This is a genomic window from Corynebacterium sp. CNJ-954, from assembly GCF_001942345.1.
In the GTDB taxonomy this organism is placed as follows: Bacteria; Actinomycetota; Actinomycetes; order Mycobacteriales; family Mycobacteriaceae; genus Corynebacterium.
Genome location: NZ_MKKI01000005.1, coordinates 1 through 57,671, shown reverse-complemented (window position 1 = coordinate 57,671; position 57,671 = coordinate 1). Strand labels below are relative to the sequence as shown.

Annotated in this window: 52 protein-coding genes, 1 tRNA gene and 2 pseudogenes; 33 read left to right on the top strand and 22 right to left on the bottom strand. The window is 66.6% G+C overall.

The genetic code is table 11. The annotated features are described in order from the left end of the window. Positions 1-9: 9 nt before the first annotated feature. On the bottom strand, positions 10-84 hold the full coding sequence (locus BJF89_RS19940; RefSeq protein WP_369803638.1) for a 50S ribosomal protein bL37: 75 nt from the start codon (positions 82-84) through the stop codon (positions 10-12). A 99-nt stretch (positions 85-183) separates the two neighbouring features. Then, on the bottom strand, positions 184-447 hold the full coding sequence (locus tag BJF89_RS03325; protein ID WP_038546744.1) for a WhiB family transcriptional regulator: 264 nt from the start codon (positions 445-447) through the stop codon (positions 184-186). A gap of 403 nt (positions 448-850) precedes the next feature. On the opposite strand from BJF89_RS03325, the gene BJF89_RS03320 reads away from it, so the two are divergent. Continuing rightward, entirely contained in the window at positions 851-1,300 is a 450-nt protein-coding gene (locus BJF89_RS03320; RefSeq protein WP_075812210.1) for a hypothetical protein, read from the top strand. On the opposite strand, the gene BJF89_RS03315 is transcribed toward BJF89_RS03320, so the two are convergent. Next, positions 1,288-2,592 carry a hypothetical protein gene (locus tag BJF89_RS03315; RefSeq protein ID WP_075812209.1) on the bottom strand — a complete coding sequence of 435 codons (1,305 nt, stop codon included), beginning with the start codon at positions 2,590-2,592 and terminating at the stop codon, positions 1,288-1,290. The two genes, BJF89_RS03320 and BJF89_RS03315, sit on opposite strands and share 13 nt — an antisense overlap. Further along, a pseudogene (locus BJF89_RS03310) lies at positions 2,589-3,880 on the bottom strand (DEAD/DEAH box helicase). Before BJF89_RS03310 ends, BJF89_RS03315 begins: the two are co-directional and overlap by 4 nt. 92 nt (positions 3,881-3,972) lie before the next feature. Here BJF89_RS03310 and BJF89_RS03305 point away from each other — a divergent pair. From BJF89_RS03305 to BJF89_RS03275, 7 genes are all read left to right on the top strand, one after another. Beyond that, a complete protein-coding gene (locus BJF89_RS03305) occupies positions 3,973-4,206 on the top strand; it encodes a DUF3107 domain-containing protein (RefSeq protein WP_075812208.1) in 234 nt (77 codons plus the stop codon). Between the two features lie 122 nt (positions 4,207-4,328). Beyond that, a complete protein-coding gene (locus BJF89_RS03300) occupies positions 4,329-5,378 on the top strand; it encodes a DUF3152 domain-containing protein (protein WP_083650465.1) in 1,050 nt (349 codons plus the stop codon). 72 nt (positions 5,379-5,450) lie between these two features. Further along, entirely contained in the window at positions 5,451-6,473 is a 1,023-nt protein-coding gene (locus tag BJF89_RS03295; protein ID WP_075812206.1) for a TIGR02569 family protein, read from the top strand. Positions 6,474-6,476: 3 nt separating this feature from the next. After that, positions 6,477-9,836, top strand: coding sequence for an ATP-dependent DNA helicase (locus BJF89_RS03290; protein ID WP_083650464.1), 3,360 nt, complete (start codon positions 6,477-6,479; stop codon positions 9,834-9,836). Continuing rightward, positions 9,837-13,409, top strand: a complete 3,573-nt coding sequence (locus tag BJF89_RS03285) for a UvrD-helicase domain-containing protein (protein WP_075812204.1) — start codon at positions 9,837-9,839, stop codon at positions 13,407-13,409. Then, positions 13,406-14,479: a TrkA family potassium uptake protein gene (locus tag BJF89_RS03280; RefSeq protein WP_075812260.1), complete on the top strand. Its 1,074-nt coding sequence runs from the start codon at positions 13,406-13,408 to the stop codon at positions 14,477-14,479. The genes BJF89_RS03285 and BJF89_RS03280 overlap by 4 nt, the downstream gene beginning before the upstream one ends. 39 nt (positions 14,480-14,518) lie before the next feature. Beyond that, positions 14,519-16,639 (top strand): ATP-dependent DNA helicase UvrD2, encoded by a 2,121-nt coding sequence (locus BJF89_RS03275; RefSeq protein WP_075812202.1) that lies wholly within the window; start codon positions 14,519-14,521, stop codon positions 16,637-16,639. An 18-nt stretch (positions 16,640-16,657) separates the two neighbouring features. On the opposite strand, the gene BJF89_RS03270 is transcribed toward BJF89_RS03275, so the two are convergent. Further along, positions 16,658-17,524, bottom strand: a complete 867-nt coding sequence (locus tag BJF89_RS03270; protein WP_075812200.1) for a TOMM precursor leader peptide-binding protein — start codon at positions 17,522-17,524, stop codon at positions 16,658-16,660. Positions 17,525-17,623: 99 nt separating this feature from the next. On the opposite strand from BJF89_RS03270, the gene BJF89_RS03265 reads away from it, so the two are divergent. Then, positions 17,624-18,208 (top strand): M48 family metallopeptidase, encoded by a 585-nt coding sequence (locus BJF89_RS03265; protein WP_075812198.1) that lies wholly within the window; start codon positions 17,624-17,626, stop codon positions 18,206-18,208. Here the strand turns inward: BJF89_RS03265 and BJF89_RS03260 are convergent, their stop codons facing one another. Continuing rightward, positions 18,209-19,696, bottom strand: a complete 1,488-nt coding sequence (locus BJF89_RS03260) for a zinc-dependent metalloprotease (RefSeq protein ID WP_075812196.1) — start codon at positions 19,694-19,696, stop codon at positions 18,209-18,211. A 227-nt stretch (positions 19,697-19,923) separates the two neighbouring features. On the opposite strand from BJF89_RS03260, the gene BJF89_RS03255 reads away from it, so the two are divergent. Continuing rightward, positions 19,924-21,009: a PDZ domain-containing protein gene (locus BJF89_RS03255; RefSeq protein ID WP_075812258.1), complete on the top strand. Its 1,086-nt coding sequence runs from the start codon at positions 19,924-19,926 to the stop codon at positions 21,007-21,009. A gap of 1 nt (position 21,010) precedes the next feature. On the opposite strand, the gene BJF89_RS03250 is transcribed toward BJF89_RS03255, so the two are convergent. Beyond that, entirely contained in the window at positions 21,011-21,547 is a 537-nt protein-coding gene (locus tag BJF89_RS03250) for a PPA1309 family protein (RefSeq protein ID WP_075812194.1), read from the bottom strand. Positions 21,548-21,708: 161 nt separating this feature from the next. Between BJF89_RS03250 and BJF89_RS03245 the strand changes: the two genes are divergently transcribed. Both BJF89_RS03245 and BJF89_RS03240 read left to right on the top strand, forming a co-directional pair. Continuing rightward, complete coding sequence (locus BJF89_RS03245; RefSeq protein WP_075812192.1) at positions 21,709-24,789, top strand: UPF0182 family protein; 3,081 nt, start codon at positions 21,709-21,711, stop codon at positions 24,787-24,789. Between the two features lie 157 nt (positions 24,790-24,946). Next, a tRNA-Met gene (locus tag BJF89_RS03240) sits at positions 24,947-25,020 on the top strand. 95 nt (positions 25,021-25,115) lie between these two features. On the opposite strand, the pseudogene BJF89_RS19935 reads toward BJF89_RS03240, so the two are convergent. Next, positions 25,116-25,305: pseudogene (locus tag BJF89_RS19935) on the bottom strand (IS256 family transposase); the annotation flags it as partial. Positions 25,306-25,356: 51 nt separating this feature from the next. Between BJF89_RS19935 and BJF89_RS19280 the strand changes: the two are divergent. Both BJF89_RS19280 and BJF89_RS03225 read left to right on the top strand, forming a co-directional pair. Next, complete coding sequence (locus BJF89_RS19280; protein ID WP_075812190.1) at positions 25,357-25,668, top strand: transposase; 312 nt, start codon at positions 25,357-25,359, stop codon at positions 25,666-25,668. Continuing rightward, a complete protein-coding gene (locus tag BJF89_RS03225) occupies positions 25,665-26,621 on the top strand; it encodes an IS3 family transposase (protein WP_255372467.1) in 957 nt (318 codons plus the stop codon). Before BJF89_RS19280 ends, BJF89_RS03225 begins: the two co-directional genes overlap by 4 nt. On the opposite strand, the gene BJF89_RS03220 is transcribed toward BJF89_RS03225, so the two are convergent. Further along, positions 26,605-26,841, bottom strand: a complete 237-nt coding sequence (locus BJF89_RS03220) for a hypothetical protein (protein WP_075812188.1) — start codon at positions 26,839-26,841, stop codon at positions 26,605-26,607. The two genes, BJF89_RS03225 and BJF89_RS03220, sit on opposite strands and share 17 nt — an antisense overlap. Before the next feature lie 958 nt (positions 26,842-27,799). Here BJF89_RS03220 and BJF89_RS03215 point away from each other — a divergent pair. Together BJF89_RS03215 and BJF89_RS03210 are read left to right on the top strand one after the other, a co-directional pair. Continuing rightward, positions 27,800-28,468 (top strand): hypothetical protein, encoded by a 669-nt coding sequence (locus tag BJF89_RS03215; protein WP_075812186.1) that lies wholly within the window; start codon positions 27,800-27,802, stop codon positions 28,466-28,468. Between the two features lie 104 nt (positions 28,469-28,572). Then, positions 28,573-29,880, top strand: a complete 1,308-nt coding sequence (locus tag BJF89_RS03210; protein ID WP_075812184.1) for a phosphatase PAP2 family protein — start codon at positions 28,573-28,575, stop codon at positions 29,878-29,880. A 188-nt stretch (positions 29,881-30,068) separates the two neighbouring features. Here the strand turns inward: BJF89_RS03210 and BJF89_RS03205 are convergent, their stop codons facing one another. The 3 genes from BJF89_RS03205 to BJF89_RS03195 are packed head-to-tail and all read right to left on the bottom strand — an operon-like array spanning position 30,069 to position 34,014. Then, the gene (locus BJF89_RS03205) at positions 30,069-32,237 is read right to left on the bottom strand and encodes a fructose-specific PTS transporter subunit EIIC (RefSeq protein WP_075812182.1); all 2,169 of its coding nucleotides are present in this window, start codon (positions 32,235-32,237) and stop codon (positions 30,069-30,071) included. A 2-nt stretch (positions 32,238-32,239) separates the two neighbouring features. Further along, the gene (locus BJF89_RS03200; RefSeq protein ID WP_075812180.1) at positions 32,240-33,238 is read right to left on the bottom strand and encodes a 1-phosphofructokinase family hexose kinase; all 999 of its coding nucleotides are present in this window, start codon (positions 33,236-33,238) and stop codon (positions 32,240-32,242) included. Further along, positions 33,235-34,014 (bottom strand): DeoR/GlpR family DNA-binding transcription regulator, encoded by a 780-nt coding sequence (locus BJF89_RS03195; RefSeq protein WP_075812178.1) that lies wholly within the window; start codon positions 34,012-34,014, stop codon positions 33,235-33,237. Before BJF89_RS03195 ends, BJF89_RS03200 begins: the two co-directional genes overlap by 4 nt. 259 nt (positions 34,015-34,273) lie before the next feature. Between BJF89_RS03195 and BJF89_RS03190 the strand changes: the two genes are divergently transcribed. Next, entirely contained in the window at positions 34,274-35,083 is an 810-nt protein-coding gene (locus BJF89_RS03190; protein WP_075812176.1) for a S1 family peptidase, read from the top strand. A gap of 2 nt (positions 35,084-35,085) precedes the next feature. Here the strand turns inward: BJF89_RS03190 and BJF89_RS03185 are convergent, their stop codons facing one another. Then, entirely contained in the window at positions 35,086-35,379 is a 294-nt protein-coding gene (locus BJF89_RS03185; protein WP_075812256.1) for a chorismate mutase, read from the bottom strand. A gap of 68 nt (positions 35,380-35,447) precedes the next feature. Here BJF89_RS03185 and BJF89_RS03180 point away from each other — a divergent pair, with 68 nt between their 5' ends. Continuing rightward, a complete protein-coding gene (locus tag BJF89_RS03180; protein WP_075812174.1) occupies positions 35,448-38,231 on the top strand; it encodes a UvrD-helicase domain-containing protein in 2,784 nt (927 codons plus the stop codon). A gap of 108 nt (positions 38,232-38,339) precedes the next feature. Here the strand turns inward: BJF89_RS03180 and BJF89_RS03175 are convergent, their stop codons facing one another. Further along, complete coding sequence (locus BJF89_RS03175; RefSeq protein ID WP_075812172.1) at positions 38,340-39,092, bottom strand: M23 family metallopeptidase; 753 nt, start codon at positions 39,090-39,092, stop codon at positions 38,340-38,342. Positions 39,093-39,530: 438 nt separating this feature from the next. Here BJF89_RS03175 and BJF89_RS03170 point away from each other — a divergent pair, with 438 nt between their 5' ends. The 3 genes from BJF89_RS03170 (at position 39,531) to purH (ending at position 43,532) form a co-directional block, all read left to right on the top strand. Continuing rightward, the gene (locus BJF89_RS03170) at positions 39,531-41,237 is read left to right on the top strand and encodes a DUF6350 family protein (protein ID WP_075812170.1); all 1,707 of its coding nucleotides are present in this window, start codon (positions 39,531-39,533) and stop codon (positions 41,235-41,237) included. 65 nt (positions 41,238-41,302) lie between these two features. Continuing rightward, positions 41,303-41,956 carry a phosphoribosylglycinamide formyltransferase gene (purN, locus tag BJF89_RS03165; RefSeq protein WP_075812168.1) on the top strand — a complete coding sequence of 218 codons (654 nt, stop codon included), beginning with the start codon at positions 41,303-41,305 and terminating at the stop codon, positions 41,954-41,956. After that, positions 41,949-43,532 carry a bifunctional phosphoribosylaminoimidazolecarboxamide formyltransferase/IMP cyclohydrolase gene (gene purH / locus BJF89_RS03160; protein ID WP_075812166.1) on the top strand — a complete coding sequence of 528 codons (1,584 nt, stop codon included), beginning with the start codon at positions 41,949-41,951 and terminating at the stop codon, positions 43,530-43,532. Before purN ends, purH begins: the two co-directional genes overlap by 8 nt. Here purH and BJF89_RS03155 read toward each other — a convergent pair. Then, positions 43,504-45,237: an ABC-F family ATP-binding cassette domain-containing protein gene (locus tag BJF89_RS03155; RefSeq protein WP_075812254.1), complete on the bottom strand. Its 1,734-nt coding sequence runs from the start codon at positions 45,235-45,237 to the stop codon at positions 43,504-43,506. The genes purH and BJF89_RS03155 overlap by 29 nt on opposite strands. Positions 45,238-45,441: 204 nt before the next feature. Here BJF89_RS03155 and BJF89_RS19085 point away from each other — a divergent pair, with 204 nt between their 5' ends. From BJF89_RS19085 to BJF89_RS19070, 5 genes are all read left to right on the top strand, one after another. Further along, positions 45,442-45,822: a sigma-70 family RNA polymerase sigma factor gene (locus BJF89_RS19085; protein ID WP_222843796.1), complete on the top strand. Its 381-nt coding sequence runs from the start codon at positions 45,442-45,444 to the stop codon at positions 45,820-45,822. After that, a complete protein-coding gene (locus BJF89_RS19080) occupies positions 45,801-46,415 on the top strand; it encodes an RNA polymerase subunit sigma-70 (RefSeq protein ID WP_222843795.1) in 615 nt (204 codons plus the stop codon). Before BJF89_RS19085 ends, BJF89_RS19080 begins: the two co-directional genes overlap by 22 nt. Before the next feature lie 68 nt (positions 46,416-46,483). Beyond that, a complete protein-coding gene (locus BJF89_RS03145; RefSeq protein ID WP_075812164.1) occupies positions 46,484-47,053 on the top strand; it encodes a dihydrofolate reductase family protein in 570 nt (189 codons plus the stop codon). 41 nt (positions 47,054-47,094) lie between these two features. Continuing rightward, positions 47,095-47,364 carry a DUF3995 domain-containing protein gene (locus BJF89_RS19075; RefSeq protein WP_222843794.1) on the top strand — a complete coding sequence of 90 codons (270 nt, stop codon included), beginning with the start codon at positions 47,095-47,097 and terminating at the stop codon, positions 47,362-47,364. Next, on the top strand, positions 47,340-47,588 hold the full coding sequence (locus BJF89_RS19070) for a hypothetical protein (protein ID WP_222843793.1): 249 nt from the start codon (positions 47,340-47,342) through the stop codon (positions 47,586-47,588). The genes BJF89_RS19075 and BJF89_RS19070 overlap by 25 nt, the downstream gene beginning before the upstream one ends. Here BJF89_RS19070 and BJF89_RS03135 read toward each other — a convergent pair. Further along, positions 47,575-49,026 (bottom strand): NAD(P)/FAD-dependent oxidoreductase, encoded by a 1,452-nt coding sequence (locus tag BJF89_RS03135; RefSeq protein ID WP_075812162.1) that lies wholly within the window; start codon positions 49,024-49,026, stop codon positions 47,575-47,577. The two genes, BJF89_RS19070 and BJF89_RS03135, sit on opposite strands and share 14 nt — an antisense overlap. 135 nt (positions 49,027-49,161) lie before the next feature. On the opposite strand from BJF89_RS03135, the gene BJF89_RS03130 reads away from it, so the two are divergent. Next, positions 49,162-50,364: an acetyl-CoA C-acetyltransferase gene (locus BJF89_RS03130; RefSeq protein WP_075812160.1), complete on the top strand. Its 1,203-nt coding sequence runs from the start codon at positions 49,162-49,164 to the stop codon at positions 50,362-50,364. Positions 50,365-50,387: 23 nt separating this feature from the next. On the opposite strand, the gene BJF89_RS03125 is transcribed toward BJF89_RS03130, so the two are convergent. The 6 genes from BJF89_RS03125 to rpmB all read right to left on the bottom strand — a co-directional run bounded on the left by BJF89_RS03125 (position 50,388) and on the right by rpmB (position 53,247). Then, complete coding sequence (locus BJF89_RS03125; protein ID WP_075812158.1) at positions 50,388-51,356, bottom strand: AEC family transporter; 969 nt, start codon at positions 51,354-51,356, stop codon at positions 50,388-50,390. Between the two features lie 81 nt (positions 51,357-51,437). Next, positions 51,438-52,109, bottom strand: coding sequence for an RDD family protein (locus BJF89_RS03120; protein WP_075812156.1), 672 nt, complete (start codon positions 52,107-52,109; stop codon positions 51,438-51,440). Between the two features lie 165 nt (positions 52,110-52,274). Continuing rightward, positions 52,275-52,523, bottom strand: coding sequence for a 30S ribosomal protein S18 (gene rpsR / locus BJF89_RS03115; RefSeq protein ID WP_038546820.1), 249 nt, complete (start codon positions 52,521-52,523; stop codon positions 52,275-52,277). 14 nt (positions 52,524-52,537) lie between these two features. Further along, complete coding sequence (gene rpsN, locus BJF89_RS03110) at positions 52,538-52,843, bottom strand: 30S ribosomal protein S14 (RefSeq protein ID WP_038546823.1); 306 nt, start codon at positions 52,841-52,843, stop codon at positions 52,538-52,540. Between the two features lie 3 nt (positions 52,844-52,846). Then, positions 52,847-53,011, bottom strand: a complete 165-nt coding sequence (gene rpmG, locus BJF89_RS03105) for a 50S ribosomal protein L33 (protein WP_010187624.1) — start codon at positions 53,009-53,011, stop codon at positions 52,847-52,849. Next, positions 53,011-53,247 (bottom strand): 50S ribosomal protein L28, encoded by a 237-nt coding sequence (gene rpmB, locus BJF89_RS03100; RefSeq protein ID WP_038546829.1) that lies wholly within the window; start codon positions 53,245-53,247, stop codon positions 53,011-53,013. Before rpmB ends, rpmG begins: the two co-directional genes overlap by 1 nt. A 424-nt stretch (positions 53,248-53,671) precedes the next feature. Here rpmB and BJF89_RS03095 point away from each other — a divergent pair, with 424 nt between their 5' ends. The 6 genes from BJF89_RS03095 to BJF89_RS03070 all read left to right on the top strand — a co-directional run bounded on the left by BJF89_RS03095 (position 53,672) and on the right by BJF89_RS03070 (position 57,529). Continuing rightward, the gene (locus tag BJF89_RS03095) at positions 53,672-53,947 is read left to right on the top strand and encodes a type B 50S ribosomal protein L31 (RefSeq protein ID WP_038546832.1); all 276 of its coding nucleotides are present in this window, start codon (positions 53,672-53,674) and stop codon (positions 53,945-53,947) included. Positions 53,948-53,952: 5 nt separating this feature from the next. Further along, a complete protein-coding gene (gene rpmF / locus BJF89_RS03090; protein WP_075812154.1) occupies positions 53,953-54,120 on the top strand; it encodes a 50S ribosomal protein L32 in 168 nt (55 codons plus the stop codon). Between the two features lie 172 nt (positions 54,121-54,292). Then, positions 54,293-54,988 (top strand): response regulator transcription factor, encoded by a 696-nt coding sequence (locus BJF89_RS03085; RefSeq protein WP_075812252.1) that lies wholly within the window; start codon positions 54,293-54,295, stop codon positions 54,986-54,988. A 184-nt stretch (positions 54,989-55,172) separates the two neighbouring features. Further along, positions 55,173-56,558: a S1C family serine protease gene (locus tag BJF89_RS03080; protein WP_075812152.1), complete on the top strand. Its 1,386-nt coding sequence runs from the start codon at positions 55,173-55,175 to the stop codon at positions 56,556-56,558. Between the two features lie 117 nt (positions 56,559-56,675). Beyond that, positions 56,676-57,353, top strand: coding sequence for a molybdenum cofactor biosynthesis protein B (locus tag BJF89_RS03075; protein ID WP_083650462.1), 678 nt, complete (start codon positions 56,676-56,678; stop codon positions 57,351-57,353). Next, positions 57,350-57,529, top strand: coding sequence for a hypothetical protein (locus tag BJF89_RS03070; protein ID WP_075812150.1), 180 nt, complete (start codon positions 57,350-57,352; stop codon positions 57,527-57,529). Before BJF89_RS03075 ends, BJF89_RS03070 begins: the two co-directional genes overlap by 4 nt. Positions 57,530-57,671 lie beyond the last annotated feature (142 nt).

The window sequence follows — 57,671 nt, the reverse complement described above, 5'->3', positions numbered from 1 at the left end:
ACGAACGTTCTAGGCGTTCGGACGGCTACGGTGGTTCGCCTTCTTCTTACGACGATCCTTGCGCTTGCGGCCACGCTTGCTCATGACGGCTCCTCATCGACGGTGTGGATAGTACAGATAACCGCTTCAGGATACCGGGGAGCACATCTGGTGGGAAATCCACCCCGGGCGCAGGCCGGGTCGCTACGCGGTGGCGACGCGGGTGCGGGCGCGGCCGCGGTTGTTGCGACGCTTCAGGGCGCGACGCTCGTCCTCGCTCATGCCTCCCCAGACGCCGGCGTCCTGGCCGGACTCGATGGCCCAGGCGAGGCATGCGTTGGTGACCGGGCACTTGTTGCAGACCAGCTTCGCCTTGGCGATCTGGGCGAGTGCGGGGCCGGAGTTGCCCACCGGGAAGAAAAGCTCGGGGTCTTCGGAACGGCAGATGGCTTCGTGGCGCCAGTCCATGGTGATCTTCTCCTTCAACAGCGTTGTTGCAGTGTGCTAGACCGTTCTCCCGGGCGGTGGCGGGCGGTCATGCCGTCGCCGTGGGGGACGGTTCGAGTCGTCGGTGGGATTCGGTGACACGCACCGGGTCACGGTAAGGTGAGTCACAGTGATGGTGTCGGGCAGAGAAGTAGGGCCGGGTTCGGTTCGTAACCTGTCCGTAACCTCGTGTCCCTCTCTCCGTTACATGTGCAATAGTGGCACGTCACGATGGAGTCCGCTAGGGGGTCGGGCATTTTTGTGGTTAAGCTCACAGGGGATCGATTTGGCTAATTAGGTAAGGGTGGGTTAACGGACAACTTGGTCCATTAAGGGTCTGTGCCGGTTGTCGTAGAGGCGTTGACGCCCAGTACAATCTGCCCGTATGAGCCCCAGGAGCGCAGACGACGGTAAAATACTTGTACTTCCCCCGAGCGTGCGTTGGGCTGGTTGGATCGGGATGGCAGAGGGGGTGGCCGGTCTCGCCTTCGCGGTGTATCTCGTGATCGGCGCGGTCCGGGGGGAAGAGGACACCACGGCACAGTTCGCGGGGGCGGGAGCGGAGTCCATCGGTTACGGGTGGGGGACCGCTGCATGGTTCGGGTTCTTCGGGGGCGTGATCGCCATAGCGGGGTGGTGCCTGTCGACCGGCCGCCGCTGGGGCCGTGGCCCCGTCGCCATGCTCCAGCTCTTCCTCGTGTTGATCTCGGTCTACATGTTCTCTTCCGGGCGTCCGGAACTCGGCGTGCCGACGGCGGCCCTCGGCATCGTCGGTCTTGCACTGATGTTCAATCCCAGTGCCGTGGAATGGGCGGCCCGCCGTTACGGCCGCTGACGCAACGCAACCATCTCGTCACCGCGTTGTTCCACGATCACGTCGCCCTGCACCCGGAGGCTGACCGGGCCGTTGTAGTCCCCGCGGTCGACGGGGACCGTGCGTTCCACGGAGCCGGTGTCCCAGTCGACGACGGCGACACCGTCAGGTACCGGCACCAGAAGTGACCCGGCCATCGCAGCACCGGTGCCGAGGGCGGGAACTGAGAAACGGGGTTCCAGGTTGGTCGGCCCGAAACCGATGAGCCGCTCGCCGTTGAACCAGGTCATGTGGTGCGGAAGGTCACCGGTTGCGGCGGTGAACGGGTCGTCAGCTTTGCCCTCGGCGAGGTGAGCCAGTGTGGGCGACGGGTCAGCGGGGTGCTGCTCGAATGATCCGTCGGAGTGCAGGACCTGGAATCGGCTGCCTGCGTAGTCGTCGGAGTCTGCGGCGCGTCGACCGTTGCCGTGGACGTAGATCACGGCAGCTTCCTGGGCGATCCCGACCAGTTCGGCGTCCGGCGGGACGGTGAACTCGTGGGTCGTCTCGGGTTCACCCGATTCTTCGGGGTCGGCGACCTGCAGGCTGACGGTGCCCTTGCCGTCTTCGCGGTCACAGTCGGCCAGGACGGCGAGCAGGTCCTTGCGGGTCTGTGCGGACGTGAACCGGCATCCGTCCAGTGGCTGCACGCCCGCCTTCACGGGAGCTTCGACATGTCCGGTCTCCACCGTTCGGACGAGGTCGGAACGCCACAGTTCCACCCGGTCGTCACTGATCGCACCGATGTGGTCGAGAGAACGGAAGAACCGAGTGTCCGAACTGCCGAGTGCAGAGCGGGTGTCCTGGTAGCGGCCGGTGGAGGCTGCGAGCGACGTGACGTCCGAGCATCCCTTCGGCCCCCGGTAGACGGCCACGACGCGCCCCCAGTTGCCGGAGACGCCGCACAACTCGCGGTCGCGGCTGTAACTCCATGCTTCAGTGCCGTCGTCCACGGAGACACCGCTCACCCGGTCGCCGTCGCGGATGACGGCGGTCCCGTCCACCAGGACAGGTTCACCGGAGTCGGACGGGAGTGAATGCGCGCGCCAGAGCTCACCGAGACTCTCCGGTGGTGCATCAGGAGCCGACGGCGGTGCGGCGGCCTCACCTGGTCCTGCCTCGGTGTGGGACGTCCCCCGGGAATCGGAGAAGAACCAGGTCCCCAGGACCAGGACCAGCACGGCAGCGGTGATCAGCGCGGTGACGACCAGATCGGTGCGCGACCGTTGTTCGCTGGGAACCCTGCCGCCCCGTTGGAGACGGAATCGGCTCACGGCCGTGGTTTCCTCTTCGCCGGTGCCGTCGCCGATGCTGATCCCTGCACCTTACGGGGTGGCCCCACACGGTCCCGGACGTCCTCGGGAAGGTCGAATTCGGCGAGGAACTCCGGGGAGCCTGAGAACCACTGGGGCGGGTCATTCCTGCCGAGGTCGAGGGTTTCGTCGATGGCCCTCCACCGGGTCACTTCGTCCCAGCCCACCAGGGTGACTGCCACACCGGAGCGTCCTGCGCGTCCCGTGCGGCCGATGCGGTGCACGTAGGTCTTGTCGTCCTCGGGCACCTGGTAGTTGATGACGTGGGTGACGTCGTCGACGTCGATGCCGCGGGCGGCGACGTCGGTGGCCACCATCACGCTCACCCGTCCTTCCCGGAACGCGTTCAACGAATTCTCACGGTCCTTCTGCCGCATGTCGCCGTGGACGGCGCCGACGTCGAAACCGAGTTCGGCCAGGTCCCCGGCGATGATCGCAGCCTGGCGTTTCGTCTTCGCGAACACGATGGTGCGCCCGCGACCGGGTGTCTGCAGGATTCGGGCGAGCACGCTCATCCGGTCGAGCTTGTGGGATTGGAACACTGTCTGCCGGGTGGTGACATGAGTGGCGCGGGCATCGTCGAGGTCCGCGCGGATCAGTACCGGACGGTTCATGAACTCCCGGGTGAGGGCCACGATCGGTCCCGGCATCGTGGCGGAGAAGAGCATCGTCTGCCGACCCTCGGCAGTCTGCGCGAGGATCTTCTTCACGTCGTCGAGGAAACCCTGGTCAAGCATCTCGTCAGCTTCGTCCAGGACGAGAACCTCGACGTGGGAGAGATCGAGGTGCCCCTGCCGTGACAGGTCGAGCAACCGGCCGGGCGTGCCGACGACGAGATCGGTCCCGCCGTCCAGTGCTGCGATCTGCTTTTCGAAGGGGACACCGCCGTAGATGGTCGTCACCGTGAAGGGGCGTCCGGCGGCGGCGATGTTCCGGACGCCGCGGCGAGGTCTCCCGCCACCTGGATGCCCAGCTCCCTGGTGGGGACCACCACCAGGCCGCGGACGGTGCCGTCGAGCTCGGTGACCCCGGCGTCGTCGAAGAGCCTGTCGAGCAGGGGAATGCCGAACCCGAGGGTCTTGCCCATCCCGGTGCGCGCCTGCCCGATGAGGTCCTTACCGACCAGGGCGAGCGGCAGAGTGCGCTCCTGGATTGCGAATGCCTCCGCGATCCCGTCTTCCTCAAGCGCATCGACGATCTCGGCGGCCACACCGAGATCCCGGAATGTTGGTCTCACCACGGGCGTCATCCCCTCCATCGTCTTCTCTTCGTTCGTCGCTATGATGGTCCACGTTACAGTCATCGCAATGCGAGAGAGAAAGAAAGGCCTGAAGGCACCCTATGGACATCAAGGTCGGATTCGTCGACAACCCCCGCGATCTCGTCATCACCAGTGCAGATGAGCAGGACGCAGTCGTGGCCGAGGTGGAGAAGTTCCTCGCCTCCGAGGAGGCAGGCTCGGCAAGCACCCTGACCCTCAAGGACAACAAGGGATCGGTCTTCGTCATCGTGCGTGACCAGGTGGCCTACGTGGAGGTCGGTTCCTCGGCACAGCGTCCCGTCGGGTTCATCTGAGCCGGCTCGTCTGACTCATCTGACATAGCCGAGTAGACCGCATGCCTTCCGACGGATCCCCCCACGACTCCACCCCTCGACCGCGGGGAGGGGACGGGCAGATTCGTCGGGAGCGCTTCAGTATGCCCAGGTCGACCGGAGCAGGAGATCCTGACGGCCGTGACGGCCCTGACGGCCCTGACCACACCGAGCAGAACCGCAGGGCGGAGGAGTTCCGGCAGCGCCAGTTGCGCCGTCGCCGGTGGCTCAGTGCAGGTGGAGCCCTGGTGTTCCTCCTCACGGTCGCCGTCGTCGCGGAACTCGTTGTTGCCGGGGGTAACGGCAACGACGACGGTGCAGGAGATTCGGGGGCCCCGGAGGTGTCGGACGCGGCCGCGTCGGAGGACGCCATCGGGGAAACACAGGACGGTCCTGTGCCCGGGGGCGCACCGGAGGCGGGTGGTGTGGGCGAACTGCCGTCCGGCGGAACCGTGACGGCGCGGGGCGACGGTGACTACCGCGGCGTCGGATCCGCGGGGATGACCGCCGGCGACCCGGACCGGGACGACGCGGACACCTACAGCTTCGTCGTGGAGGTCGAGAACGGTCTCGAGACCTCCTCATTCGGTGGTGGGGACGCCTTTGCCGCAGCAGTGGACGCGACCCTGTCGGATCCCCGGTCATGGATCTCGGACGGCACGTTCGCCTTCCGGCATGTCAGCGTCACGGACCGTCGCGCGCCGGATCTGAGGATCCGTCTGACCAGCCCCGAGACGACGCGGGAGGTGTGCGGTGCCCAGATTGAACTGGAAACCAGCTGTTTCGTCAGGGGGCCGGACGTCGAGGGCGAGCGTCGGGGAGCCGCGGACGCCGGACGGGTCGTCGTCAACGCCGCCCGGTGGGTCCGCGGGGCGACGACATTCGAGGGGGATCTGGGTTCCTACCGGCAGTACCTCCTGAACCATGAGGTCGGCCATGGACTGGGGTTCGCCCGGCACCAGGTGTGCCCGGAGGACGGTGTTCTCGCACCCGTGATGATGCAGCAGACCCTGAGTCTCAACAACGGCGAGCTCGAGGACCTCGAGGCCGGTGCGGAGTACGGTGATGCAGGACGTGACGTGACGTGCCGCCCGAACTCCTGGCCGTACCCGCACGGGCGCAGCGAGGGGGACCCGGTGGACGTCCGGGACTGAGGGTCCCCGGGTGACCTGCGTGTTCGAATGGACACAGGGAACTGTCCGGATCGGGGGTTAGAGTGTGTAGCCATGATCGAGAACTCCACGTCGAATGCACCTGTTCCTGCCGCCGCACCGCCGGCGGCGATCAGGGCAGGTTTCCAGGTGTCCCAGGCCACGCCGGTGGAACTCGGTGGTGCATGGGGCGACGGGTGGCGTTGTGACCGTGCTGTGCTGGTGCCGTCCGAGGACCGTGCCCGGGCGACCTGGACCGCCCAGATGATGGACCGGGTCCGTCCCGCCGGTGTTTCCGTCGCCCGGCCGTTGCGGTCGACCGACGGCCGGTACGCCGTCGGGGGGTGGACCGCCCGCGGATTCCTCTCCGGTCACCGTGCACCCCGGTTCGACGAGACAGCGGCCAGTGCCCTGCGGTTCAACGAGGCGCTTCACCAGGCGATGGAGGGTGAGGGGCGTCCGGCATTCCTGGATATGGCGTCGCGGTTGTCCGGCTCCGGCACCCCGGGGCGGGACCTGAGCGAGACGGAACTCTTCGCTGTGGCGGAGTCGGCCGCATGGGCTGATGACCCGACCGACCTGCTCATGCCGGTCATGGACCTGACGGTCGTCCCGAGGGACGACGTCGCCGCGGCCATGGAGAAAGCTACCGGTCTGATGCTTCTCCGTGAGGAAGTCACCGCCCCGGACCAGCTGGTCCACGGTGATGCGCTGGGGTGCACCGTCTACGACGGCTACGCGGATCCGGCGATCGTGGACTTCGTGCCCGCATGGCGTCCCACGGGGTGGTCGGTCGCGCTTCTCGTCGTCGATGCGATCGCCTGGGCGAACGCCGAGGACGGGCTGCTCGACCGGTGGTCCCATCTGCAGGACTTCGACCAGCTCCTGCTGCGTGCGGTGATGTTCCGCCTGTTCGCCCATGCCGCCGTACCGGGGACCCTGGCGCAGTCCTGGCCCGGGCTGTCACGGGTCAGTGACGTGGTCGCGGCCAGGGTCGGCGGGGTGCGTCGGGCGACGCCGCCGGACGACGTCATGGTGGACTCCACGGACGGAACCGGCGGTGATGCCCCGCTGGAGCAGGACCCCCGGGGGAACTGAGTCGTGGACGACGGTACAGCCACGGGACGTACCCGCCAGGTCGCCAGGGAGGACGCGGAGCTCCGGCGCCGCATCGGTTCAGCGGGAACCGTGGACGTGCGCCTGGACACCGGGACTGACACCGGGACTGCCACGGCTCAGGCGGACAGCGGTGGAGAGCCACGTGCGACCCGCCGGTGGGACGGCCTGGCGTCAGCACTCGTGTCCGGCGACGAGAGGCTGGACACCCGCCTGCCGTACTCGGTGCTGGGTGGGCCCGGCACGGGCAAGACCTCACTGCTCGTCGACACTGTCGTGGATTTCCTCGACAGCGGGGGAACCGCCGACGAGGTGATGGTCGTGGCGCCGTCGAAGGAGGCCGCCGGGGCGCTGCGCGACCAGATCACCGAGGCGGTGCGGTCCCGGGAGGACTACGCCACGACAGGGACAATGGTGCGCTCCGTGCACTCATGGGCGTTCGCCTTCCTGCGTGCCGTGGCGCAGGAGGATCAGGCGGGCCGGACACCGCAGCCCCGCCTGATGACGGGTGCGGAACATGACCTGCAGATCCGGACCCTGCTCCGCGGTCACGCCGAGGACGGCACCGGGCAATGGCCCGAGGACATCCGTCCGGCACTGCCACTGGTGGGATTCGCACGCCAGCTCCGTGATCTCCTGCTGCGCGCGGCCGAACGCGGGATCGACGCGACGGCCCTGTCCGGTCTCGGTGCCCGGTACGACGAGCCGATGTGGTCGGCCGCCGGGGACTTCCTCCGTGAGTACGGGCAGATCCAGGCACTGTCGGCCACCAACAACCTCAACGCGTCCGAACTGCTGCACACCACACTTGCCGTCCTCGACGACCATCCGGAGGCGCTGGAGCGGCACCGGGACAAGGTACGTCTCGTGCTGGTCGACGACGCGCACAACCTCGACCCGGCATCGGGCCAGTTCATCTCCCGGTTCATGGTCCCCGGCGTCCGCAGCCTCGTCGCCGGAGATCCGGACCAGTGCGTCTTCCATTTCCGTGGTGCGGACGAATCCTTCCTCACCGGTATCGCCGCTGACGAGGACCGCCGCGTCGTCCTCTCCCGCTCACACCGTCTGCCCGGGGAACTCGTGGTGGCCGTGAACCTCCTGGAGAACCGTCTGCCCGCCCAACCCACACGGGTGACGCTGCGCGAAGGAAAGACCGACGAGGTGCCTGCCGGGCTCGCGGTGCGGCGTTCGCCGTCCCGGACGGCGGACACCCTCGTCGTCACCGATGAGATCAGGCGGGCCCATGTCGTCGACGGGGTGCCGTGGGACGACATCGCCGTCGTCGTGCGTTCGACCGCGGACATCCCGGTCCTTCGGCGCGCGTTGCTCTCCCACGGGGTGCCTGTCAAAGTCGACCCCACCAGCGTTGTCCTGGCGGACCAGCCGTTGGTCAGGGTGATTCTGCTCGCGCTCGACGCGCTCGTGCGTCCCCTGAGTGGCGTTGAGATGCAGCAGCTCATCGAGAGCCCCATCGGTGGGGCCGACCCGGTGATGCTGCGTCGGGTCGAGCGGGCGGTCGCCCCGCTGCTGACCGGCACCGGGATGCGTGCAATGGACGCCGTCACCGCGATCGTCACCGGACAGGCGGAGCCCGAGGAAAGAGAACTCTGGACGAGCCGCTTCGGTCCTCGCGAACACCAGGTCATCGAGCGCGTTGCCCAGGTCATCGAGGCGGGGCGGACGGCGTTGGGGCAGCGGACGGCGACATCGCCGGTCGAGGCGGTGCTGTGGGCGGTCTGGCAGGCCGCAGACCTCTCCAGCTCCCTCCAGGTCCAGGCGTTGCGCGGCGGTACGCTCGGATCACAGGCCGACCGGGACCTCGACGCAGTCATGAGCTTGTTCGACCTGGCCGGTGATGTCGTGGAACGCACTCCCACGGTCACCCTCGAGACCTTCCTGGAGGATGTCCGGTCCCAGGAACTGCCCACCGGAGGACGAGACCGTCGCGGTGTCCGTCCCGACGCTGTCGAGATCCTTCCCGCACACGCGGCAGCGGGACGGCAGTGGGCGGTGGTGGTCGTTGCCGGGGTCCAGGAGGACAGCTGGCCGGCCGGACCGACCGTGGGGGGACTGTTCGGACAGCAGGAACTCGTCGACCTCATCGACCGCGGCATCTCGCCGGACATTCCGGTGTCCCGTGCGGCCGCTGCATTGTCCGAGGAACGTCGCCTGTTCCTCCTGGCGGTCTCGCGAGCGCGGTTGCGTACCCTCGTGACCGCCGTTGACGCCGCCGGAGACGACACCAGCGTCCCCTCACGTTTCCTCGAGGAGATCGAGGAGGCCGTCGCAGCAGGAACCGAGTCGGAGGGGAGTCCGGAGCATACGACGGAAACCGCAGGGGGGACGGCTGGTCCTGAGGCATCGGCCTCGGCGCTGCCGAGGGTGCTCGCGTTGGAACCGTTGATCGCCGAACTCCGTGACGTCGTCTGTGACGGGAATCGGGCCGGTCACGAACGTGACGCGGCCGCGTACAACCTTGCCCGCCTGGCGGAGGCCGGGGTCTACGGTGCCGACCCCGACCAGTGGTGGGGGACCGCACCACCGTCGACCACCGCCCCTGCCGTCGCGCCACCCCGTGGGGAGGCCGCCCCTGCCGTCCGGATCAGCCCCACCACCCTCGAGACCCTCGACGACGGCTGCGACACGGTCGCTTTCCTCCGTGGACTCACCGGAGGGGCGGCAACCGAACAGATGAAGGTCGGTGTGCTCATCCATGCCGTCGCCGAGGGATTCGCCACCGGGCTCGGCTACGACGACGCCCGCGCCATCGTCGCCGACGCCGTCCCCCATCTCGTGGACGGCCCGGAATGGACAGCCGTCCCTCTCACGGAGAGCTGTCTCACCGCAGTGGACCGTCTCTACGCGTGGATCCTGGAACGGGAGGGGCTCGGCAGGACGGTGGAGGTGGAGCGCACGCTGGAGCGGACGATCGGGACGACCGAGGGTGGACTGCCGATCGTCCTCGCCGGGCGGACGGACCGTGTCGAGACCGACGCGGCAGGCCGGTCCACTGTCGTCGACTTCAAGACCGGGCGCACCGCCAAGACGAAGAAGGAGGCTGCGGAGAGCCGGCAGTTGGCCGCCTACCAGCTGCTCATCGACGGTGAACCAGGCATGACGCCCGACGGGGCGATGCTGGTGTACCCGCGTCGCGACACCGCCACCGTCACGGTGCTGCAACAGGCGGCCATGAGCACCGCGGAGCTGGAGGAGTTCCGGGCGCTGGCCGTCGACGCCGCCACCAGAGTGGCGGGCCCGGTGTTCCGCGCGACCGCGGAGAACTGCGAGTCCTCCGACTACGCATGTCTGTGCCCGGCCTGCCGGGCAGGGGAGCAGGTGATCTAGATGGGCACGATCAGCCCGAATGAACTGTCGACGATGCTGGGCCAGCAGTTCGGCCCGACACCGCAGCAGGCCGCCGTCATCGGAGCGCAGCCGGGCCCGACTCTCGTCGTCGCCGGGGCCGGGGCAGGAAAGACCGAGACGATGGCGGCACGCGTCGTCTGGCTCGTCGCCAACGGCATCGTCGCCCCGGAACAGGTGCTTGGACTGACGTTCACGAGGAAGGCGGCGCGGGAACTGGGCCAACGGATCCGCCGGCGGCTGCAGACACTCGCCGACTCAGGGTTTCTGGACACCCTCCCCGTGGACGACCCCCGCCACGAGGCACTGCACAACATCGTCCCCACCGTGTCCACCTACGACGCCTACGCCGGATCGGTCGTGCGCGAATACGGTCTCCTGCTGCCGATGGAGCCCGCCGGGCGCATCATCTCGGACACGGAACGGTGGATGATCGCCCGCGACGTCGTCAGTGACTGGCCGACCGGCTTCACCACCGCGCGGTCGTTGCCGTCGATCATCGATGACATGCTCGATCTCGCCGATGAGATGGACAACCACCTGGTCGGTATCGACCGGGTCGCCGAGGAGTGCCGTGTCACCGCCGCCGAGATCGACGGACTACCGGACCGGGACGGCAAGGCACTCAAGGGCGTCGACGCCACCCTGGACTCGATCAACGGTGCCCTGACGTACCGCCGGGAACTGCTGGAGCTGGTCGCCGCCTACCGGGACACGCTCAGCGAACGCAACCTCATGACCTTCGGACAGCAGATGTCCAAGGCAGCCCAACTTGTCCGGTCCCACGACCGCGTCGGGGAGGCACAGCGGCGTCGTTTCCGGGTCGTGATGCTCGACGAGTACCAGGACACCGGCCATGCACAACGGGTGCTGCTGCAGAACCTCTTCGGCAACGGCGCCGACCCTGCACTGACCGTCACCGCCGTGGGTGACCCGATGCAGTCCATCTACGGTTTCCGTGGGGCGACCGCGGCCAACCTCGCCCATTTCCGCACCGATTTCCCGACCGTCGCCGGCCCTGCGCCGATACTCGAACTCACCACCTCGTGGCGTAACCCCGCGCGGGTCCTGGATCTGGCGAACACGGTGTCGAGGTGGTCGATGAACACGGACACCCCCATGGTGTCGCCACTGTCGGCACGCCCCGGCGCCGGGACCGGTGAGGTGAAACTCGGCTGGTTCGACACCCGCGAAGAGGAACTCGACTGGCTCGCCGACGACCTGGCGGCGCGCTACCGGGAGCACCGGGAACAGAAGGAGAACGGCGGCGCGCCCTTCTCCGCCGCTGTCCTGTTGCGGAAGAACGCCGACGCTCAACCGATCCACGACCTGCTGCGCGCCAGGGGTGTTCCCGTCGACATGACCGCCGGCCCGGGACTGCTCGACGTTCCTGAGGTCACGGACGTGTTTGCCACGCTCCGGGTCCTCGTCGACCCCGGCGACGACATCGCCCTGCTCCGACTGGTCACCGGGGTGCGTTGGAACATCGGCGCGGCCGACCTGCTCGCGCTTGCCCGTCGCGTCGACCAGCTGTCACGCCGGGACGCACGCCCGGCGGACGGCGACATGGCCGGTGCTTCCGGCGGCTTATCCGACGCGGGAGGTCTCACAGCCCTGGTCACCGGGCAGCCCGGTGACTCCCCGGCGTTGGCGACCGTGCGCCGCAGGCTCGCCGAGATCGACCGTGACAGCAACAGAGTGTCTGTCGGCCTGGCCGAGGCACTGGCAGACCTGCGAGGTATGGAGGACTTCGGGATGTCCGCCGAAGGAGCCCGCCGACTCGGTGAACTCGGACGGGAACTGCGGTTCCTACGTCGGCATTCCCTGGCCAAACCGCTCACAGACCTGGTCGCCGACATCGAGAACATGACCGGGATCCGCACTGAGGTCCTCACGCGCTACCACCGCAGTTCCGACCGGTCGATCGGCACCAGCCACCTCGACAGATTCGCCGAGGTGGTCCGGTCATTCTCCGAACTCAGCGCATCGAGCCCCGCCGCCCTGGTCGACTACCTGCGCTCGGCCTCTGCCCGCGAGAAGGGCCTCGACCCCGGGGAAGTGGAGGTACGGACCGACTGCGTCCAGTTGCTCACGGTGCACAAGGCCAAGGGGCTGGAATGGGAGATCGTGGTGGTTCCCCACGCCACCCGCAAGACCTACGCCGACGCCGTCAAACGTCCCGGCGTGACGTCGTGGACGACCAATGCACGGATCCTGCCGTCGGGGTTGCGTGGGGACGCCGCCACCGGTCCGGACGACGCCACCGGTGCACCGGTGCTGGATCTCAGTGATGTCGAGGACCGCAAGGGCGTGGTGGAGGCGCAGGACAGGTTCAAGGTCGAGCTCGGTGTGCACGGTGCACAGGAGGATGACCGCCTGTTCTACGTCGCCGTCACCCGCAGTGAACAGACCCTGCTGGTCAGTGGCGCGGCATTCAACAACGCCGACAGGAAACCCGTCGACCCCTCCGTCGCGCTCACTCTTCTGCGTGACCGTGCCAGGGCCGGTCATCCGGAATCGGTCGTCACCTGGTCCGACCTCGGCATGGAGTACTCCAAGACAGAGCTGCGGCGCCTGGAGAAGGGGCCCCACCACCGGGAAGACCAGGTGATGGTGCCGGACAACCCTGCCGCCCGCAATGACCTCATCGCCGGGGTCCACCGCGAAGCACCTGCTGCGCCGACAGCGGTGTGGCCGCGCCCCGTCCTCACGGATCCGGATGTGGGAGGGGCGGCGGCTGTGGCAGACGGCATCCGGAGGGTGCGGACGGCACGGGAGGGGATCACCACCGCAGAGTCGGACCGACGCCCCCCGGACGTGGGGACGCTTGCGGAACAGTGGGCGCAGGAGACCAGCGTGCTCATCGACGAGTACCGTGCCAGCGCGGTCCCGGAAGTCGTCGTCCCGCTGGGGGCACGCCTCACCGCGACAGAAGCGGTGTCGTTGTCGCGGGACCGTGCCGAGTTCGCCCGGCGCCGACGGCGGCCGGTGCCGATGGAGCCGCGCCCGTACACGAAACGGGGGACCGCCTTCCACAACTGGGTCGAGAAGCACTACGGCGTCGCGAGTCTCCTCGACGAGGACGACCTGCCCGGTGCCGCAGACGCGACCCTGACCGATCCGGCACTGGACCACCTCAAACAACGCTTCCTCGACAGCGACTGGGCGCAGCGCACCCCCGAGACCGTGGAAGGCGCCTACTCGGTCACCCTCGCCGGCCACGTCTTCGAAGGACGTATCGACGCCGTCTTCCGGGACGGCGACGGGTGGTTCGTGGTCGACTGGAAGACCGGACGCCGTCCCAGCGGGGCCGAGCTCGCCTCCGCCGAGCTGCAACTGGCCGTCTACCGTCTGGCATGGGCGAAGGTCCAGTCTGTCCGACTGGGACATCCGGTGTCTCCGACGTCCGTCCGGGCCGCCTTCCACTACGTGCTCTCCAACGAGACCTATGAACCGGGTACACTGCCGACATCAGAGCAACTGGCCGCACTGATCGGCCAGGACCACGGCGACGGTGCAGCGGGCAGTCGAGACAGGGATGGGCAGCAGTGGTGAACGACAGGCTCAGGGACCGGTTCCGGTCCGACTCGGACATCGACGCCCTCCCTCCCCGGTCACTGATCAAGATCATCAACATCCCGGCCAGTGCGCCGGTCAGCCCGTGGTGGCTGATCAGCCGGCGGATGTTCTACGCCCTGGCCCTGATCTTCGTCTCCTCGGCCGTGGTCTACATCGACCGGGACGGTTACACCGGCGTCGTCACCTTCCTCGACGCCGTCTACTATTCAGCCGTGTCCCTGTCCACGACCGGCTACGGTGACATCACACCGGTCACCCAGTCTGCACGGCTGGTCAACATCCTCGTCATCACACCGATGCGGGTCATCTTCCTGATCCTCCTGGTCGGCACGACACTGTCGGTGCTCACCGAGGAATCCCGCAAGACCCTGCAGATCCGCCGTTGGAGAAGGCACATGCGCAACCACACCGTCGTCATCGGGTACGGGACCAAAGGCCGGGCGGCGACGACCGCACTGCTCGCCGACGGCGTACCGTCCTCCCAGATCGTCGTCGTCGACTCCGACCCTGAGGCGCTCACCCACGCCTCCTCGCGGGGCCTGGTCACCGTCCAGGGGCAGGCCACGCGCTCGGACGTCCTGAAACTCGCGGGGGTGACCCGTGCCAGGGCCGTGGTCGTGGCACCCAACCAGGATGACACGGCCGTGCTGATCACACTGTCGGTGCGGGAGATCGCCGCCTCGGCGACGATCGTGGCCTCGGTCCGGGAGTCGGAGAACTCCCACCTGCTGCGACAGTCCGGGGCGGACTCCGTCGTCGTCTCGTCCGAGACCGCCGGACGCATGCTGGGGCTGGCCACCGTCAGCCCGTCGGTGACCGGAATGATGGAGGACCTGCTCAGTCCGGACGAAGGATTCTCCGTCGCTGAGCGGGTCGTGGGGGAGGACGAGGTGGGCGGCAACCCCCGTAACCTTGAGGACATCGTCCTCGGCGTGGTGCGGTCGGGTGTGCTCTACCGGGTCGACTCCTCGGAGGCGGAAACAGTGGAACCCGGCGACAGGCTCCTCTACATCCGCCGCATCACCGGCGGCCCCGACACCAACTGACCTGAACCACTTCACCCGACGGAGGCGAGAACACCAACCGTGTCAGGACGACTCGACCAGCTCAACCTGGATGCACTGGACCCGGAACAACTCCGGGCCGCTACCGCACCCCGCGGCCCGGTGAGCATCATCGCCGGCGCCGGCACCGGCAAGACCCGGACGATCACGCACCGGATCGCCCACCTGGTGTCCGGGGGGTTCGTCAACCCCGACCATGTCCTGGCGGTGACGTTCACCAACCGGGCGGCGGCGGAACTGCGGGAACGGCTCACCATGATGGGTGTGGCCCGGGTGCAGGCGAAGACGTTCCACGCGGCGGCGATGCACCAGTTGCGCTACTTCTGGCCCAAGGTCATGGGGGAGACCCCCTGGGAACTGCTGGATTCGAAGTTTCCACTGGTCGCCAGGATCACCCGCGCCGTCGGGCTGGAACCGGACCGCACGTTGCTGGCTGACCTGCTCGGCGAGATCGAGTGGTCCAAGGCGTCGTTGATCGCCCCGACGTCCTACCCGTCACACATCGGGCCGGACCGCCGGGACTGCCCGGTGGACCCCGAGAAGTTCGTGAAGATCTTCGAAGGGTACGAGCAGGCGAAAGCCACACCGGACCGGGTGCTGCTCGATTTCGACGACCTCCTGCAGTCCATGGCCGGTCTGCTCGAGTCGGAGGTCGGTGTCGCCGATGAGTTCCGGGAGCGCTACCGCACGTTCGTCGTCGACGAGTACCAGGACGTGACACCCCTGCAGCAGCGGCTCCTGGACGCCTGGCTCGGTGACCGGGACGATCTCACGGTCGTCGGTGACGCCAACCAGACGATCTACTCCTTCAACGGTGCGACCCCGGACCACCTGCTGAGGTTCTCCACGAGATTCCCCGACTCCACCACGGTCCGGCTGCACCGTGACTACCGTTCCACCCCGCAGGTCGTTGACCTGGCAAACCGTGTCATCGGCCAGGCCAAGGGCAGGGCCGCGGGCACCCGCCTGGTTCTGGAGGGGCAGCGGCCACCGGGTCCGGACCCCGAGTTCTCCGAGTACTCGGACGAGACCGTCGAGGCCGACGACGTCGCCCGCCGTATCGCCCAACTCATCAAGCAGGGCGTGCCTGCCGCAGAGATCGCGGTGCTCTACCGCATCAACGCCCAGTCGGCGGCGTTCGAGTACGCCCTCGACCAGGCGGGAATCGCCTACCAGGTCAAGGGCGGCGACGGGTTCTTCCAGCGTGCCGAGATCCGTCAGGCGGTCCAGGCTCTCAGCCAGGCGGCACGACAGGTGCAGGCGCGTGCCCGGGTTCAGGACCAGGATGATGCGCGGGACCAGCTGGCAGGCAACCTCGTCGACCAGGTCCGGGCCGTCCTGCTGCCCGTCGGCCTGACCCCGACCGAGCCCGAGGGCGCCCAGGAACGACAGCGGTGGCAGTCGTTGAGCGCCCTGGCGGACCTGGCCGGCGAACTGACGGCGACGACCCCGGGGCTTGACCTGCCGGGGTTGATGGGGCTTCTCAAGGAGAGGGCCCAGGCGAAGAACCCGCCCCGGATGCAGGGTGTGACACTGGCCAGCGTCCACGCGGCCAAGGGACTCGAGTGGGATGCGGTCTTCCTGGTCGGACTCGTCGACGGGACGCTTCCCATCCGGCATGCACTCAAGGGCTCGCACTCGGAGGACGCGGTCGAGGAGGAACGCAGGCTCCTGTACGTCGGGGTCACGCGTGCCCGGGAACATCTCCACCTGTCGTGGTCACAGGCCCGGCAGCCCGGCGGGAAGGCGACCCGCCGCCGGACGCGTTTCCTCGACGGGATGGTCCCCTGGGAGGCGGAACGTGCTGCGGCCCAGAAGGCACCGAAGTCGAAACCGCGGGACGCCTGCGACACCTGCGGGGCCCGACTGACGACCCCGGAGCAGCGCATCCTCGGACTGTGTGACGCCCATGCCGGAGACATCGACCAGGTCCTGGTCACTGAACTGCGTGGTTGGCGTACCGCCATGGCGAAGTCGCGTGATGTCCCTGCCTACGTCGTGATGAGTGACGCGACGTTGTGTGCCGTCTGCCACCGGGCACCGACCACGGTGCAGGAGCTTGTCCAGGTGCCGGGGATCGGCCCGATGAAGGTCGAACAGTTCGGGGAGGACATCCTGGGCATCATCAGCAACTTCCGCTGAGCGGGGTCCGGACAGGAATTACGGCCCGGGGGCCACCCGGCACGACGGGCATCCCGGGAGACGTACCGGAAGCATCCGCGACGTGGTCAGCCCCACGGGGTCGAAGAACCGTCGTGTATCCAGTCCATCCGGCGTCCAGTCCGACAGCGGTCTCCCGGGACCCAGCGCATTCCGGACAATGTCCGCGACGATCGCCGAGGCGATCTCGGTCATCCCGGATCCTGGCCGACCGACACTGCCGGGGGACTGGGCGCGGATGAGGCGCCATTCCGAATCCTCGCCGAGGAGCTGGGTGTCCAGACAGGTCAGACACGGTGTGTCGCCCGGGCGTACCAGCGGCCCGACCGCCACCCTGCCGTCGATCACTCCACAGGGAAGGTGTGGCACTCCCTGGGCCATGAGCCGGTGGCTGACGTCCTGGGGCGGAAACAGCTGTCCGGCGAGGACCACCAGCGACGAGGAGGCCAACCGCCCGAAGGCAGGTGCCCCGGGAGTGACTGCTGCGGCGGTGACGCCGCGGCGCATCAGGTCCTGCAGGACGGTGGAGGCCATGGCGGACGGGCCGGCGACATGGACCGTGGCCCCGAGGGCGGGCACAGGCCGTAGGAGGCCGGCGGCCCTCAGATCGTCAACCACACCCGCGGCGTGTTCGGCGGTGAATCCGCAGTGCCCCAGTCTTGTCTCCAGCTCATCCGCAGCGACAGGCCGCATCGTCTCCCGGAGGACAAGCATCACCTGATTGGCCGAGACCCCCGGCGGCATCGCAAGGACCAACGAGTGCTCCGGCAACGTCCCGAACTGGAGGTGGTGTGGGGAGCGCAGGATCAGCGAGGTGGAGTCCCTCAGTATCACCATGCTGTCGCCCCCGACAACGGTCGATGTCATGTAAAATCCCCCTGACTGGCACACAAGCTCTCGACATGCACAGTGTAGCCTGCGCTCCGCCACTGTGCAGCGGGTCGACGAGACCGCGGAAGGTGACACATGGCAGGACGACGACGTACCCCCACCAGGGCTCAACTCGAGGTCGTCGATGATTTTGCCCCGGATGTCGAGATCCGGTTGTCCGCCCGTCGTGAGCGCACCATCGCAGGGAGGATGGAACGGGGGAGGGTGATCGTGCTCGCCCCGATGTCCATGGATGCGGCGAACCTGCGTCGGAGCACCTCTGACCTGGTCGAACGTGTGCGGCGGCGTAACAGTGCCGCCGCGGGGCAGGCGTCGGACGATGACCTGATGCTGCGTGCGGCGGAACTCAACGACAAGTACCTGGAAGGACGTGCCGAGTTCCGGAGTGTGCGCTGGGTGGGGAACATGACACGACGGTGGGCCAGCTGCTCGGTGGATTCGGGCCGGATACGGATCTCTGACCGGCTGAAGGAGGTTCCCGGTTATGTCCTTGATTCAGTGGTCATCCATGAACTGGTGCATACCTGGATTCCGGACCACGGGCCTGATTTCCATGCCTGGGCGGCAAAAGCCCCGCAGGCGGAACGCGCTGCGGGGTACCTGGAAGCCTACGGACGGTGGGGCGTCGGACGGGGCGACGAGTCCGGCGACGTGGACTGACTACCTGTCCTCGTTACCGCCGTCACCGTCACCGTCGCTGTCGCCGTCGTCGCTGTCTTCCGGCGCGTCAAACCCTTTGTTGATCTCACGCTCGAGGCGCTCGATCTCGCCGATCGGGTCAAAGCCGTCGACGTCCTCCTGGGAAGCCAGGATGGAGTCGATGAATCCGGCGGGTGAGTCGAGGTCGCTGTCGACGGGGAGGAAGTCGGGGTGGTTCCAGACGTCGTCGCGACGTTCGGTGCCCACCGCGACGGTCAGGCGTCGCCACAGCTCGGCGGCCTCGGAGGCCTTCGGAGCGGAGAGGCTGATCCCGACGGTCTTCACCAGGGACTCCATCCCGGGCTGGTCGTTGTCGCGGTAGACCGACCATGCGGCACCGATGCTCGAGGCCACGGGGAGTCGCTCGCCCAGTGCGTCACCGACGACAACATCGACCCACCCCTCGATCAGAGACAGGCTTGTCTCGAGACGGACGCGGGCATGGTCGGTGGAGGAGACGATGGTGGGGGAGAGGTCGGAGTTCTGCAGCTGCGACATCATCTCCTGGAGCTTCTCCGGGTCGCCCAGCATCTCCGGGTTGAAGTCCTGGCTGGCTTCCTCGAGTGCGGAATTGTCCAGGCTCAGGCCGGTGGCGAACTCCTCGACATCGAGGATCACCCGCTCGACCAGCCACGGAACATGCTGGAAGAGCCGCAGGTGGGCAGCTTCGCGTGCCGCGAGGTAGATCAGTGTCTCCCGACGCTCGGCGCCGAGCTTCTTCGACAGGTCGTCGAGCCGGTCGGTGGCGATGGCGGCGACCGAGCCTTCCGCGAGCGGGATGCCCCACTGGGTGGACATTGCGACACTTCCGGCGAGTTCGCCCAGGGCACGACCCAGCTGCATCCCGAAGTTCATGCCGTTGACCTGGCTGAAGATGCCCATCATGGGGCCCATCTGGGAGCGGATCTCCTCCGGCATCCCCTCCATGGTGGCATCTCCCAGTTTCTCGGCGAGCGGGTTGATGACCCGCTTCCACCGCGGGAGGGTCTCGTCCAGCCACTGGGCCCCGGTGAAGGCGACGGAGCCTGTGGCACCGGCCGGGAGGGTGGTGGTTTCGTCCAGCCAGAGCTCCACCAACCGCACAGACTCGGCCACGGCCTGGCTGTCCTTCGCGGCGGGCCGGCTCTTCGCCGCGCTGCCGGAAAGCTGTTGACGTGCGATCCGTTCGGCGAGGGCGTAGTTGACGGGCCCTTGGGCGTCCGGCGAGTTCATGTCCTTGCCGAAGCCGCTCAGCATCGAACCGAACTGGCCGAGGATGTCTCCCAGACCCGGCCCCTGCTGGCCACCTTGACCCCCCTGGCCGCCCTGGGGGCCGAAGAACATGCCGAACGGGTTCGCTCCGAAGCCGAACGGGTCGTTACCGGAGTTTCCGTTCTCGTTCTCCCGCCGCCGACGCTCGTCGTCGGACTCATCGTCAGGACCGTTGAAACCGAATCCGAAATTGCTCATGCCACGAGACTACCCGCGAGCTTCCGCGGTCCCCACCGTCGTCCGTGCGCTGACAGCGAACACCGTGGATGTCGGGGCAGGGCTGTAAGGTGACCGGGGTGAGTTCCAGTATTCCTCCCCACAGTGACACCGGTGGCCGCGCCGACTCCACCGAAGGCACCGACAGCGCCACCAGTACAGCGTCGTCCGCCGGTGGTCGACGCCGGTTCCGGACCGTCGTCGTCGGGCTGCTTCCGGTGGTCGCGCTGGTGGCGCTGCTCGCGATCCCGACGATCCCCGGGACCGACGTGAACCTGACCGTGCCTTTCGCGGCGGAAGGCGAGGGTCCGACCTACGACACGCTGGGCGAGGTCAACGGCACGCCCGTCGTGGACATCACCGGGACCGATGCGGAACTGGACGATGGCCTGGCGGACTCCGAGGGGCAGCTCAACATGACGACTGTCGCGGTGCGGACCAAACTCAGTCTCGCTGAGACGATGAAGCGCTGGTTGGGAAGCGATGACACCATCGTTCCCGTCGAGCAGGTCATCCCGTCTGACTCGACTCCGGAGGAGGTCGCCCGCCGGAACGCCGCCGCTTTCGCCGCATCGGAGTCCAATGCGACCGTCGCTGCGATGGGCTATCTCGACCGGCCGCTGGAAACTACCGTCTACGAGGTCGCTGACGATGCGCCGGCCGCCGGGACACTCCGTGAGAACGACGTCATCACGGCGGTGGACGGCACAGACGTGACACTTCCCGCCGAGGTCGCTGACGCCGTCGCCGAGCACTCTCCAGGCGACGACGTCGAGCTGACGGTACGGCGTGGACAGGATGAGGTCACAGAATCCGTGACCCTCGGCGAGGTGCCGGAGGAACTGCGGAGCAACTCCGCTGCGACGGCGGCTGAGGACGCCGGTGAGTCCGACAAGGCGTACCTGGGGGTCACGATGGTGGCCCAGCCGGCCGGGGACCTGAAGGTCCGCTACAACCTGAAGGACATCGGGGGACCGAGCGCCGGACTGATGTTCTCGCTCGCCGTCGTCGACAAACTCTCACCGGGTGACATCAGCGGTGGAAAGTTCGTCGCCGGGACCGGCACGATCTCTGCGGACGGGTCCGTGGGGCCGATCGGTGGGATCACCCACAAGATCGCCGCCGCCCAGCATGCCGGCGCCGAGGTCTTCCTGGTTCCGTCCGGCAACTGCAGTGAAGCGACGGGAACGTCCTACGACGGTGACATCGACCTCCTGTCGGTCGATTCCCTCGACGGTGCAGTGGACGCGATGGAGAAGTACAACAACGGTGGAGACGCGCCCACCTGCGGCTGACTCAGTCCTCGAAGGTGAAGCGCAGCATGGAGGTGACACCCGGGGCGATCTCGGCCCCGTCCAGGCCGCCGAGGAGTTCGACCTTGTCCTCGGCGAAGGGATCGGCGGCGATGTCGTCCTCGGACGGGCGCAACTGGAGCAGTGTGCGGTCGGGCCCTCCGTCGACCACTCCGGTGAAGATCCGCGCCTGACGCGGCATGGCGTCCGGATCCGCGGAATTGCGGAACATGATCTCCTGGGCGAGCACTGCCCCGACGACGACGTCGGGCCACCGCACGGTCGCGATGTATTCGCCGAGTTCGTCGGAACCGGGGCGGATATGGTCGGGGAGGTCGTCCTGGACGACGAGGGAGAGGGGGGAGTTGTCGGTGTCGTCGTCATTGTCTCCGGCGGCGATGACGTCCTGCACGAGTTCGGTCGGGACCAGTGCGAACAACGTCGCCGGGCGGTCCCATCCTTCGGCGTGCACGAAGTCGACGGCCTCACGGAGGGCGGCGTTGAGCGGACGAATGTCGCTCGTGTGGTTACTGGCGTTCATCTTGGGAGGACCTCACGGTGACGGCGGACGGGTGCGGACAGTAGTCTAGACGCAGACAGTTTTGTCGTCGGAATCCGACAGCCCGCGCATCCGGTGCCATCCCCACCGGAACCTGGAGTCGGTCCGACTCTCATGACCGACAGCAGGAGAGAACTGAACCCTTGAGCATCCCGGAGATTCCAAAACCAGGACGCAGATCCAAGATCCTCGGCACCGTCGCCGTCGTGATTGCTCTGCTCTTTTTCCTTGTCCCGGTCCTGGTCTCGAACTACACGGAACTGCAGTGGTTCCGTTCGATCGACTTCCAGGCCATATTCCTCAGCGTTCTCGTGACCCGGGTGATTTTGTTCATCGTGTTCGGGCTCGTGGCCGCTGCCATCGTCTGGGGTGCGTGTTTCGCCGCGTTCCGGGCCGCGCCGAAAGAGTCGGACTTCCCCGACGTCTCCGAGATCGGGCTCGGGGGTGACGATTCACCGTTGACCGCCAACCGCGCGGAGATCCGGAAGGCCATCCGACCGTTCCTCATCATCGTCCCGCTGATCGCAGGTGTCATCACCGGCATGATCGCCCAGGGAAACTGGCGGACGGTCCGGCTGTTCCTCTCCGGCGGTGACTTCGGCGTCAAGGATCCGCAGTTCCAGATGGACCTCGGGTTCTACGCCTTCACCCTGCCCCTGCTGACATTCGTGCTGGGTACGGTGTCTGTACTGGTCATTGTGGCGTTCCTGGTGAACCTGCTGGCCCACTACCTGCTCGGGACGATCAGCACGGGTAACCCCAGGGCCGGTGAGAAGGCCCGCATCGGTGCTCCGGCGCGTCGCCAGCTGGTGATCATCGCCGGTATCTGGATGCTGCTCAAGGCAGTCGACTACTGGTTCCAGCGTTACGCGCTGCTGAACAACCAGCACGACACCTTCACCGGTGGCTCCTACACCGACATCAACGCGATCCTGCCGGCGAAGATCCTGCTGCTGGTCGTCTCCCTGTTCGTCGCCGCCATGTTCTTCAGCTCGATCCTGCTGAAGGATCTGCGTGTCCCGGCACTCGCCGTCGGTCTGATGATCGTGGCGAACCTCGCCATCGGTGTGGGTTGGCCGGCGGTGATGGAGCAGTTCTCGGTCAACCCGAACCGCGCCGAGAAGGAGCGGGAGTACATCGCCCGCAACATCGAGTCGACCCGTCAGGCCTACGGTATCGAGACCGCGAAGGACAGTGCCCGCGAAGGCTACGAGAACCCGGACGGTCAGGTCACCTACGAGCGGAACTGGGGAGGACAGACCTCGGGTGATGCCAGTGAGCGCCGGTCCATCGCCGACGACGACGCCACGCTCTCCAATATCCGCCTCCTGGACCCGGACGTGTTGTCGCCGACGTTCACCCAGCAGCAGCAGCTGCGTAACTTCTACGGCTTCCCCGACGAACTCTCGGTGGACCGTTACGAGGTGGACGGCGACATGCGGGACTTCGTGGTCGCGGCGCGCGAGATCGACCCGAACGCACTGTCCGGCAACCAGACGGACTGGATCAACCAGCACACCGTCTACACCCACGGCAACGGCTTCATCGCCGCACCGGCGAATACCGTGGACGAGGTCGCGCAGGACGCGGCGTCCGCCCGTGGTGGCTACCCGATCTACACCGTCGCCGACCTGCAGAACATGGAGAGCGACCGGAAGACCGGGGAGCTGGACGTGGAGATGGAGCAGCCCCGCATCTACTTCGGCCCGGTCATCGCGGGTGCGGACGCTGCGAACGCCGACTACGCCATCGTGGGCGACGACGGATCCGGCACACCGCGTGAGTACGACACGGACAACTCCGAGTACACCTACACCGGTGAGGGCGGTGTGGGGGTGTCCAACATCTTCCACCGTGCGCTGTACGCCGCGAAGTTCCAGGAGATGAACATCCTCCTGTCGGACGTCATCGGCGACGACTCGAAGATCCTCTACGACCGTGACCCGCGCGAGCGTGTCCACAAGGTCGCCCCGTGGTTGACCACCGACTCGAAGACCTACCCGGTCGTCATCGACGGAAGGATCAAGTGGGTCGTGGACGGGTACACCACCCTGGAGAATCTGCCGTACTCCGCGCGTACCCAGCTCGACTCCGCCACCGAGGACGCTCTCACCGAGGACCCCGCCTCCGAGCAGCGCGCCGTCACCAACGACGTTAGCTACATCCGGAACTCCGTCAAGGCCGTCGTCGACTCCTACGACGGGACTGTCGACCTCTTCGAGTTCGACGAGGAGGACCCCGTGCTCAAGGCATGGGAGGGTGTGTTCCCGAATGTGGTGAAGCCGAAGGAGGAGATCAGCGACGAGCTGATGGAGCACCTGCGGTACCCGGAGGACCTGTTCAAGGTCCAGCGTGAACTGATCGCCAAGTACCACGTGGACGATCCGGGCACCTTCTTCACGAATGACGCGTTCTGGTCGGTCCCTGGCGACCCGACGGCGCCTGAGGGCGGCCAGGAGCTCAATCAGCCGCCGTACCACGTGGTGGCGACGGATCCGGAGACCAACCGGCCCGGCTTCCAGTTGATCACGCCGTTCGTTGGTCTGCGTCGTGAGTTCCTCGCCGCGCACATGACGGTCAGTTCTGACCCGGACAATTACGGCCGGATCTATGTCCGCCAGCTGCCGACGAACACGCAGACGCAGGGTCCGAAGCAGGCGCAGGACACCATGATGTCGTCCGACGAGATCGCGCGTGAGCGCACCCTGCTGGAGGGCACCAACACCCTGACCAACGGCAACCTGTTGACGTTGCCGGTCGGCGACGGGCAGATCCTCTACGTCGAGCCGGTGTACTCCCAGCGCGCCGACCAGGAGTCCGCGTTCCCGAAGCTGCTGCGCGTGCTGGTGAGCTACAACGGGTCAGTCGGCTACGCCCCGACGGTCAGTGAGGCGCTCGAGCAGGTCGGTATCGATCCGGACGCGGTGACCGAGATCGCCGAGTCCGGCGGTGAGGCCGCCGACGAGAACGCCGCAGCCGCCGGGGAAGACTCCGACAGTGACTCGGACTCCGGTTCCGACAGCACGTCCACCTCGACGCCGTCGTCGTCAGCGGCGGAGACCCCGGGAGGAGGTTCAGGCGGGGGTGCTGAGCCCTCGGAGGACGAACTGTCCGATATCCGTGATGCCATGGACCGGGTCAATGACGCCCGGGAGAACGGCACCTTCGAGGAGTTCGGCCGCGCCCTGGACGATCTGGACGCTGCCGTGAAGGCCGCGCAGTAGAACGTCGCCGGACAGTCCAGTGCCCCCGGGATGCGAATATCCCGGTGTACTGGGCTTTTTCCGTTCTGCGGACCGTGATTTCACATTTGTCGGAGACTGCGTTACGCTATGGGAGTCGCTGACACGGAGAGCAATGTTCTCCGGGACAGTTACCCGTCGCGGGGTGGAGCAGCTCGGTAGCTCGCTGGGCTCATAACCCAGAGGTCGTAGGTTCGAATCCTGCCCCCGCTACTAAGAAAGACCCTCTGACCAGATCGTAAAGGGCCGGTCAGAGGGTCTTTTTCGTGTAGGGATTATACGACAAAATGTGTGCTTTTTCGGGCGTGTCATCGGCCGGCCCATCCTTTCTGCACTCCCATAGAGTGTTGGTAGGTGGAGTCGATCGCGGTGTCGTAGATGGCCGGCCGACCCGTCGTCGGACGGTGACTGATCTTCGACTGCGAGCAGGTCTTGTGCTTTGGTCAGTGCAACCTGCCCCCATCTCTGGTCCCCGACGATCTTCACAGGATCGTCGGGGTGAACCGTCACGGGTATCTTGCCGCCTTCCGATGAGGAAGGATCAACCGCATGAACAAGCACTACGACCCGGAGTTCAAGGCCCGGGCCATCCGTCTGGTGCAGCAACAGCGCAGTGACTACCCGTCGATGACCGCGGTGTGCCGCGCCATCGGCGACGAGCTCGGTGTCTCGCGTGAGACTCTGCGCAACTGGGCCCGCCAGGCCGACATCGACGCCGGAGAAGCCCCCGGTGTCACTACCGGTGAGAACGAGGAGATCCGGCGCCTGCGCAGGGAGAACAAGCGGCTGCGGGAGTCCAACGAGATCCTCAAGGCAGCGACGGTTTTCTTCGCCGGGGAACTCGACCCCCGAAACCGTTGATCATCGGGTTCATCGACCACATGAGAAGCTACGGTTATGCCGTCGAGTCGATCTGCCGGGTCCTGCGGGACCAGGGTGTGCAGATCGCGGCGCGGACTTACCGTCACGCCAAGGCCACCGGCCCGTCACCCAGGAGGGTCTCCGATGCACAACTGCTGGACACCCTCCACGGGCCGAAAGGTACCCCGGAATCGTTGTACGGACGGCGGAAAGTGGTTGCCCACCTACGGCGCCTCGGCCACGAGGTGGCGCACTGCACCGTCGACCGGCTGATGGGCGTCGCGGGGATGGCAGGGGTGAGCCGGCGCAAGTCGCTGTCACGGGGCAGGAAGAGCGAGCCCGAGGACCGGGCGGGGGATCTGCTGCACCGGGACTTCACCGCAGCTGCACCGAACCTCGTGTGGGTCGCTGACTTCACCTACGTGATGACGACATCGGGCTGGGTGTACGTCGCGTTCATCGTCGACGTGTTCTCCCTGTGGGTCGTCGCCTGGCACGCGCAGACGGCCAAGGGTGTGGAACTGGTGCGGATCCCGCTGCGCCTGGCATTGTGGGAGCGTCAACGCGGGGATCATCCGGTCGACCGTGAGAGCCTGATTCACCATTCAGATGCCAGAAGCCAGTACACGGCGGTGAGGTTCACCGGTGCGCTGGCCGATGAGGGCAACAGCCCGGCGGTGGGCACTGTCGGTGATGCCCATGACAATGCGTTGATGGAGACGATCAACGGGCTGTACAAGGCCGAGTGCATCAGCAGCAGGGTCTTCAGTCCCGAGGTGCTGGACTCGTCGTGTACGTGGAGATCGCAACGTCGTCGTGGGTGTACTGGTACAAACACGTCCCGTCTTCACTCGTCGTTGGGGATGGTCCCGCCGGCGGAGTTCGAGGACAGGTTCTGGGTCGAACACGCTACACTGAGACAGGTGCCTGAGAAGGTCACTCAGCCAATCTAACGGCGGCAACAAAGCCGTGACGGTTCGTGAAGCGCTGCGCGGTCTTGTAGGAGCCGGTGTAGCCGTACTCGTCGACGAGTCGGTCGTAGATCCGGGTTCCGGTATGGCGTTGCTTACGGGGACGTCCTTTGTCGTCGTCGAGCCAGCTGGCGATGATGTCGCTCAGCCAGTCGAGTGCCTGAACTCCGGCGTTGAACTCCGTGTCCCATCGAATCGCCACTGGAATCCAGCTACTGGTTCTTGTTCGAACGCCAGCCAACGGTGTCGCACGCCCTACGTAGGATCAGGTCCAGGTGAGCGACATCTGTCCGGGAACAGGCCGTCGGAACCGCCCGATGAAAGAACCAGGTCAGAAGCGCGGTGACCTTCCGGGCCAGAGGATCATAATAACCGGACACTACGAAACGCTACTCGCCGAAATTTAAGAACCTCTTGACGATTTGAGAATGCATTGCTACCGTCGTGGCGTCGGTTAAGTTCATCAGAAAGGATTCAGTCTTGTCATTGTTCAAGAGAACGACGGTATCGTTGGGTGTCGTCGGGATGCTAATCGCAACACCGCTGGCGCACGGTGCGGAATCCCCAAATGTAGGTGCGCAGTCCGCGACCTCTAGTGTGGAGACCAAGGGATTTTGGACTACTCCGTTCCGGGGTACGACGAAGATCTATAGCACTGAGGAGGCTTGCAGGGCGGCTGGTAGTGCATTCCTGAAAACGGACAAAGCCTATGACTACGACTGTAGGGATAATGGCAATGGAGAGTACCGACTCTATAAAAAATGGTATGACCGACCTTGGGACTAAATTGAATTCAGTCGTAACTATGGATCGATCCCCCGGTTCATTCTTGATGTGAGGTATACGCAGCCTGGGAAAGCCTCAAGATCTCGTCGGAGTTGTCATAAAGGGTGTTGTGCAACTAATATTGATCTCATCGTCTACGACGACAGCTGGAACGGTCTGCCCGTCGCTGACAATCCTCTTTTCACAGGGGCCGACAAAGAAAACCATTCAAGAGACTTGATCCTACGACGAAGGCCCCTGGCCCGGTGTTCATCACCGGCCAGGGGTTTCTTGCATGTCCGGGGTTTCCCGGTCTTGTCTGTCCTTCCGGTTTGCGTTGGTTCTGCCCGGGTGAAACCAACGTAGCCGTGAAGTTTCAGATACGGTCTGTGCTCATGGACGTGCATCCACTGGTGACCATGATGATCCTCCCTGCCGACGAGTGGCGGGTCCTCGACGACCTGCAGCCGTGGCAGGGGCACGATGTCGCGGTCAGCTTCGTCGACGGGGACGAGTACAGCGACCTCTCCCTCTATGAGCAGTGGGAGCACGAGCATCCGGACATCCCGTGCGGGGAACGCCGGATTAGGACCCTCGTCGCCCGGCGCAGAGATGCCCGGTGCAGCGACGACTGGTGTCGGCGGATCGCCGTGAAGGCGGTCGACATCATCGCCCCGCACGCCAGGGCCGAGGAGTCGAGACTCCGCGACGGGCTGCCGGTGACTGCGGCTGCAGACGAGATCCCCTGGTCCGCGCACACCGAGTTGTGGAGTGAGGGGACCGGGGTGAAGGACAGTCCCGATCCGCAGGCCTTCGCATACCGGGTCGTCGCCCGCGTCCTCGACAGATGGACGGTCAGCGCGGCTGTCTACGGAATCGGTGAGCCCGTGGTGTCAGTGAACTTCGTCGGTGGCGGTGTGGTGGACTTCGTCCTCAGGTGCAACGGAAATCACGTCACGAGGACCTACGATGCTGCAGAAATGGCCGGGTACTTCTCTCTGGATACCGGCTGGTCCGCGGAGCTCATCGCAGAGGAGCTCCTGTCGAACTTCCTCTTCGAGTAGTCATCTCGCGTTCACCCTGCGTACACCCTGTACTTCTATCCTCATAGCGTTCTGCCGTAACGACGGCGACAACGTTTGATGACGCCGAGGAGAAGTACCAGACAATGCGCACGCTGCACACGCCGCACAGGTCGCACACGACGAGCAAATTCTGCCGCCCCGCCCTGGTGGCGACGCTGATTCCGGGACTGCTGACGGGTATCACCGTCGTCCCGGCACACGCCCAGCCGCAGGTCCCGGAAGCGGTGGGGGAGTACCTGCCCGCCACGCTGCCGCCCGTCCAGCACGACGGTGCTCCGGTGCCGCAGCCCTTCGGTCCGCAGGAGTACGGCTGGTACCTCTCCGACCTCAGCTCCTACGACGGGGGCATCTACTACGGCGTCGTCCGTGGTTTCGAGGACTTGCGGGCGAACCACCCCGAGGTCATGGCCGACAACCTCGACACCGTGGTCGAGGTCAACAACAACGCCGACGCAGAGACCGTCCGCCGCGCCCAGGTCGACGCCGCCGCCGACAGTGGTGACCTGCTCACCGCCCTGTCCGACGGTTTCGGTGAGACCGTCGGTGAGGCGCTGCGCACCTCTCTGGCGGAGAACCGGCTGCCGAAGACGCGTGCCCTGCTGGACTCCGGCTACCTGTCCCGGGCCGGGGGCGTCGCCAGTTCTACGCTGATCGAGAAGGAGATCTTCGGCTACGACCGTCCCTTCGAGGTCGCCCCGGAGCGCATCACGAAGCACACCCACGGCGGCAACGACGACCTGTACGAGCTCGGCGGGTCGAAGGCTTTCCCGTCGGGTCACACGAACCAGGCCAGCTGGACGACGACGCTGCTCGCGGTCCTGCTCCCGGAGCTCGCGCCGCAGCTCATCGCCCGTGGTGCCGAGGCCGGGTTCAACCGCATGGTGATGGGTGTGCACTACCCGCTGGACGTCATCGGGGGCCGCATGACCGGTCAAGCCGCCGCGGGTGACCGCTGGAACGACCCGAGGATGCGCGACGTGCTTCGCCAGGCCGGCCAGGAGCTGCGCAAGGAGCTCGAGTGGCGGACCGGTCAGGCGCTCGCCGAGGCTGTCGCCGCGGACACCCCGTACCGCTCCACACAGGACGCGGTGAGTGAGTTCACGCAGCGCATGACCCACGGACTGGACCGTGTGGGGGACCAGGACGCCCGGCTCACGGTACCGCAGGGTGCGCCGGAACTGCTGGTCAACGCCTACCCAGATCTTGACTGGGGGCAGCGGGCCCGTGTGCTGGCAGCGACCGCTCTGCCGGCCGGTTACCCCCTGGACGACCAGACGCCCGAGGGCCGCAAGGTGGGCAACTGGCAGCGGATCAACCTCGCCGCCTCCTTCGCCGCCGACGTGGTCGTCGGCGCGGACGGTGCGCTGACCGTCAACGGCACGCCCGCCTGACCAGTCCCACAGCGGGACAACAACCGCAGACACAGAGGAACCGGCCCTGCGGAGAAGATCCTCAGGGCCGGTTCCCGTCATTCAGCGTCTTGTTCGATGCCTTCGTCATCGCCGTGGCAACCCCACAGGTCGGTCAGAGCGACCTGTGAGGTTGCCACGTGACGGAGCGGCGGGGGCCAGTCAGGCAGTCAGACCGTCGCAGGCTCGGCCGCGTCGGACGTGTCGGCGTCCTCGGCCTCGCCAGGCTTCGTCTTCATCGTGACCTGCTTGACGATAATCACGGTGACGGCGGAGATGACCATGCCGACCACCACAGCGATGATGAAGCCCCACCAGTTGTCCATCAGAGGCATGACCCAGATACCACCGTGGGGTGCCCGGCTGCCGACCTCGAAGGCCATGGACAGAGCGCCGGTGACTGCGCCACCGACCATCATCGACGGGATGATGCGCAGCGGATCGGCCGCAGCGAACGGGATCGCACCTTCTGAGATGAAGGACGCGCCCAGCAGCCAGGAGGACTTGCCGTTCTCCCGCTCGTCGGTGGTCCACATCTTCGGACGGACCGTCGTGGCCAGTGCCAGGGCCAGCGGCGGCACCATGCCGGCGGCGATAACGGCGGCCATCACCTGGAATGCTGCGGTGTCGCCGGTCGACAGGCCGGCGGTGGCGAAGAGGTAGGCGGACTTGTTCACCGGGCCACCCAGGTCGAAGCACATCATGAGGCCGATGATCAGCCCGAGGATGATCGCGGAGGAGCCCGACATGTCGGCGAGCCAGTTCTGCAGGGCCTCCATCAGGGCAGCCAACGGACGTCCGAGTACCAGGAACATTGACGCGGCGGTGACGAGAGTGGCGAGGAGCGGGATGATCACGACGGGCATCATCGAGCCGAGCCAGCGGGGGACCTTCCAGGTCTGGATCCACATGGCGACCAGGCCGGCGATGACACCGGTGATCAGGCCACCGATGAATCCGGCCCCGACGAGCACGGAGATCGCGCCGCCGACGAAGCCGGGGACGATGCCGGGACGGTCGGCCAGCGCGTAGGCGGTGTAGCCCGACAGGGCGGCGACGAGGAAGCCCATGGCTGTGTCACCGCCACCGAAGAACACTGCGCCGAGGTAGAGCAGGATCCCGGAGCGGTCGGAGTAGAGGATCTCGTCGCTGCCGTCGAGGGTGTACTGCATGTTGTCCGGCAGGTTCCACAGGGAGTGGTCGATGACCACGTCCTGCCACACATTCGACACGTTGTAGCCGCCGATGAGGAACCCGAGGGCCATGAGCAGACCACCGGCTGCCACGAACGGCACCATGTAGGACACACCGGTCATGATCGACTGCTGGATCCGCCGGCCCCAGCCGAGGTTGGCGTCGTCATCGTCGTCACCACCGGCGTCCCTGCCGCTGGCGGACACGCGGGTGGGGTTCTCTGCGGACGAGGCGGCGATGGCGCGGTCGATGAGCTCGTCCGGGTCTGAGATGCCCTTCTTCACCGGGACGTCGACGACGGGCTTCCCGGCGAACCGGGCGATGTCCCGGACACCCACACCGTGGGCGAAGATGACCGCGTCAGCCTCGTCGATCTGGGCCCTGGTGAGCTTGTCGCCTCCGGAGGAGCCCTGGGTCTCGATGATGATCTCGACGTCGTCCCGCGCGTCGGCCGCCTGTGTGAGGGCGTCGGCGGCCATGTAGGTGTGGGCGATGCCGGTCGGGCATGACGTCACGCCGACGAGCTTCACCGTGCGGGACGCGGCAGGCGCCGTGGGGGCCGCCCCGGTCTGCGTCACGGCGTCAGCCGGAGTCTCCGGTGTCTCGGCGGGGGTGGTGCTCTTCTTCGCCTTCTTCTTGTTCAGGACATCGGTCACCAGGGAGACGATCTCGTCCTCCGACTGCGCCGAGCGCAGGGAGGCGACGAAGTCCTTCTTCACCAGGGCCCGGGCCAGCGTGCTCAGCACCTTCATGTGGGCACTGCCGGCGCCCTCCGGGGCGAGGATCATGAAGACCAGGTCGGTGCCCAATGGCTTGCCGTCGTCGTCGGTCTCGTCTGAACCGAAGTCCGTCGGTGTCTTCAACCTGGCGAAACCGAGGGAGGGTTCCTCGACCGCGGCGGTACGGCAGTGGGGGATGGCGATGCCGCCGGGCAGCCCGGTGGCCGCCTTCTCCTCACGGGCGTGGATGTCGGCGAGGAGTTGGGTCGTGTCGGTGGCGCGTCCGGCTTTGACCTGGAGGTCAGCCAGCTCGGTGAGAACCGCTTCCTTCTCGGCCGGGATGTCGGCGTCGAGGGAGACCAGGGCGGGGACGATGACCGGGCGGTCGTCTGAACCGCCCGACGTGGTGGGAGGTGGCGTGGTCATGGTCATACTCTCCTTGCTTCGGGGAGGGCGGTGGGAAGGTCGTCGGGTCGGGGGAGGGTGGTCCCGGGCAGGGTGACCGCAGTGGATCCGTGGGCGACGGCGAGGGCGAGCCTCTCCGGCGCGTCCTTTCCACGGACCGCCCCGATCACGTATCCGGCGAGTGTCGAGTCCCCGGCGCCGACGGTGGACACCGCGGTGACGGCGGGACTCGGACAGAACCAGGACCCGGTGGTGCCGTCCACGTCGTCGCGGGTGACGAGCAGGGCGCCGGCCGCGCCGAGTGACACGAGGGCGGCTCCGAAGCCGCGGTCGATCAGCGCCGATGCCGCCTCGACGACGGCTGAGAGGTCACCGTCGCCTGCGGCCTGCTCCATGGCGTCGCCGTCGCCACCGACGATCTGGGCCAGTTCGTGGGAGTTCGGCTTGATGAGGTCCGGTGCAGCAGCGGGATTACGGTCTGAGAGATCGACCAGGGCGGCGAGCGCGGCGTCGGAGGTGTCGACCGCGACGCGGAATCCCTGTTCGTGGGCGGTGGCGGTCATCCGTGCGTACCAGTCGTCAGGGAATCCGGGAGGGAGGGATCCGGCGAGCACCAGCCAGTGGGGGCCGGGGACCCCCTGGCCGGACACGTCGGAGAGTGTCTGGTCGACGGCCTCAGCCAGGGCCCGGCCGTCGGTGGAGGAGTCGCCGGGCGAGTTGATCTTGGTGGTCACGCCGTCGCCGTCGGTGAGGGTGAGGTTCACCCTGACACTGCTGCCTCCGACGAAACGCACCGGAATGTCCCCCGCGCGGAGCAGCTCGGCGAAGTCTCCGCCGGAGTCGGCGGGGACCACGGCGAAGACGTCGTCACCGGCGTAGTGGATCACGGTGGCGACATTGACACCTTTACCGCCGGCCTGGTCGGTACCGGCGACGACCCGGTTGACCCCACCGACGTCCAGGGGGGCGGGAAGCCGCTGGGTGCGGTCGATGCTGGGGTTGGGGGTGACGGTGATGATCACGTGTGAATCACGTCCATTCCTTCGTGTCGTAGGCCTGTGATGACGGGGTGGTCGGGTGGAGCGTCGGTGATGAGCAGGTCGATGTCAGCGGTGCCGGCGAAGGAACACAGGAGCTCTTCCCCGAGTTTCGCCTGGTCGACCAGCGCTATCCGTCTTCGGGCAGCTTCGGTCATCGCGTACTTCGTCTGGGCTTCGGCCTGGTCCGGCGTGGAGAATCCGAAGTCGGGGGTTATCCCGTTCGCCCCGAGGAAGGCCACGTCCGCGCGCAGTCCACGCAGGGCCGTGACGGCCTCGGACCCCACGATGGACTGGGTGATGCCGCGGACCCGGCCACCGACGAGGTGGAGACGGTGGGGGACGGACGCGGGGACCTCGAGTGACAGGTGGTAGGCCAGGAGCACGGAGTTGGTGACGACCGTCAGGTCGGGGCGCTCGGCCAGGTGGTGGCTGAGTACGGCCGTGGTCGTGCCCGAGTCGACGATGACGGAGCCGCCGTTCGGCGGGAAATGCCGGGCGGCGGCTGCGGCGATACGCGCCTTGGCGTCCCGTGAGGAGGAGGTCCGTGCGGCGATGGTGTTCTCGTTGCCGCTGTGGACCCGGTACGGCACCGCACCACCGTGGACGCGGGTGACCCGTTGCTGGCGTTCGAGCACGTCGAGGTCACGGCGGATGGTCTCGGCTGAGACGCTGTAGCGTTCGGCGAGTTCGGACACGGAGATGCCGCCCTGGTCCTGGATCTCCCCGGCGATCACGTCCTGCCGTTGTGGCGCGTACATGTCTCCAGTATCTGTGGGAATGTGTGGGAAGTCAACGGTTATATGGTCATGTGAATGTGGTTTTTCACGACACCGGGCACAAACAGTCATTCCGTGTGGTGTCGCACATCGCCAGACCGGGGATCGACGGGGGTGACGGTCGAACGGGGGAGGGTGTTCTGCAGGTCGATTCGTCGGCGGGGGGATAGGCTGGCGGGAGAAACTGACGTGACGTGTCCGCATCCGGGCACGGCCTCTCACAAGAGAAGATGTGGTTCAGATGCTCCTCCGGTCACTTCGCCGACTGGCCGTCGCCACTGTCGCGATCGCCGCCACGGTCCTCGCGGGGGCAACGGCCGCACCCGCAGCCAACGCACTTCCGTCCGTGGGGCAGGTGGTTGACGACGTCCTCACCGCCACCGGGGAACCGGGCCCGCACCGCATCGAGGGGCAGTACTTCAGCTCACCCGGCGTCCCCGCCGCTGCTGAGCAGGCTCGTCCGTCGGTACTGGTCGGTCCGTCGACGCCCCTGATCGTCGGGCCCTCGGTGTGCACCACGACTGCTGCAGGACACGATGCCGCAGGCAACGCAGTAGCTGTCACAGCCGGCCACTGCGGGGTCGCCGGTGACGAGGTCCGGTCCGCCGACGACCCGGAGGGCACCGTCATCGGTACGTTCCAACGTAGTGGGGCAGTGGACAACGGCATCATCCTGTTGAATGACAATGCGCAGGTCACCAACTCCTACAATGCGGCGGTCCTCAGTAGCGTGGGCGGCCCGTTGCCCGGCGAGGGCTCCCAGGTCTGTAAGACCGGCATCGCGACCGGCACGACCTGCGGACCACTCGTGCTCACCACCGATTCCGGGTTCGCGATGCACGTGTGCTCCTCACACGGGGACTCCGGAGCGCCGGTGTACGCGGGTGGCCGACTCGTCGGACTCCTCAGCGGAGGCTTCGCCGGTGTCCCGTCGTGCCGCACCCCGCTGCAGGGACCTGTGCACTCGCCGGTGATGGCGGTGACGTGGGACGCCGTGGCCGCTGAGATGGACGCCGCCGGCGGCGTCGGCGCGGGGTTCCGGATGGCCTGAGGTCAGGCTCCGAGCCGACCGCGGCCGAGCTGCAGCAGCGAGTTCGCGATGGCGATTCCGTCGGGGCCCAGTTCGTTGCGGAACTGGTTGAGGATGGCGGTCTCCCGTGAGTACACCAGTTTCGTCCCCCCGGAGGCCGTCCTGGTCCGTCCGATCAGCTTCGAGATCTCCGAACGGCGCTTGACCGCGTCGATGATCGTCCGGTCCAGCTCGTTGATCTCCTTACGGTAATCCTGGATCTGGGCGTCGGACAACGGATCATCGGTCCCGCTGGAGAACTCCATGTCGTTCGTCATGGCCATGATTCTACGTCCGTACGGGGTTGTAGGGTGAACATGACCCCTACCGACAGGAGAACGCGACAGTGAATCCGGGCCAATCCGACCCCTTCGACCAGATCCCCCTCCCCGAGGAACCCGCGACGGGGCCGTGGGACGGTCAGGACGGCCTGTGGGAACCACCGCCCGACGAGGACGACCAGCCCCCGGAGGACGCGGCAGCCGTGCTCGCCGAGATGTCGGAGACGGCGTCTCATCTCGCCCCGTTGCCTTATGCGCCTCCGGTGAAGGCACAGGGGCAGACGGCGCCGTCGTCCGGTGGTGACGCGCCGGGACGGGTGATGAGCGCCCAGACCCGGGACCAGTTGCTCGAGGGACTGAACCCCGCACAGCGTGAGGCGGTCACCCATTCGGGCTCTCCACTGCTCATCGTCGCGGGAGCGGGTTCGGGGAAGACCAGTGTGTTGACCCGACGTATCGCATGGCTGCTGGCCGGGGGCGTGGCACCCTGGCAGGTCCTGGCGATCACCTTCACGAACAAGGCTGCCGCAGAGATGCGTGAACGCATCAGCGGTCTCGTGGGGCCGGCCGCTGAACGTATGTGGGTGGCGACGTTCCACTCGGTGTGCGTGCGCATCCTTCGCGCCAATGCGCAGCTTGTCGAGGGACTGAACTCGAACTTCACGATCTATGACTCGGACGACATGAAGCGTCTGGTCACCATGATCCTGCGGGACCGGAGCCTGGACGCCAAGGAGTTCGCGCCGCGAGCGGTGCTGAGTGTGATCTCGAACTGGAAGAATGAGCTCCAGGGGCCGGAGGAGGCTCTCCGTGAGGCCCAGGAGGACGGTAACCGTCACCGTGAGACCATCGCGCAGGTGTACCGCGACTACCAGGTCCGGCTCCGTCAGGCGAACGCCGTGGACTTCGACGACCTCATCGGGGAGGTCGTCGGTCTGCTGAGGAACAACCGCGGTATCGCCGACCATTACCGTCGTCGGTTCCGGCATATCCTCGTCGACGAGTACCAGGACACCAACCATGCCCAGTACGTGCTGGTGTCCACGCTGGTCGGTGGGGACGGTGGAGACGGCAGCGCCGGTGAGAGCGGCACCGCGCCCGGGGAACTCTGTGTCGTCGGTGACGCGGACCAGTCCATCTACGCATTCCGTGGGGCGACGGTGCGCAATATCGAGGAGTTCGAGCGCGACTACCCCCATGCGCGCACCATCCTGTTGGAGCAGAACTACCGTTCCACCCAGAACATCCTCTCCGCGGCCAATGCGGTGATCGCCCGGAACCAGGGCCGACGGGACAAGAACCTGTGGACCGACTCCGGTGACGGGCCACTGATCGGTGGATATGTCGCCGACAATGAGCACGACGAGGCCAGGTTCATCGCACAGACGGTGGACGAACTCGTCGACCGGGGGGACGCCTCCTACGGTGACATCGCGGTGATGTACCGGACGAACAATTCGTCCCGTGTGGTCGAGGACGTTCTGGTGCGCTCCGGACTGCCGTACCGCGTTGTCGGCGGGACGCGCTTCTACGAGCGTAAGGAGATCCGGGACATCGTCGCCTACCTCAAGGTCCTCGACAACCCCGATGACACGATGGGGCTGCGACGTATCATCAACACTCCGCGCCGGGGCATCGGCGACCGGGCGTTGTCGCAGGTGCGGGTGCACGCAGAGAACGTCGGCGTGAGTTTCGCGGACGGTCTGGCCGCGGCTGGGCGCGGTGAGGTGCCGGGGCTCAGTGCCCGGGGACGTAACGCCATCGCGGGATTCCTTGAGATGATGGACGCGCTGCGGGCGGAGACCGAGTCCGCGGTCATGCGTACGTCGGACGGGGAGTCACTGGGGATCCCGGACGTCGGTGCGATTGTGCGCGCCGTCCTCGACGCGACGTCTTATGCCTCGGAACTCGAGTCATCGAATGATCCGCAGGACGGGACCCGGCTCGACAACCTCAATGAGCTGGTCTCCGTGGGCCACGAGTTCTCCCAGGAGGCGGCGAACCTCGCCGCGTACGAAGCGATGCCTTCGTCGTCTTCGTCGTCTATGTCGTCTACGTCGTCTACATCGCTGGACGCCGAGGGTAGCGGAGGCGCCTCCGGGGCGGCAGAGGACGCTGCAGAGGACGCTGTTCTGGCGGAGGGGGAACCGGAGCCGGGGAGCCTGCAGGCGTTCCTTGAACGGGTCAGCCTTGTCGCCGACGCCGACCAGATCCCCGCCGAGGAACAGGACATGGTGACGTTGATGACCCTCCACACCGCCAAGGGTCTGGAGTTCCCGGTGGTCTTCCTGACCGGGTGGGAGGACGGCCAGTTCCCGCACATGCGGGCGCTCGGCGATCCGACGGAACTGTCCGAGGAACGTCGACTGGCGTATGTCGGTATCACCCGGGCCAGGAAGCGGCTCTACCTCACCCGGGCGATGACCCGGTCCAGCTGGGGTACGCCGCAGAACAATCCGCCGTCCCGGTTCCTCGGTGAGATTCCCGGTGATCTCGTGGACTGGATCCGGGAGGAACCGGCTCCGGCATGGTCGGACAGCTGGGGGTCGTCGGGCGGGTACGCCGACGGCACCAGTTTCGGTGGCGGGTGGTCCTCGGCGGGGACGTCCCGGCGCAGTTCCCCGAAGAAGTCGTCTTCCGGACCGTCACGGTCCTCGGGCGCGCTGCGGTCGTCGGGTAAGCAGCTCGAACTTGAGGTCGGCGACCGGGTCAACCACGACAAGTACGGGCTCGGCACCGTCAAGAGCGTCGACGGTCAGGGCGTTCGTGCGACCGTGATGATCGACTTCGGCAGCAACGGTACCGTCCGGCTCATGCTCATCGGCGGTGTGCCGATGGAGAAGCTGTAGGTGGACCGAAGATACCGAAGATACCGAAGATACAGAAAACCCGCTGTCCGACCGTGGGGACGGTCCGACAGCGGGTGTTCACCCGGTGTTGATGACGGGGGAGGAGAGTTAGAGCTCGACGCCGCGCTCGCGGAGCCACGGCACCGGGTCCACGGCGTTGCCCTCGGTGGGGTAGACCTCGAAGTGGACGTGCGGGCCGGTGGAGAAACCCTCGCTGCCGATGCCAGCGATCTTCTGGCCGGCCTGGACCTCCTGGCCGACGGAGACGTCGATGGTGGACATGTGTCCGTAGACGGTGATGGTGCCGTCGTCGTGCTTGATGCGGACCCAGTTGCCGAACCCGGAGGCGGGGCCCGCGTCGATCACGGTGCCGGCCATGGCGGCGACGATCGGGGTGCCGAGGGCGTTGGCGATGTCGATGCCCTTGTGCATGGTGCCCCAGCGCATGGCGAAGGGGGAGGTGTAGCTGCCCTCGGCGGGCTTGACGACCTCCGGTGCGCGGGAGAGCATATCGGCGGCTGCGCGCTCGGCGTCGAACTCCAGGGCGCTCGACAGCTGGCCGGAGAGGTTCTCGATCTGGGTGGTCTGCGGCAGTGCCAGGATCTGTGCTGCGGCGGTCTCGACGTCCGCGCCGGCGGCACTGCCCTCGGCGCCCTGGGCGAGGAGTTCGGTGTTGGCGGCCAGGGAGATGTCCCCGGCGTCCTGACCGTCCTGCTCGGAGGACTGGTGCACGGTGGCGGCGCCTGCTCCGGTGGCTCCTGCCGCGGCAACGCCGGTGGCGGCGATTGCGACGAACGCCATGCGACGCTTGGCAGCGGTGTCCAGTTTGCGGTGGGACCCGCCTCGCCGTGCAACAGTCATTCTCAGTGAACCTCTCCGTAGTCTTGCCGTCGTGCCGTCATCTGATCGGTCTCAAATCGTGACCGGATCGTTATCAACGAGTCGCAACTCTATCGGCATGCCCCGTCTCGGGCAAGCCACTTCGCGAAAAAGATCACGAATCTATATCGGTGAGATCGGGCGGCGAGGGGGGTGTTGCCGGGCAGTCTTTCATAACGAGCAGGTCACGGGCGGTGTGTGACGGGTGTGGCGGGGGTAGGTGTGATGTAACGCTCCTGAGTGGGCGTGCCTCCCGGGTCAGTGAGGCCGCGTTGTGCACAATGGGACAGGTGAGTAACGAATCCCAGCGACCGACTTCGAGACGACAACGGCCCCGCCGCGGACCGCCGGGGTCCGGATGCTCGGCGCCGCGACTCGAATCGTGGTGCGACAGCGTCGGCCACAGGCACCGAGCGGTTCGTGGCAGGGGAGAACGGGCGGGTCCCGTCCCGCGCCACTGACGCCTCCGCGCGCCCGGCGACCGGTAGGCAGGGCACTGCGGGTGTCGATGCGGCAGACGGTGCGGCCGCGCCGGCGGGTGAGTCCCGCGGGGTCCGTGGGAAGCTGTCGTCCTGGTGGGCACTGTGGGGGCCGCATATCCGTCGGTTCGCGCCGACGGTCCTGGTCAGCCACGCGGTCACCTTGGCTGTCGCCATCGCCCTCGCCGTCCTCATCGGGATCGGGGAGACCTTCACCGCAGTCCCGGCGATGGTGGGGTCCTTCTGGATGGTCGCCAATCTGGCGCCGGTCGGGTTCACCGGGGCGCAACTCGGTATTGTCCCTCTGCTACCTGCGGCACTGATCGTGCTGGTTCATTCGCGGAGGGTCCGCCGAACCTGCGGCACACAGATCACGGTCCGTAACATCAGGGTCTTCGGTGTCCTGGCTGTCGTGGTCCCGATGGTGCTCACCGTCCTCGCGTGGTTGGTGCTCTGGGACGCGTCCCATGTCTTCGCCGTCACTCCTCCGAACCTGGCGGTCGCCCTGTTGTCGACTGCTCTCCTGAACGGCTTCGTGTTCGTGTTGGGACTGGGCCCGAAGATTTGGCGGGCGCTGCTGCTTCGTCGGGGCCTGCCGACCTGGCCGGTGGAGGCGGCGCGACTGGCAGGTTCTTTCGTCAGGTGGATGCTTACCGCGGGACTGGTGGCGGCCCTGGTCCAACTGCTCCTCAATATGTCGGTTCTGGTGGACGCCTACTCGATTGCGCCCGATGCCTGGGGCAAGATCGGTCTGAGTGTCCTGTCCGTTCTCTATCTCCCGAATCTGGCAGTCGGCGCATCCGGCGTTCTGATGGGAAGCGAGATGCACGTCGGCGATGCGTCGGCATCGCTCTTTGCCGTGACGAACGCGAATCTGCCGCCGTTGCCCGTGTTGGCGGCGGTGCCTCATTCCGGTCTGCCGCTCGGCGAACTGCTCCTTGTCGTTCCGGCGTTGATCGCACTGGTGATCGTCTACCGGTTCTTCGCCGCACGCACATTCGTGGAGTCGCCGGTGTTCACGGCTCTCGGCGCAGGTGTGGCATCGGGCGTTCTGGGCCTCCTGCTGAGTCTCGCGGCCGGGGGGACGCTGGGCGTCTACGGTTCGGCCGGGCCGCTGCTGTGGCTGACCCCCTTGGTATTCGCCTGCTGGATCGTGATGCCTGCTCTTGTCGTGTTTGCGTGGGTGTCGAGACGGGGAGCCCGGGTCACGGAGACCGCCGGTGGAGATGCGGCGGACCCCGGAGACGGCTCCGATGACGACGAGTGGGAGGAGTTCGCGGACCCGGAGGTCCAGGACGCGGACGCTGCGGACGCTAAGGATATCGGGGACACCGGGAGCGCCGCTGAGGCGGAGGAGCCCGATGCACAGGACGACACGGACGCGAAGGACGACACGGACGACACGGACGAGAAGGACGAGACGGATGCGGCGGCTGGCGCAGACGCCGACGCCGGGATCGGCTCGACTGGGCCGGACGATGCCGAAGGCGCCGGGGACTCCGGAGAAGATGTGGACGACGCCGTCCCCGGTGAAGCTGAAGATGCTGACGAGGCTGGGGAGACTGAGGTGGTCGCCGGTGACGGGGGACAGGCTGCTCGGACCGAGCCTGAGGACACCGACGTCGAGGACGAGGACACGACACAGTAAGCTGACTCACCGTGAGTGAGCCCGTAACCCCCGCGCCGTCCGGCGAACGAGCCGGAGCAGTTGCCGTGCGCCCCTCAACATCCACGAGTCACACTTCCTCACGTCCGGGTGACGTTCTCCGGGTCGTCGTTCTCGCGTCAGGCAGTGGCACACTGCTCCAGGCGATGCTGGATGACCTGGGTCCGTCGGTGGAGATCGTTGCGGTGGGGGCGGACCGTCCGTGCCTGGCACTGGAGCGGGCGGAGCAGGCCTCCGTCCCGGTCTTCCGGGTGGACTACAACCCGGACCGTGTCGCCGACTACGACCGTGAGGGGTGGAATGCGAGCCTGGCGGAGGAGATCGCCGCATACGCGCCGGATGTCATCGTCAGTGCGGGTTTCATGCGCATTCTCGGGGCCGGCGTCGTCGAGAGGTTCCGCGGCAGGATCCTCAACACTCACCCGGCCCTGTTGCCGTCATTCCCCGGCGCGCATGCTGTGGAGGAGGCACTGGCCTACGGTGTCACACTCACCGGCTCGACCGTCCACATCGTTGACGACGGGGTGGACACCGGGCCGATCATCGCCCAGCGTGCCGTTCCGGTGAGTCGGGAGGACACCGGGGATACGCTCCATGAGCGGATCAAGACCGTCGAGCGTGCGTTGATCGTCGACGTGCTCCACCAGACCGCGGAGAGCGGTTACACCATCGAAGGACGAAAGGCCTGGATCAATGACTGAAACCACCCGCCCTATCCGCCGCGCTCTGATCAGCGTCTACGACAAGACCGGTCTGGAGGACCTTGCCACCGGCCTGCACCGTGCCGGTGTCGAGATCGTCTCCACGGGGTCCACGGCGGCGAAGATCGCCGATGCCGGGGTCCCTGTGGTTCGTGTCGAGGAGCTCACCGGGTTCCCCGAGTGTCTCGAGGGGCGGGTGAAGACGTTGCACCCGCGGGTCCATGCCGGAATTCTGGCGGACACGAGGAAGGACGATCACCTCGCCCAGCTGAAGGATCTCGGGGTTGAGCCGTTCGACCTGGTGGTGGTGAACCTCTACCCGTTCACGGACACCGTCGCGTCCGGCGCAGACTTCGACGCCTGTGTGGAGCAGATCGACATCGGGGGGCCGTCAATGGTGCGTGCGGCCGCCAAGAACCACCCGTCCGTCGCCGTGGTCGTGGACCCTGCCGCGTACGGGGACGTCCTCACCGCGGTGGACGCCGGCGGTTTCAGCCGCGCGGCGCGGACCCGCCTGGCCACCGAGGCTTTCCGCCACACCGCGTCCTATGACGTGGCGGTGGCGTCGTGGATGACCGGACAGATCGAGGCGGAGGACGAGGAATCCCGCTTCCCCGAGTGGATCGGTCAGGTCAACGAGCGGGTCCACTCCCTGCGCTACGGCGAGAACCCGCATCAGGCAGCCGCGGTGTACACCGCCCCGGGGCAGGAGGGCGGCCTGGCCAATGCCGAGCAGTTCCACGGCAAGGCCATGAGCTACAACAACTACACTGACGCGGACGCCGCCTGGCGTTCCGCCTGGGACCATGAGCGTCCCTGTGTGGCGATCATCAAGCACGCCAACCCGTGTGGCATTGCCGTCGCGGATGACGTGGCGACCGCACACCGGTCCGCCCACGCATGTGACCCGGTGTCCGCGTACGGCGGGGTCATCGCGGTGAACCGGCCGGTCTCTGTCGAGATGGCGGAGCAGGTGGCGGGAATCTTCACCGAGGTCATCGTGGCCCCCGGCTACGAGGACGGTGCCGTGGAGGTGCTCAGCCAGAAGAAGAACATCCGTATCCTGCAGACCACCCCGCCGGTGAGGGAGGGGGCCGTGGAGCACCGTGAGATCTCCGGTGGTGTGCTGGTCCAGGAGCGGGATCTGGTCGACGCACCCGGTGACGACCCGGCGAACTGGACGCTGGCGGCCGGGGACGCCGCCGATGCCGAGATCCTCGCCGAGTTGGAGTTCGCCTGGCGTGCGGTGCGTGCCGTGAAGTCGAACGCCATTCTGCTCGCCAAGGACGGGGCGACCGTGGGTGTCGGTATGGGTCAGGTCAACCGTGTGGACTCGGCGAAGATCGCCGTGGAGCGGGCCAACACCCTGGCCGGCGACGACAGGCGGTCCGACGGTGCAGTGGCCGCGTCCGACGCATTCTTCCCTTTCGCCGACGGTTTCGAGACGCTGGCTGCGGCGGGCGTGCGCGCCGTGGTCCAGCCCGGAGGTTCCGTGCGTGACCAGGAGGTCATTGATGCGGCGGTGGGGGCCGGCGTGACGATGTACCTCACCGGGGAGCGGCACTTCGCGCACTGAGTGTACTGAGTGTGTTGACGACACCTCCCGCGGGGGTTGGGGTGACGGAGACAGAACGGAGCAGGTGGGCGGGGGCTGCGCTGGTGGCATTGCGCAGCCACCGCCGGTCGTGGGTCACGGTCACGACGGCTCCGGGGTAGTCGAGGAGGGCTTTCTCCAGTTGCTCGACGAGTTCCGGTGCGAGGTGGTTCGTCGGTTCGTCGAGGAGGATCATGTCGCTGTCCACCGTAACGGCGACAGCCAACTCGTGTCGTCTCCGCTGACCGACCGACAGTCGGTCGACCGGGGTACGGAGATCCCGTTCGGTGAACAGTCCGAGTGTGAGGAGCGTGTCCGCGGCGTCGTCGGCTGTCATTCCGACAGCCTCGGCGAAGGTGTCCCGTAGCGGCCGACCACCACTGACCGAGATGTCCTGGCGGACATGGGCGACGCGGATCCCCGCGTGGAGTGTCACGTGACCGATGTCCCCGGCGAGCGCCCGGAGCAGTGTGGTCTTCCCCGCCCCGTTGGGCCCGGTGACCAGCCACCGTTCACCGCTCCTGATCTCCAGTCCGCCGGTGGAGGGGGTCACTGAGAGTGGTGGGTCACCTGCATCTGTGATGTCTCCCGGCGGGAGGGAGGCCAGTGGCCCGGACATCTCGTAGGACGGGAAGTGCGGTGTGAAGACCAGCGGTTCGGGCGGCGGCGGTACAGGATCGGACCTGAGTCGTTCCACCTTGTCTTTCGCCTGTCGGATGCGGCTGGTGGCACCGTGGTCGCTACTGCGGGCGCGGAATGCACCGTGCCCGAAAGCGGCACATTCCTGTTTCCGGGGGATGGCACGGAGGCGTATCGAGGTGGTGTCGACGATCGCCTGGTTCCGGGCGAGGTCTGCTTTCCATTCTTCGTGGTCCCGGCGTTGCCGTTGTCGTTCAGCTTCCCGGGCCCGCAGGTATCCCTGGTAACCGAGGCCGTAGCGGCGGAGGGAGCCGCCGTCGACGCAGACGATGTCTTTGGCGACGGTGTCGAGCAGTTCGCGGTCATGGCTCACGACGACGAGACGTCCGCGGTGGTCGGCCAGCCGGCGCGACAGCCAGTAGAGGGCGGTGTGGTCGAGGTCGTTCGTCGGTTCGTCGAGGAGCAGCAGTTCCGGACGGGACGAGAGGGCCACGGCGAGGGCGAGCCGGGCGCGCTGGCCGCCGGAGAGTGTGGCGACGGGCCGGTCGCGGTCCACCCCGCCCAGCCCGAGTTCGTCGAGGGCCGTGGTGACGCGAAGGTCGAGCTCGTACCCGTTGCGGGCCTCGAACTGGTCGGTGACCTCCCCGAGCCGTCCGAGGAGGCGTGGGACGTCGGCGGATGACGCCGTGGTGAGGCTGTCGTAGATCCGGGCGATCTCCCGTTCGAGTGCACGTACGTCATCGGCGAGGTGGTCGATCGCATCGGTGACGGTCGCGCCCGCCGGAAAGACGGGATTCTGTTCGGCGAGGGCGACGCCTCCGGGGATGTCCACCTGTCGGTCACCGTCGTCGACGGGAACCATTCCGGCGAGGACGCCGAGGAGCGTGGACTTCCCGGCGCCGTTGTCACCGATCACGGCGAGGCGGTCGCCGGGGTGGACGGACAGGTCAACGCCGTCCAGGACGGTGTGGTCGGCGTAGCGGACGGTCACCCCGCGGAGCAGGCACGTGCTGTGGGCACGGGTGAGAGGGGACAGGGGTCTGGACATGGGGGACTCAACTTCTTCTTCAGGAAGGACGGTGGGCCTCACCCCCGTCGGCCGGTCGACGGCGCAGGCGTGCTCAGGACCCGCCACGGAGATCACTCGACGCGGCGTCCAGAACTAAAGAACCAGAGTTCCCATGTCGACCACTATAACGGTGAACGTGATGAACCACCAGAGGCGGCGGCGAGAGACGGCTAGTATGCAGGCATGAACGGGAAGCGACATCCGCCGACGCCTGAGCCTTTCGAGAAGCAGGTGGAATCCTACCGCGGTGAACTCGTCGCCTACTGCTACCGCTTCTTCGGCTGCCATGCCGAAGCCGAGGACGCGGTCCAGGACGCGCTGGTCAAGGCGTGGCAGGCACGAGACAGGTTCGAGGGGCGTGCGTCGTTGCGGCGGTGGTTGTACGCGATCGCCACGAATGTCTGCATCGACATGAGCAGAGCGGGGCAGCGACGTAGTCTTCCGGTCGATGTGTCCGGGCCAGGAGCTGTCCCCGCGGACCCGGACATGCTCACCACGGCCGGTGCTCCGGTCTGGATCGGTCCCATCCTTCGTCACGTCTGGTGGACGATCCGGCTGACGTGACGGTACGGAGGGAGACGGTTCAGTTGGCGTTCATTACGGCGCTGCAGTACCTGCCGCCGCGGCAGCGGGCGATCCTGATCCTCCGTGACGTGCTGGCGTGGCGTGCTGCGGAATGTGCGGAGCTGCTTGATGTGTCGGTACCGGCGGTGAATTCGGCGCTAGCCCGCGCCCGCACCACGCTTCGCGGACGGTTACCCGACTCCACCGCGGAAGTCGACGTGGAACTGCTCGACCGGTACGTGGCGGCGTTCGAGGCCTTCGACGTTGATTCACTCGTTGCGCTCCTCGCCGAGGACGCCACGTTCAGCATGCCGCCTTTCACGCTCTGGTTGTGTGGCAGGTCAGACATCGAGGAGTGGTGGAACGGGCCCGGCCAGGTCTGTCGGAACTCACGGACCATTGTGACCTCGGCGAACGGTACTCCGGCGGTGGCGGTCTACCACGCTGTCGGCGCCGGAGTATGGAAACCGTTCGCCCTCCATGTCCTGGCGATGAAAGGAGGGCGTATCACGGGTCTTACACACTTCATGGGCGCGGAGGTGTTCGTTGAGTTCGGGTTGCCGGACACTGTGCCGGACACCGATGAGTTTTGACGCGTGGTTCCGTCTTATACGTGACAGGTTCCCCACCCCGGGGAACCTCCGGTTGAAAGGACACGGCCATGAGCCGCACGACGATCGCCCACCTGTTCCACTCCCTCGACGGTGTCGTCGAGGACCCACACCTGTGGCAGTTCGACGCCTTCGGGGAGGAGGACGGCCTCGCGATGGACACCCACATTGCCCCGGTGACTGACGCGGTTATCGGACGGGGGCTGTGGAAGGAATGGTCGGAGTACTGGCCCGCAGCGGAACACGCAGAGGACACCGACGGCTTCGCCAGCTGGATCAACCCGGTGCGCAAGCATGTCATCTCCTCCACACTGCCGGAGGAGTATCCCGACGGTCTCCCGTGGAACAGCACCCTGATCTCCGGTGATCGCGTCGACTACGTGCGGCGGTTGAGGGAGACCGGGAGTGGGGATATCGCTGTGCTCGGCGGTATCAGCACCGTCCGGTCACTGTTTCTCGCCGGAGTGATCGACCAGCTGACACTGACAACGCACCCGGTCATCGCGGGGACCGGACGTCATCTCTTCGATGACACGGTTCCCACGACGCGCCTGCGTCTTCTGAATGCGTCGCATACGTCCACCGGGAACGCCGTCCTGACGTACGGACTCCGGACCTAGGAGATCGTTGAGATCGCTGGGACCGCTGTAGTCTCGGTTGCATGCCCCTGGAGCACTCCCCGGCGCGCGGTGTGCAGGCCGCTCTGCTCGCCGCTGCCGCCGTGGGCACCGTCCACGGGATCTTCAGTGTCTACTGGGGTTTCGGGGGAACGTGGCTGCTCGACACACTCGGCGATGACCTTGTGGACCTGTGGCGGAGCCATGCGGTTCTGCTGGTGCCGGTGGGGGTGGTGAAAATCATCGCAGCACTTCTCCCTCTTGTTCTGCTGAAGGGGGATGCGGGACCTTGCCCTGGTGGCAGCGGGTCCTGAGGTACGTCAGCTGGGCAGGTGCCGTGCTGCTGATCTTCTGGGGCGGCGTGAATACTGTGACCGGGAACCTCGTGCTGGGTGGTCTCGTGGTCCCCGACGGTGGATTCGACCGTGCCGGCATGATCGGGCACGCCTGGCTGTGGGACCCACTATTTCTGTTGTGGGGTGTCGCGTTGGGAGTCGGCCTGTGGTTGAGCCGGAGGGGCACCGTCACAGGACGGTGAGCGCCCGCCGCGCCGCCTGGACCCCGCACATGAAGTGCACGCCGCCCCCGGGTGCGGCGGAGGACGAACACAGGTAGACCCCCGGTACACCCGTGTCATACGGATGGAGTCCGGGACGGGCCACCAGCTGCCGTAGGTCGTTGGCGCCCCCGGAGATGTCCCCGCCGGTGTAGTTGGGGTTGTGCTGCTCCATCACCGACGGGGGAGAGGCGCACCAGTCGACGACGGTGTCGCGGAATCCGGGTGCGGCGCGTTCGATCTGAGAGGTGACCAACTCGAAGGCCTCCCGGGCCGAGCCGTCCCATCCGGCGGGCACATGCGCATAAGCCCACAGCGGGTTGAGACGGCGTCCGTTGACGGTGCGGCTGCGCGACGGGTCAGCGAGATACTGCTGGGCGACCAGGGTGAACGGCCTGTCCGGCAGGTTGCCGTCCCAGCATTCCCGCTCGGCGGCAGCGATGTCCTCCGCGGTACCGCCGAGATGGACGGTGCCGGCGCGCCGGGCATCCGGCGACGACCACGGCACGTCACCGTCGAGCACATAGTCGACTTTGGCGACCGCGGGGCCCCTGCGGAAACGGGACCAGGAACGCGCGACGCGGGCGGGCAGCCGGTCACCGAGGATACCGGCGGCGACCTCGACGGAGGTGTCGAGGAGCACCAGGTCCGCGTCCCGGACCTGGGCCAGGTCGGTGACCCGGGTTCCGGTGACGACGGAACCGCCGCCACGTCTGATCCCGGTGACCAGCGCATCGGCAATCCGCTGCGATCCGCCGACGGCGACGGGCCACCCGTGCCGGTGCCCCGCGACGGCCAGCAGCGTCCCGGCGGCCGACGAGGCGGGGAGGTGCAAGGGGGTGAAGGCGTGGGCTGCGATGCCGGCGAATAATGCCCGTGCTTCAGCGGACCGCCACCGCCTCCACGACCAGGACGCCGGCAGGACTGCTCCGGCACCGAAGCCTGCGAGCACCAACGGGTGTCGGGGCAGATGCACCAGTGGGCCGAGGATCTCGTCCGCGACCGCGTCGGCGCGGGAGGACAGGGTTCCGAAAGACAACCGCCAGACCAGGCCGTCCTGCCCGGGGAGCCCGGCACCGGTTTCCGAGGCCGAGGTGTGCAGGGTGGCTGAACGGCTCGAGGAGAGGACATGCACCATGTCCACCGGAGCGGTGGCGAACCGCAGTCCTCCCCGCTCCAGCTCCGGGCCGATGGACGGGTCGCGGAGCAGTGGGCTGACCTGGGCGAGGGGGTGGACGGCGGAGCACACGTCGTGGAGGAGCCCGGTCCGCAGCAGATCACTGCTGCGGACGCCGCCACCGACGGTGTCCGCCGCCTCGACGACGGTGACGTCCACGCCGGCGCGGGCGAGGACGAATGCGGCCGCCAGCCCGTTGGGGCCGGAGCCGACCACAACTGCGGTACCACCGGATCCGGACATGCCACCGACCCTAACCACAACTCTCCGACGCGTGGTGGACAGCCCTGGAAAGTGAGGGAACGACACCTTGACGGTCGAACTGGACCATAATGGGTGGGAAAGCTACGTCCTCCGTGAAAGGTGCAGAAAACAACCATGTCTAGCCAGTCCCTGACCCCGTCCCCCGACGACATCGTGATTGTCGGTGCCGCCCGTACCGCGCAGGGCCGCATGCTCGGTGCCCTCGCCTCGAAGTCCGCCGTCGAACTCGGTGCGGCGGCGCTGACCGGTGCCCTGGAGAAGGCAGGCGTCTCGGCGGAGACCGTCGACTACGTCTACATGGGCCAGGTGGTGCAGGCTGCGGCAGGGCAGAACCCGGCGAAACAGACGGCCGTCACCGCCGGCCTGCCGATGTCGACACCGGCGGTGACCGTGAACAAGGTCTGCCTGTCGGGCCTGGACGCGGTGATCAACGGCGCCCGGATGATCCGGGCGGGTGACGCGCAGGTCGTCGTCGCCGGCGGACAGGAGTCGATGACCAATGCTCCCCACCTCGCCGCCGGGGTGCGCGCCGGGGCGAAGTTCGGGTCGCTTGCTCTGCAGGACTCACTGGAGCGCGACGGTCTGACCGATCCGGTGCACGGTACGGCGATGGGTGTGGAGACCGAGGAGGGGAACTCCTCCCGGGGGATCACCCGCGAACAGCAGGACGAGGTTGCCGCGCTGTCGAACCAGCGCGCGGAGGCTGCGATCAACGACGGCACCTTCGCGGAGGAGATTGTCCCGGTGGAGGTGACGAAACGTCGGGAGAAGGTCGTCGTCGACACCGACGAGGGAGTGCGTCCGGGAACGACCCAGGAGGGTCTGTCGGCCCTGCGTCCGGCGTTCGCGAAGGACGGCACGATCACCGCCGCCTCGGCGTCGCAGATCTCCGACGGTGCCTCCGCCGTGGTGCTGACCACCCGTGCATACGCCCAGGAGAACGGTCTCACCGTGCTCGCTGCACTCGGGGCTTCCGGTGAGACGGCGGGGCCGGACACCTACCTGCACTCCCAGCCCGCCCAGGCTGTGACCGCGGCGCTGGGCAAGCAGGGGTGGGCGACCACCGACCTGGATTTCCTGGAGGTCAACGAGGCGTTCGCTGCTGTTGTCGTGCAGTCGATCAAGGACCTCGACTACCCGCTGGAGAAGACCAACATCCACGGCGGCGGCATCTCGCTGGGCCACCCCATCGGTGCGTCGGGCGCACGCCTGGTGGTCACTGCCGCGCATGAGCTGAACCGTCGTGGTGGGGGACGTGCCGCCGTGTCACTGTGCGGCGGTGGCGGCCAGGGGGACGCACTGCTGCTCTGGCGCTAGCGGCAGCCGTTGCTGTGACGCTGTCATCCCAGCAGCAGGGTGATGACGGCGATGGAGGGGATCGACAGCATCGTGCTGATCACCGCGGTGTCGCGGGCGAGGACGGTGTTCACCCCGAAGCGTTGGGAATAGGTGAAGACGTTCTGTGCCGTCGGCAACGCCGCCACGACCACGAAGGCGAGTAGAGCGGGGCCGGTGGCGTCGAAGATCAGTCGTGCCGCGAGGTAGGCGATCAGGGGGTGGCCGACGGTTTTCATCAGGGAGGCCATCCATACGCTGCGGCGGGGGCTGGTGTCCCGGTCAAGGACGGTGACCTCCGCCATGGAGAGGCCGAAGGCGACCAGGGCGGCGGGGACAGTCCCGGCGGCGAGCAGGGAGACAGGCTCGGCGAGCATCTCCGGTAGTTCCCACCCGGCGTTGGTGTGCAGCAACGACAACACGATGCCGACGGTGGCGGCGATGATGAGGGGGTTGCGTACGATGCCGAGGACGAGCTCGCGGACCAGCGGCCCGAGGGAACCGGTGCCGGGACCACCGGCTCTGGCGTTCCGGGTCGTGACATCGAGCAGCAGCACCGTGGCGGGGCCGTAGAGCGCCACCTGGAAGATGATCACGGGCAGTGAAGCCGCGGGGTCGTCGAGGACGTGGGTGGCGATGGGGATGCCGAGGTTCGATCCGTTGCAGTAGGAGCAGGCGAGCATCGTGACAAGGCTGTCGGACACCGGGCGGCGCGCGAGGAAGCGGTATCCGAGAAAGCCGAGGAGCCCGGCGGTGAGGGTGCTGATCACGACGACCGCGAGGTTGTCGCCGAAGACGGTGGCGAGGTCGGCGTCGCGGAGGAAGTTGATGAGCAGTGCCGGGGTCGCGAGGTAGAACACGAACATGTTCAGTGAGTAGACGGCGTTCGGGCCGAGCAGCCCCCGACGGCCCACCAGGTAGCCCAGCGCGATGATGATGACGACCACCATGAACCCGCTGAGAACGTTAAGCATGTGCACTATTACATCAGGCCGGTCACCGTCCCGCCGACGCGGGGAGGTGATCGGCTGATGCCTTGGCTGGAGCAGTGGTGATCAGCGGGCGTTGACCACGTGTGCCTTCGCCCATTTGTCGCAGATGTGCTGGTTCTGCGGGTCGCGCGCGATGAGGACGCCGAGCGCGGCGTAGATGCCGATCGCCACGAATCCGCCGATCAACGGGATGTACCCGGCGACGGCGATTGCGAGGTACCAGCTGTTTCGGATCAGGGACTGCTGGGCCGTGAGCTTCTGCCCGTCATCACCGACCACGGTGATGCCGAGCGCCATCTTGCCGATGGTGCGGCCGAACTTGCTCTCCATGAGGACGCGGTAGATGAACCAGAGGACCAGGGACAGAAGCGCGCCGAGGTAGAACTTCCCCATCGCCAGCTCAGGCATGGGGCCGGTCTGGCCGGCGTTGTCCCAGGCGACGTAAGCGTCCGCGTAGTCCATCATGTCTCCGGCGGCGATGACGGCGATGAGAATTCCCGCCACGATACCGAAGAGGACGAAGTCGATGACAAAGGCACCCAACCGTTTTCCGGCACCCGGACTGGGGTTGACCATGAAGCCCTGGGAGGGGTCGTTGGAGCCCGGGTAACCAGGGGGACCCGGTTGGCCGTAGCCGAAGCTCTGGTCAAGTGGCTGATCGCCGGTACCGGAGGAGCTGTAGTCCCCGTAGGAGGGCAGGTCGTCGTTCGGGCGGTTATCGTACGGGTTCGTCATCGTGCCTTTCTCAGGGTAGGTGTCCAGGCCAGATTATCACCGGGGAGACTTCGGGGTGCGTGGTGGAAGCGACGGTACGACTGAACCCCGCCGCCGGGGACCGGTGACGGGGTTCAGAAGGTCTTAGTTAAACGCGCGCTGCTGCAACGTGGAGTGTGCGCAGAATCAGCGGCTGTGGAACGGCAGGAGAGCCATCTCACGTGCGTTCTTGATCGCGGTGGCGACCTCACGCTGCTGACGCGGGGTCAGACCGGTGACGCGACGGCCGCGGATCTTGCCACGGTCGGAGATGAACTTACGCAGCAGTGCGTAGTCCTTGTAGTCGACGGTCTCGATGCCCTCGGCCTTGAGCGGGTTCTTCTTCGGGCGGCGGGACTGCTCGAGCCGCGCCTTCTTGTGGTTGGTGCGCTTCATGCGTGTGCTCCCTTTTACCAGCTGGACTTGCGAACGCCGGGCAGCTCACCGCGGTGAGCCATCTCGCGGACGCGGACACGGGACAGGCCGAACTTGCGGAGGTAACCGCGGGGACGGCCGTCGGCGGCATCGCGGTTACGGATACGCACGGGGGCGGCGTCACGCGGCTGACGGTTCAGCTCGAACTGAGCCTCTGCACGCTGGTCGTCGGTGGAGTTCGGGTTCTTGATGATCGCCTTGAGCTCGGCACGGCGCTCAGCGAAGCGGGCGACGATTTCCTTGCGCTGCTCGTTCTTCGCGATCTTGGACTTCTTGGCCATAGATTAACGCTCCTCGCGGAACTCGACGTGCTTCCGGACGATCGGATCGAACTTCTTCAGGGTGATCCGGTCCGGGTTGTTCCGCTTGTTCTTGCGGGTCACGTAGGTGTAACCGGTGCCCGCGGTGGACTTCAGCTTGATGATGGGGCGGATATCGTTACGTGCCACTAGATCTTCTCCCCACGTGCGCGGATCTTGGCGACGACGGACTCGATGCCGTCTCGGTCGATGGTCTTCAGGCCCTTGGTGGAGACGTTCAAGGTGATCGAACGACCCTCAGAGGGCAGGTAGAACGAACGACGCTGGATGTTCGGGTTCCAGCGACGGTTCGTGCGGCGGTGCGAGTGCGAGACGGTTTTGCCGAAACTCGGCTTCCGACCCGTGACCTGGCAATAAGCCGACATGGGTATCTTTCTCCTTCCGCCCGCGTGTCCGGTCCCTCGTGCCGCGCAGGCAGTGGGAGACACCACTGCAAAAACCCACATCTAGACGGGATGTGGGGCCGGGGCACTGTCTGAGGCCGATCGCGCGTGCGATGACGTTTACTAAGACAACAGCGTTGCACGACACTACCCCATGGCAGCTGCTACTCCTAATTGACTGACCGGGGGCGCAGAAGATGCTCGATCCCGCCGAGGATTTCCCCGCAGCGCGAAGAAGGGATAGACTGGCCGATCGTGTTGCGACCTGTCCTCCGCGTCAACAGCGGATGGCCCGGTGGTACCCGCACTCCAAACCCGACCCAGGCACGACTCGCCGTCCCGGTCGCCGATCACGGCGGACAGGATGAGGGGGACCGACCTGGCGCACAACCCTGAGGGATTGAGAATGAAGAACGATATTCACCCCGACTACCACCCGGTGGTCTTCAAGGACGCCAGCACTGGCCACCAGTTCCTGACGCGTTCCACCGCTACCTCCGACCGCTCCGTGGAGTGGGAGGACGGCAATGAGTACCCGCTGATCGTCGTTGACGTCACCAGCGAGTCACACCCCTTCTGGACGGGTGCCCAGCGTGTCATGGACACCGCCGGCCGCGTCGAGAAGTTCCAGCGTCGTTACGGCAACCGTGTTCGCCGTACCAAGAAGAACGAGGAGGGCTAAGAACAATGGCAGTTCCGAAGCGCCGTCTTTCCCGCGCCAACACCCACCACCGTCGTTCCAACTGGAAGTCCGACAACGTCGCACTCCAGAGCGTCAAGGTTGACGGCCGTGAGGTCCAGATGCCCCGTCGTCTGGTGAAGGCCGCGAAGCTGGGCCTGGTCGATCTCGACTAGTCCACACCGGATGAGAAGGCCCCCGTCGATGACGTCGACGGGGGCCTTTTTCGCGTGAAACGTTGCGTTTTTGTTTCCGGTGTGTTCACGTCTGGTGGCGATTCCCTGTCAGTTGACTGTGGGATCGGTTTTCGGGTGTCGCTATCGCGCAGTGCTGATGCAGAATAGCGGGATGAAGATTCTTGTTGTCGACGACGATCAGACGGTAAGGGACTCTCTCCGACGCTCTCTCACGTTCAACGGTTACGATGTGGCCGCTTCGGGGGATGGCGATGAAGCCCTCCGTCAGATTCGTCAGGAGTCACCGGACCTGGTGATCCTTGATGTCGAGCTTCCCGGGGTCGACGGTCTCACAGTGTGCCGTGACCTCCGGAGCGCCGGAAATGATGTCCTTATCCTCATGCTGTCGGACAGTTCCGATGTCGCCGACCGCGTCGCCGGGCTCGACGCGGGTGCGGACGACTTCATGTCGAAGCCCTATGCCCTCGAAGAGGTCCTCGCCCGCGTCCGTGCGCTGCACCGCCGGTCCGTCCGGACGGCGGTGGCGAAGAGTGTGGAGGCCAAGCCTCTCGCATTCGAGGATCTCTCCCTGAACCCCGAGACCCGCGAGGTCAGCAGGGGAGACCGCAAGATCAGCCTGACCCGCACCGAGTTCGCTCTGCTCCAGTTGCTGATGAAGAACCAGCGCAAGGTGCTCAGCAGGACGAAGATCCTCGAGGAGGTGTGGGGATATGACTTCCCCACGTCCGGCAACGCCCTGGAGGTCTACATCGGCTACCTCCGACGGAAGACGGAGGAGGGGGGCGAGTCCCGGGTCATTCACACGGTCCGTGGGGTGGGCTACGTTCTCCGGGACGACGCGCCTTAGACTCACTCCCTGGAAGGAAGCTGAGTGCCGACTCCATGGTTGCCGAGTGTGACGCTCCTCCGTTCCGATGACACTGTCAGGTTATGCGGACGAGCTGCCAACCCTCGCCGACCACAATGGGGTGTGTCGAACACAGTTACGTGAGTTGAGCTAGCCGGCGACTACGCCGGTGAAGGAGAGTCAGATGTCCGGGGAAGATCGGATCGGCAATGACGACGGCGTCCGCGGCCCACGGGATCCCCGGGGTGAGCAGTCACCCCAGGGACCCGGAGCGTGGGGGCGGGATGGACAGGGTTCCTCGTCACCCGGGCAGTCTCCGTCGTCCGGGTTCTCTGACCCGGGCGCGCAGCAGCGCCACTGGGAGGCACTGTCCAGTCAGTACCCCAGCAACGACGGAACGGCACCGTCTCCGGGCGTAGGTCCGGAGCTGCCGCCGAATTCCGCCGGCACGGCTACGAAGCCGTCACGTCGGTTCTCCACCCCGGCAGTCGCCGCGCTCGTCCTCGCCGTCGGCGTTGCGGCTTCAGCCGTGACCGCGGTGATCGTCCAGGACGACGATGACTCACCGGCGGCCACCACTTCGTTGAACCAGGCGAACACCGACAACCGTGAAAACACCTCCGTCGCTGAGCCGGACCCGGGCACAGTGGAGGCCGTGGCGCAGAATGTCCTGCCCAGCGTGGTGTCCATCCAGGTCACCACCCGCCAGGGTGGGGCAGAGGGGTCCGGTTCGGTCATCAGTGAGGACGGTCTGATCCTGACCAACAACCACGTCGTCGCCGGTGCCGGTGAGGGCGGAGCACAGATGAGCGTGACGACCAACGACGGACGTCAGCTGGACGCCGATGTCGTCGCAACCGATCCGCAGACCGACCTCGCCGTCGTCAAGGCCACCGGGGCCGACGATCTGCAACCCATCGCCATCGGCGATTCCGACGGTCTCCAGGTCGGCGAAACCGTCGTCGCCGTCGGTTCCCCCCTGGGCCTGTCGTCCACGGTGACGACAGGTATCGTGTCGGCGATGAACCGTCCCGTGCAGGCCGGTGGCGAAGACGGAGGCGAAGCGTCGTTGATCGACGCGATCCAGACCGATGCCGCGATCAACCCCGGTAACTCCGGTGGTGCCCTGGTCAACCTCCAGGGTGAGCTCGTCGGTATCCCGTCGGTGATCGCCACCCTCGGTGGTGAGATGGGCGGTGAGTCCGGTTCCATCGGCCTCGGTTTCGCCATCCCGTCGAACCAGGCGGAGAACACCGCGCAGCAGCTCATCGACAACGGTCGGGCGACACATCCGGTCATCGGCGCGACCGTGAACACCGGTGCCGAGTCGACGGCCAACGGGGCTGAGATCGTCAGTGTCGCCGGTGGTGGGCCGGCGGCGGACGCGGGCCTGCGCGACGGGGACGTCGTGACCAAGGTCGGTGACCGCATCGTCGACAGTGGAGTCAGTCTGATCGCTGCGATCCGCTCCCACAACGTCGGTGACGAGGTGACGTTGACCGTCACCGACGGTAACGGGGGCAATGAGCGGGAGATCGGTGTGACGCTGTCCGAGTCCGACGCGGACTGAGGGGCCGGGGCAGCAGACCCGTTCCACCCCTGACCTATACAGCAAGCAGTCCGCCGGTTACCGTTGACGTGACCCCGCACACCGTCGGGCGCCGAAGTTCCCGAGGAGTTCACCACCATGTCTCAAGACCCGTACGTCGACACCGACCAGATCACCGGCGACATCGAGGACCCGTCCGGCGTGATTACCGTGCCGGGCATCGGTGATTTCGCCCGTGTCGAGAAGGAGTCCATCGAGCGACTGGACGCCGAGATCACGGAGCCCGGTGACGAGGTGTTCCGGTCGCTGGACATCCAGGAGAACGAGCGCGAGGGCGGCAATCCCCGGCACTCCCTGCTGCACGCACTCGTCGTGATCGTCACCGACCACCCGGATGACGGAGACCAGTCCGGTGAGCTCGTGGCGGAACTCCTCGCGGAGGAGGACTACATGGTCGACGCGGTGCTGACTGTCGAGTCCGGGAAGTCCGCGATTCGTCAGGCGCTCGAGACGGCCGTCGTCGGGGGTGCTGACCTGGTGATTACCGTGGGCGGGACCGGCGTGAGCCCGCGGGACAAGGCACCGGAAGCCACCAAGGCCGTGCTGGACAAACGTATCCAGGGACTGTCCGAGGCGTTGCGCTCGTCCGCACTGGCGTGCAATGCCGTGGATGGCGGGCTGTCGCGGGGTGTCGCCGGAGTCTCCGGCTCGACGGTCGTCGTCAACCTGGCGTCCTCACGTGCGGCGATCAGGGACGGCATGGCGACGCTGTGTCCGCTGGTCCGCCACGTCATTGCGGACATCAGCAGGGCATGAGGTCCCGCCGTAAGACGGGGGTGGTGGGGAACGCCCATACTCCGGACCGGGACCTGGATGTCAACCGGTTCGGCCCGACCACGGCGAAGGCCGACTCCGCCGGTGCCGAGGGGGCACAGGGGGACGGAGGATTCGGGGAGGATTTCTGGGAGGGCGAGCGGCCTCCCCACTGGTGAGCGGGGGCCGGTATCAGCGGGCGGAGTGCCGTCCGCCGGTGTTCTCAGCGGAGTCGTCGATCTCTCCGGCAATGCCGTTGGAGGCTGAGGTGATGCCGTTCTGGTTCGCGAGCAGGTCGCGGATCTCGACGAGAAGGTCGAC

Coding starts and splice junctions, on each gene's coding strand:
- BJF89_RS03085 (WP_075812252.1), top strand. CDS start 54,293: ATGAAGATTCTTGTTGTCGACGACGATCAGACGGTAAGGGACTCTCTC.
- BJF89_RS03175 (WP_075812172.1), bottom strand. CDS start 39,092: ATGACTGTTGCACGGCGAGGCGGGTCCCACCGCAAACTGGACACCGCT.
- BJF89_RS03295 (WP_075812206.1), top strand. CDS start 5,451: ATGATCGAGAACTCCACGTCGAATGCACCTGTTCCTGCCGCCGCACCG.
- BJF89_RS03080 (WP_075812152.1), top strand. CDS start 55,173: ATGTCCGGGGAAGATCGGATCGGCAATGACGACGGCGTCCGCGGCCCA.
- BJF89_RS03325 (WP_038546744.1), bottom strand. CDS start 447: ATGGACTGGCGCCACGAAGCCATCTGCCGTTCCGAAGACCCCGAGCTT.
- BJF89_RS03250 (WP_075812194.1), bottom strand. CDS start 21,547: ATGAACGCCAGTAACCACACGAGCGACATTCGTCCGCTCAACGCCGCC.
- rpsN (WP_038546823.1), bottom strand. CDS start 52,843: ATGGCCAAGAAGTCCAAGATCGCGAAGAACGAGCAGCGCAAGGAAATC.
- rpmF (WP_075812154.1), top strand. CDS start 53,953: ATGGCAGTTCCGAAGCGCCGTCTTTCCCGCGCCAACACCCACCACCGT.
- BJF89_RS03195 (WP_075812178.1), bottom strand. CDS start 34,014: ATGTACGCGCCACAACGGCAGGACGTGATCGCCGGGGAGATCCAGGAC.
- BJF89_RS03270 (WP_075812200.1), bottom strand. CDS start 17,524: ATGACATCGACCGTTGTCGGGGGCGACAGCATGGTGATACTGAGGGAC.
- BJF89_RS03260 (WP_075812196.1), bottom strand. CDS start 19,696: ATGAGCAATTTCGGATTCGGTTTCAACGGTCCTGACGATGAGTCCGAC.
- BJF89_RS03215 (WP_075812186.1), top strand. CDS start 27,800: ATGGACGTGCATCCACTGGTGACCATGATGATCCTCCCTGCCGACGAG.
- BJF89_RS19075 (WP_222843794.1), top strand. CDS start 47,095: ATGCCCCTGGAGCACTCCCCGGCGCGCGGTGTGCAGGCCGCTCTGCTC.
- BJF89_RS03300 (WP_083650465.1), top strand. CDS start 4,329: ATGCCCAGGTCGACCGGAGCAGGAGATCCTGACGGCCGTGACGGCCCT.
- BJF89_RS03320 (WP_075812210.1), top strand. CDS start 851: ATGAGCCCCAGGAGCGCAGACGACGGTAAAATACTTGTACTTCCCCCG.
- BJF89_RS03125 (WP_075812158.1), bottom strand. CDS start 51,356: ATGCTTAACGTTCTCAGCGGGTTCATGGTGGTCGTCATCATCATCGCG.
- BJF89_RS03210 (WP_075812184.1), top strand. CDS start 28,573: ATGCGCACGCTGCACACGCCGCACAGGTCGCACACGACGAGCAAATTC.
- BJF89_RS03205 (WP_075812182.1), bottom strand. CDS start 32,237: ATGACCACGCCACCTCCCACCACGTCGGGCGGTTCAGACGACCGCCCG.
- BJF89_RS03130 (WP_075812160.1), top strand. CDS start 49,162: ATGTCTAGCCAGTCCCTGACCCCGTCCCCCGACGACATCGTGATTGTC.
- BJF89_RS03095 (WP_038546832.1), top strand. CDS start 53,672: ATGAAGAACGATATTCACCCCGACTACCACCCGGTGGTCTTCAAGGAC.
- rpsR (WP_038546820.1), bottom strand. CDS start 52,523: ATGAAGCGCACCAACCACAAGAAGGCGCGGCTCGAGCAGTCCCGCCGC.
- BJF89_RS03070 (WP_075812150.1), top strand. CDS start 57,350: ATGAGGTCCCGCCGTAAGACGGGGGTGGTGGGGAACGCCCATACTCCG.
- BJF89_RS03285 (WP_075812204.1), top strand. CDS start 9,837: ATGGGCACGATCAGCCCGAATGAACTGTCGACGATGCTGGGCCAGCAG.
- BJF89_RS03120 (WP_075812156.1), bottom strand. CDS start 52,109: ATGACGAACCCGTACGATAACCGCCCGAACGACGACCTGCCCTCCTAC.
- BJF89_RS03135 (WP_075812162.1), bottom strand. CDS start 49,026: ATGTCCGGATCCGGTGGTACCGCAGTTGTGGTCGGCTCCGGCCCCAAC.
- BJF89_RS03075 (WP_083650462.1), top strand. CDS start 56,676: ATGTCTCAAGACCCGTACGTCGACACCGACCAGATCACCGGCGACATC.
- BJF89_RS03185 (WP_075812256.1), bottom strand. CDS start 35,379: ATGACGAACGACATGGAGTTCTCCAGCGGGACCGATGATCCGTTGTCC.
- BJF89_RS03265 (WP_075812198.1), top strand. CDS start 17,624: ATGGCAGGACGACGACGTACCCCCACCAGGGCTCAACTCGAGGTCGTC.
- BJF89_RS19085 (WP_222843796.1), top strand. CDS start 45,442: ATGAACGGGAAGCGACATCCGCCGACGCCTGAGCCTTTCGAGAAGCAG.
- BJF89_RS19280 (WP_075812190.1), top strand. CDS start 25,357: ATGAACAAGCACTACGACCCGGAGTTCAAGGCCCGGGCCATCCGTCTG.
- BJF89_RS03190 (WP_075812176.1), top strand. CDS start 34,274: ATGCTCCTCCGGTCACTTCGCCGACTGGCCGTCGCCACTGTCGCGATC.
- rpmB (WP_038546829.1), bottom strand. CDS start 53,247: ATGTCGGCTTATTGCCAGGTCACGGGTCGGAAGCCGAGTTTCGGCAAA.
- BJF89_RS03155 (WP_075812254.1), bottom strand. CDS start 45,237: ATGTCCAGACCCCTGTCCCCTCTCACCCGTGCCCACAGCACGTGCCTG.
- BJF89_RS03305 (WP_075812208.1), top strand. CDS start 3,973: ATGGACATCAAGGTCGGATTCGTCGACAACCCCCGCGATCTCGTCATC.
- BJF89_RS03145 (WP_075812164.1), top strand. CDS start 46,484: ATGAGCCGCACGACGATCGCCCACCTGTTCCACTCCCTCGACGGTGTC.
- purH (WP_075812166.1), top strand. CDS start 41,949: ATGACTGAAACCACCCGCCCTATCCGCCGCGCTCTGATCAGCGTCTAC.